The 55,075-nt window shown below is 71.4% G+C and carries 52 protein-coding genes, 1 tRNA gene and 2 pseudogenes; 24 read left to right on the top strand and 31 right to left on the bottom strand.

Annotation, left to right across the window (positions count from 1 at the left end):
* Positions 1-706: 706 nt before the first annotated feature.
* Positions 707-1,855 (top strand): hypothetical protein, encoded by a 1,149-nt coding sequence (locus ACZ4W5_RS02560; RefSeq protein ID WP_465652302.1) that lies wholly within the window; start codon positions 707-709, stop codon positions 1,853-1,855.
* A 76-nt stretch (positions 1,856-1,931) separates the two neighbouring features.
* Here ACZ4W5_RS02560 and ACZ4W5_RS02555 read toward each other — a convergent pair whose 3' ends face one another.
* The 4 genes and pseudogenes from ACZ4W5_RS02555 to ACZ4W5_RS02540 form a co-directional block, all read right to left on the bottom strand.
* Positions 1,932-3,188, bottom strand: coding sequence for a hypothetical protein (locus tag ACZ4W5_RS02555; RefSeq protein WP_465652300.1), 1,257 nt, complete (start codon positions 3,186-3,188; stop codon positions 1,932-1,934).
* 71 nt (positions 3,189-3,259) lie between these two features.
* Positions 3,260-4,078, bottom strand: coding sequence for a class I SAM-dependent methyltransferase (locus tag ACZ4W5_RS02550; RefSeq protein ID WP_465652298.1), 819 nt, complete (start codon positions 4,076-4,078; stop codon positions 3,260-3,262).
* On the bottom strand, positions 4,075-5,205 hold the full coding sequence (locus ACZ4W5_RS02545) for an XRE family transcriptional regulator (protein WP_465652452.1): 1,131 nt from the start codon (positions 5,203-5,205) through the stop codon (positions 4,075-4,077). The genes ACZ4W5_RS02550 and ACZ4W5_RS02545 overlap by 4 nt, the downstream gene beginning before the upstream one ends.
* 6 nt (positions 5,206-5,211) lie before the next feature.
* Positions 5,212-5,388, bottom strand: a pseudogene (locus ACZ4W5_RS02540) (helix-turn-helix transcriptional regulator); the annotation flags it as partial.
* A gap of 203 nt (positions 5,389-5,591) precedes the next feature.
* Here ACZ4W5_RS02540 and ACZ4W5_RS02535 point away from each other — a divergent pair.
* The 7 genes from ACZ4W5_RS02535 to ACZ4W5_RS02505 all read left to right on the top strand — a co-directional run bounded on the left by ACZ4W5_RS02535 (position 5,592) and on the right by ACZ4W5_RS02505 (position 13,162).
* Complete coding sequence (locus ACZ4W5_RS02535; protein WP_465652296.1) at positions 5,592-6,086, top strand: ATP-binding protein; 495 nt, start codon at positions 5,592-5,594, stop codon at positions 6,084-6,086.
* A gap of 180 nt (positions 6,087-6,266) precedes the next feature.
* Positions 6,267-6,407: a hypothetical protein gene (locus tag ACZ4W5_RS02530; protein WP_280696480.1), complete on the top strand. Its 141-nt coding sequence runs from the start codon at positions 6,267-6,269 to the stop codon at positions 6,405-6,407.
* Positions 6,408-6,420: 13 nt separating this feature from the next.
* Positions 6,421-7,608 carry a cupin domain-containing protein gene (locus ACZ4W5_RS02525; protein WP_465652294.1) on the top strand — a complete coding sequence of 396 codons (1,188 nt, stop codon included), beginning with the start codon at positions 6,421-6,423 and terminating at the stop codon, positions 7,606-7,608.
* Positions 7,605-8,501, top strand: coding sequence for an aldo/keto reductase (locus ACZ4W5_RS02520; RefSeq protein ID WP_465652292.1), 897 nt, complete (start codon positions 7,605-7,607; stop codon positions 8,499-8,501). Before ACZ4W5_RS02525 ends, ACZ4W5_RS02520 begins: the two co-directional genes overlap by 4 nt.
* A gap of 28 nt (positions 8,502-8,529) precedes the next feature.
* On the top strand, positions 8,530-9,318 hold the full coding sequence (locus ACZ4W5_RS02515; RefSeq protein ID WP_465652290.1) for a hypothetical protein: 789 nt from the start codon (positions 8,530-8,532) through the stop codon (positions 9,316-9,318).
* A 230-nt stretch (positions 9,319-9,548) separates the two neighbouring features.
* On the top strand, positions 9,549-10,103 hold the full coding sequence (locus ACZ4W5_RS02510) for a hypothetical protein (protein WP_465652288.1): 555 nt from the start codon (positions 9,549-9,551) through the stop codon (positions 10,101-10,103).
* Between the two features lie 443 nt (positions 10,104-10,546).
* Positions 10,547-13,162 carry a tetratricopeptide repeat protein gene (locus ACZ4W5_RS02505; protein ID WP_465652286.1) on the top strand — a complete coding sequence of 872 codons (2,616 nt, stop codon included), beginning with the start codon at positions 10,547-10,549 and terminating at the stop codon, positions 13,160-13,162.
* 397 nt (positions 13,163-13,559) lie between these two features.
* Here the strand turns inward: ACZ4W5_RS02505 and ACZ4W5_RS02500 are convergent, their stop codons facing one another.
* Together ACZ4W5_RS02500 and ACZ4W5_RS02495 are read right to left on the bottom strand one after the other, a co-directional pair.
* On the bottom strand, positions 13,560-14,915 hold the full coding sequence (locus ACZ4W5_RS02500) for a DUF3631 domain-containing protein (RefSeq protein WP_465652284.1): 1,356 nt from the start codon (positions 14,913-14,915) through the stop codon (positions 13,560-13,562).
* A gap of 299 nt (positions 14,916-15,214) precedes the next feature.
* Entirely contained in the window at positions 15,215-15,430 is a 216-nt protein-coding gene (locus tag ACZ4W5_RS02495; protein ID WP_465652447.1) for a hypothetical protein, read from the bottom strand.
* Positions 15,431-15,556: 126 nt separating this feature from the next.
* On the opposite strand from ACZ4W5_RS02495, the gene ACZ4W5_RS02490 reads away from it, so the two are divergent.
* Both ACZ4W5_RS02490 and ACZ4W5_RS02485 read left to right on the top strand, forming a co-directional pair.
* Positions 15,557-16,180 carry a helix-turn-helix domain-containing protein gene (locus tag ACZ4W5_RS02490; protein WP_465652282.1) on the top strand — a complete coding sequence of 208 codons (624 nt, stop codon included), beginning with the start codon at positions 15,557-15,559 and terminating at the stop codon, positions 16,178-16,180.
* Positions 16,177-17,664, top strand: a pseudogene (locus tag ACZ4W5_RS02485) (site-specific integrase); the annotation flags it as partial. The gene ACZ4W5_RS02490 and the pseudogene ACZ4W5_RS02485, both read left to right, overlap by 4 nt.
* A gap of 162 nt (positions 17,665-17,826) precedes the next feature.
* Here ACZ4W5_RS02485 and ACZ4W5_RS02480 read toward each other — a convergent pair.
* Positions 17,827-17,900: transfer RNA gene (locus tag ACZ4W5_RS02480), tRNA-Thr, on the bottom strand.
* 280 nt (positions 17,901-18,180) lie between these two features.
* Between ACZ4W5_RS02480 and ACZ4W5_RS02475 the strand changes: the two genes are divergently transcribed.
* From ACZ4W5_RS02475 to ACZ4W5_RS02465, 3 genes are all read left to right on the top strand, one after another.
* Positions 18,181-19,272, top strand: coding sequence for an ABC transporter ATP-binding protein (locus ACZ4W5_RS02475; RefSeq protein WP_360225707.1), 1,092 nt, complete (start codon positions 18,181-18,183; stop codon positions 19,270-19,272).
* Between the two features lie 180 nt (positions 19,273-19,452).
* On the top strand, positions 19,453-19,896 hold the full coding sequence (locus ACZ4W5_RS02470; RefSeq protein WP_360225704.1) for a hypothetical protein: 444 nt from the start codon (positions 19,453-19,455) through the stop codon (positions 19,894-19,896).
* A 137-nt stretch (positions 19,897-20,033) separates the two neighbouring features.
* Positions 20,034-20,822 carry a nucleotidyltransferase family protein gene (locus tag ACZ4W5_RS02465; RefSeq protein ID WP_465652280.1) on the top strand — a complete coding sequence of 263 codons (789 nt, stop codon included), beginning with the start codon at positions 20,034-20,036 and terminating at the stop codon, positions 20,820-20,822.
* A gap of 136 nt (positions 20,823-20,958) precedes the next feature.
* Here ACZ4W5_RS02465 and ACZ4W5_RS02460 read toward each other — a convergent pair whose 3' ends face one another.
* The 7 genes from ACZ4W5_RS02460 to ACZ4W5_RS02430 form a co-directional block, all read right to left on the bottom strand.
* A complete protein-coding gene (locus tag ACZ4W5_RS02460; RefSeq protein ID WP_465652278.1) occupies positions 20,959-22,674 on the bottom strand; it encodes a DoxX family membrane protein in 1,716 nt (571 codons plus the stop codon).
* Positions 22,675-22,857: 183 nt separating this feature from the next.
* Complete coding sequence (rlmB, locus tag ACZ4W5_RS02455) at positions 22,858-23,850, bottom strand: 23S rRNA (guanosine(2251)-2'-O)-methyltransferase RlmB (protein WP_360225695.1); 993 nt, start codon at positions 23,848-23,850, stop codon at positions 22,858-22,860.
* Between the two features lie 136 nt (positions 23,851-23,986).
* Positions 23,987-25,381, bottom strand: coding sequence for a cysteine--tRNA ligase (cysS, locus tag ACZ4W5_RS02450; RefSeq protein WP_360225692.1), 1,395 nt, complete (start codon positions 25,379-25,381; stop codon positions 23,987-23,989).
* Between the two features lie 114 nt (positions 25,382-25,495).
* Positions 25,496-25,891 carry a PPOX class F420-dependent oxidoreductase gene (locus ACZ4W5_RS02445; protein WP_360225689.1) on the bottom strand — a complete coding sequence of 132 codons (396 nt, stop codon included), beginning with the start codon at positions 25,889-25,891 and terminating at the stop codon, positions 25,496-25,498.
* 158 nt (positions 25,892-26,049) lie between these two features.
* The gene (gene ispF / locus ACZ4W5_RS02440) at positions 26,050-26,541 is read right to left on the bottom strand and encodes a 2-C-methyl-D-erythritol 2,4-cyclodiphosphate synthase (RefSeq protein ID WP_360225686.1); all 492 of its coding nucleotides are present in this window, start codon (positions 26,539-26,541) and stop codon (positions 26,050-26,052) included.
* Positions 26,531-27,286: a 2-C-methyl-D-erythritol 4-phosphate cytidylyltransferase gene (gene ispD, locus ACZ4W5_RS02435; RefSeq protein WP_465652445.1), complete on the bottom strand. Its 756-nt coding sequence runs from the start codon at positions 27,284-27,286 to the stop codon at positions 26,531-26,533. Before ispD ends, ispF begins: the two co-directional genes overlap by 11 nt.
* Before the next feature lie 260 nt (positions 27,287-27,546).
* Positions 27,547-28,029 carry a CarD family transcriptional regulator gene (locus ACZ4W5_RS02430; RefSeq protein WP_030244332.1) on the bottom strand — a complete coding sequence of 161 codons (483 nt, stop codon included), beginning with the start codon at positions 28,027-28,029 and terminating at the stop codon, positions 27,547-27,549.
* A 426-nt stretch (positions 28,030-28,455) separates the two neighbouring features.
* Here ACZ4W5_RS02430 and ACZ4W5_RS02425 point away from each other — a divergent pair, with 426 nt between their 5' ends.
* Entirely contained in the window at positions 28,456-29,157 is a 702-nt protein-coding gene (locus ACZ4W5_RS02425; RefSeq protein WP_465652275.1) for a DUF461 domain-containing protein, read from the top strand.
* A 178-nt stretch (positions 29,158-29,335) separates the two neighbouring features.
* On the opposite strand, the gene phoP is transcribed toward ACZ4W5_RS02425, so the two are convergent.
* Positions 29,336-30,031, bottom strand: coding sequence for a two-component system response regulator PhoP (gene phoP, locus ACZ4W5_RS02420; RefSeq protein WP_031069385.1), 696 nt, complete (start codon positions 30,029-30,031; stop codon positions 29,336-29,338).
* Between the two features lie 2 nt (positions 30,032-30,033).
* Positions 30,034-31,512 carry a sensor histidine kinase gene (locus ACZ4W5_RS02415; protein WP_465652273.1) on the bottom strand — a complete coding sequence of 493 codons (1,479 nt, stop codon included), beginning with the start codon at positions 31,510-31,512 and terminating at the stop codon, positions 30,034-30,036.
* 306 nt (positions 31,513-31,818) lie between these two features.
* On the opposite strand from ACZ4W5_RS02415, the gene phoU reads away from it, so the two are divergent.
* Both phoU and ACZ4W5_RS02405 read left to right on the top strand, forming a co-directional pair.
* Positions 31,819-32,508, top strand: coding sequence for a phosphate signaling complex protein PhoU (phoU, locus tag ACZ4W5_RS02410; protein WP_360225677.1), 690 nt, complete (start codon positions 31,819-31,821; stop codon positions 32,506-32,508).
* A gap of 166 nt (positions 32,509-32,674) precedes the next feature.
* Positions 32,675-32,860 carry a hypothetical protein gene (locus tag ACZ4W5_RS02405; RefSeq protein WP_465652271.1) on the top strand — a complete coding sequence of 62 codons (186 nt, stop codon included), beginning with the start codon at positions 32,675-32,677 and terminating at the stop codon, positions 32,858-32,860.
* A gap of 99 nt (positions 32,861-32,959) precedes the next feature.
* On the opposite strand, the gene ACZ4W5_RS02400 is transcribed toward ACZ4W5_RS02405, so the two are convergent.
* Positions 32,960-33,556 (bottom strand): lytic polysaccharide monooxygenase, encoded by a 597-nt coding sequence (locus tag ACZ4W5_RS02400; RefSeq protein WP_360225671.1) that lies wholly within the window; start codon positions 33,554-33,556, stop codon positions 32,960-32,962.
* A 257-nt stretch (positions 33,557-33,813) separates the two neighbouring features.
* Positions 33,814-34,572, bottom strand: a complete 759-nt coding sequence (locus ACZ4W5_RS02395; RefSeq protein ID WP_360225668.1) for a phosphoglyceromutase — start codon at positions 34,570-34,572, stop codon at positions 33,814-33,816.
* Between the two features lie 149 nt (positions 34,573-34,721).
* On the opposite strand from ACZ4W5_RS02395, the gene ACZ4W5_RS02390 reads away from it, so the two are divergent.
* Positions 34,722-36,026, top strand: a complete 1,305-nt coding sequence (locus ACZ4W5_RS02390; RefSeq protein WP_360225665.1) for an MDR family MFS transporter — start codon at positions 34,722-34,724, stop codon at positions 36,024-36,026.
* Positions 36,027-36,056: 30 nt separating this feature from the next.
* On the opposite strand, the gene ACZ4W5_RS02385 is transcribed toward ACZ4W5_RS02390, so the two are convergent.
* A complete protein-coding gene (locus tag ACZ4W5_RS02385) occupies positions 36,057-36,569 on the bottom strand; it encodes a type III secretion system chaperone family protein (protein ID WP_360225662.1) in 513 nt (170 codons plus the stop codon).
* Positions 36,570-36,608: 39 nt separating this feature from the next.
* Positions 36,609-37,982, bottom strand: a complete 1,374-nt coding sequence (gene mshA / locus ACZ4W5_RS02380) for a D-inositol-3-phosphate glycosyltransferase (protein ID WP_465652268.1) — start codon at positions 37,980-37,982, stop codon at positions 36,609-36,611.
* 226 nt (positions 37,983-38,208) lie between these two features.
* On the opposite strand from mshA, the gene ACZ4W5_RS02375 reads away from it, so the two are divergent.
* Positions 38,209-39,042, top strand: a complete 834-nt coding sequence (locus tag ACZ4W5_RS02375; protein ID WP_465652266.1) for a methyltransferase domain-containing protein — start codon at positions 38,209-38,211, stop codon at positions 39,040-39,042.
* A 193-nt stretch (positions 39,043-39,235) separates the two neighbouring features.
* On the opposite strand, the gene ACZ4W5_RS02370 is transcribed toward ACZ4W5_RS02375, so the two are convergent.
* Positions 39,236-39,796: an O-acetyl-ADP-ribose deacetylase gene (locus tag ACZ4W5_RS02370; RefSeq protein WP_465652265.1), complete on the bottom strand. Its 561-nt coding sequence runs from the start codon at positions 39,794-39,796 to the stop codon at positions 39,236-39,238.
* A 239-nt stretch (positions 39,797-40,035) separates the two neighbouring features.
* On the opposite strand from ACZ4W5_RS02370, the gene ACZ4W5_RS02365 reads away from it, so the two are divergent.
* The gene (locus ACZ4W5_RS02365) at positions 40,036-41,553 is read left to right on the top strand and encodes a PP2C family protein-serine/threonine phosphatase (RefSeq protein ID WP_465652263.1); all 1,518 of its coding nucleotides are present in this window, start codon (positions 40,036-40,038) and stop codon (positions 41,551-41,553) included.
* Between the two features lie 100 nt (positions 41,554-41,653).
* Here the strand turns inward: ACZ4W5_RS02365 and ACZ4W5_RS02360 are convergent, their stop codons facing one another.
* The 8 genes from ACZ4W5_RS02360 to ACZ4W5_RS02325 form a co-directional block, all read right to left on the bottom strand.
* Positions 41,654-41,995, bottom strand: a complete 342-nt coding sequence (locus ACZ4W5_RS02360) for a DUF2516 family protein (RefSeq protein ID WP_360225644.1) — start codon at positions 41,993-41,995, stop codon at positions 41,654-41,656.
* 121 nt (positions 41,996-42,116) lie between these two features.
* The gene (locus ACZ4W5_RS02355) at positions 42,117-42,656 is read right to left on the bottom strand and encodes a hypothetical protein (RefSeq protein ID WP_465652261.1); all 540 of its coding nucleotides are present in this window, start codon (positions 42,654-42,656) and stop codon (positions 42,117-42,119) included.
* Positions 42,657-42,658: 2 nt separating this feature from the next.
* The gene (locus tag ACZ4W5_RS02350) at positions 42,659-43,066 is read right to left on the bottom strand and encodes a helix-turn-helix domain-containing protein (protein ID WP_360225638.1); all 408 of its coding nucleotides are present in this window, start codon (positions 43,064-43,066) and stop codon (positions 42,659-42,661) included.
* 383 nt (positions 43,067-43,449) lie between these two features.
* On the bottom strand, positions 43,450-44,232 hold the full coding sequence (locus ACZ4W5_RS02345) for an alpha/beta fold hydrolase (RefSeq protein ID WP_360226346.1): 783 nt from the start codon (positions 44,230-44,232) through the stop codon (positions 43,450-43,452).
* A 34-nt stretch (positions 44,233-44,266) separates the two neighbouring features.
* Positions 44,267-45,334: a DNA polymerase III subunit beta family protein gene (locus ACZ4W5_RS02340; RefSeq protein ID WP_465652258.1), complete on the bottom strand. Its 1,068-nt coding sequence runs from the start codon at positions 45,332-45,334 to the stop codon at positions 44,267-44,269.
* Positions 45,335-45,368: 34 nt separating this feature from the next.
* A complete protein-coding gene (locus ACZ4W5_RS02335) occupies positions 45,369-46,250 on the bottom strand; it encodes an RNA polymerase sigma-70 factor (RefSeq protein WP_465652256.1) in 882 nt (293 codons plus the stop codon).
* Between the two features lie 14 nt (positions 46,251-46,264).
* The gene (locus ACZ4W5_RS02330) at positions 46,265-46,465 is read right to left on the bottom strand and encodes a hypothetical protein (protein ID WP_360226355.1); all 201 of its coding nucleotides are present in this window, start codon (positions 46,463-46,465) and stop codon (positions 46,265-46,267) included.
* Positions 46,462-49,614 carry a DEAD/DEAH box helicase gene (locus tag ACZ4W5_RS02325; protein ID WP_465652253.1) on the bottom strand — a complete coding sequence of 1,051 codons (3,153 nt, stop codon included), beginning with the start codon at positions 49,612-49,614 and terminating at the stop codon, positions 46,462-46,464. Before ACZ4W5_RS02325 ends, ACZ4W5_RS02330 begins: the two co-directional genes overlap by 4 nt.
* A gap of 228 nt (positions 49,615-49,842) precedes the next feature.
* Here ACZ4W5_RS02325 and ACZ4W5_RS02320 point away from each other — a divergent pair, with 228 nt between their 5' ends.
* Positions 49,843-50,448, top strand: a complete 606-nt coding sequence (locus ACZ4W5_RS02320) for a YceI family protein (protein ID WP_465652251.1) — start codon at positions 49,843-49,845, stop codon at positions 50,446-50,448.
* Between the two features lie 101 nt (positions 50,449-50,549).
* Here ACZ4W5_RS02320 and ACZ4W5_RS02315 read toward each other — a convergent pair whose 3' ends face one another.
* A complete protein-coding gene (locus ACZ4W5_RS02315) occupies positions 50,550-51,536 on the bottom strand; it encodes a LysR family transcriptional regulator (RefSeq protein WP_465652249.1) in 987 nt (328 codons plus the stop codon).
* Between the two features lie 129 nt (positions 51,537-51,665).
* Between ACZ4W5_RS02315 and ACZ4W5_RS02310 the strand changes: the two genes are divergently transcribed.
* Positions 51,666-52,919, top strand: a complete 1,254-nt coding sequence (locus ACZ4W5_RS02310) for an MFS transporter (protein ID WP_465652247.1) — start codon at positions 51,666-51,668, stop codon at positions 52,917-52,919.
* Positions 52,920-52,928: 9 nt separating this feature from the next.
* Entirely contained in the window at positions 52,929-53,408 is a 480-nt protein-coding gene (locus ACZ4W5_RS02305; protein WP_402488248.1) for a macro domain-containing protein, read from the top strand.
* Here the strand turns inward: ACZ4W5_RS02305 and ACZ4W5_RS02300 are convergent.
* On the bottom strand, positions 53,393-53,968 hold the full coding sequence (locus ACZ4W5_RS02300; RefSeq protein WP_465652244.1) for a GNAT family N-acetyltransferase: 576 nt from the start codon (positions 53,966-53,968) through the stop codon (positions 53,393-53,395). The genes ACZ4W5_RS02305 and ACZ4W5_RS02300 overlap by 16 nt on opposite strands.
* Before the next feature lie 32 nt (positions 53,969-54,000).
* Here ACZ4W5_RS02300 and ACZ4W5_RS02295 point away from each other — a divergent pair, with 32 nt between their 5' ends.
* Entirely contained in the window at positions 54,001-54,150 is a 150-nt protein-coding gene (locus ACZ4W5_RS02295) for a hypothetical protein (RefSeq protein ID WP_402488243.1), read from the top strand.
* Positions 54,151-54,160: 10 nt separating this feature from the next.
* Positions 54,161-54,961, top strand: a complete 801-nt coding sequence (locus ACZ4W5_RS02290; protein WP_465652241.1) for a TetR/AcrR family transcriptional regulator — start codon at positions 54,161-54,163, stop codon at positions 54,959-54,961.
* The last annotated feature ends 114 nt before the right edge of the window (positions 54,962-55,075 follow it).

Genomic DNA, 55,075 nt, shown 5'->3' with positions numbered 1-55,075 from the left:
CCGCTTTACAAGACGAACCCGGATCATGACGGCGCGTGATGCCTGATGCCGCGGGGGGGGGGGACCTCCGGGTGACGCCCCGCGGCAGGGTTTTTGGTCCGCCCCCCCACGGCCCCTTCTCCCCCCCCCCCTCCCCCACCCCCCCCCCACAAAACACCCCCACCACCCCACCCCACCCCCCCCCCCCCCCCCCCCCCCCCCCCCCCCCCCCCCCCCCCCCCCCCCCCCCCCCCCCCCCCCAGGTTTCGTGATCCGCCTCCGGACGGCTCCTGCTACCCCGTCCGCTCACGCATCGCTCACGCAGGACACGCTGGAGAAGTCGCAGATCCGCTGCCGAGGATCCCAAGATCATCCGGCTGTCGCGTTGCGCTCAACCTACGACAGCATCAGTCGCGAAGCCTGGGGCGAGTTCCCTGACACCTTCTGCCCCGTTCAACGAGGGCCACCAACACCGGCACCAGCGCCTTGAGCGCTAGAAGGCGATGGCTTCGGGCTACCAATAGGACCAGGATGACGACGGTGCCGCAGATGAGTGCCACTGGCACGACAACCACTGCGCCGAGAAGCCACTGCTCTCCGGCCGCCATGTGCACGCAGACCAGATCTGCTGCCATCCCGCCGCTCGCGCCCACTGCAGTCTCCTTACTACCCACCCGCTCTTCGGCCAACAGGCCTAGGATGGTTTGTCATCTTGAGGGGAGCCGAGATGACAAACCTTCGCACTGATGTCGAGAAGGCACTGGGCTGGCGGATGTCCGACGCCATGTGGGAGGACCTCGATGGCGACGTGATGAGCCTTCGTACGGACCGTGCGGCGGTCCGGCAGGAACTTGTCACAGCCATCAGGCAGAGAATGGCTGTATATGGGCGAACTCCAGCCGCGCGGACGGATGGTGCCACTCCACCGATACGGCCGACTTCGGCTTCTGCCTCGGCGAGAATCGATGCGCTATCTGCCATCTACGCAACCTGGGCGAACAGCGACCCGAAGGTGGGGTGGTTTCGCCGCTCCCATCTGGTCCCCCAGGACACGGCCGAGTACGAGGCCTGGCTGGCCGGACGAGGCAAATACCCTGACTTTCAACTCCTCGCACCTGAGGATGTGAATCAGTGGATAATGGATCACTTCAATGCCGATTCCTCTGACGGCAACGGCAACCGGCACATTGAGGGCCTCCTTACTGCACGTCGGCCGGGCGAAAATCCCGTCATCGACCTCTGGTACGTTGCGGACCACCACGAACTGGCTCTGACGGTGGACTCCCGTTGGACTCTGGGAGATCTTGCGAAAGCTGCTAATGACCTTGCGGATACTTACCAGTGGCGCCAATCAGAGGCGGCCACCTTCGTACTCACAGGACGACAGCCCGAGGTGTTCGTTTACTCGGGATCTGCATCTGTTCGCCATGGCGCCACAGCCGCCTGCAGCCGCGTCACGATGACCCTTGATCCATTTCTCACGCCCGATCAAGTGGCAGGCATCTATGGTCGCCTCAAAGCCAGACTCCATTCAGGCCCCATAAAGTCACTGTCAGAGAAGCACTATCGACTCGCTCAACATATCGGGCCGCACGTTTCCTCCCGAGTCGATGACCCAAGGCTCACCAGCAGGATGGGCCGCCCACCGCAGACGGGCCCAACTGGACTGGCTCATATTATCGAGCCAGTCGACGGAGCCACTTGGCAGTCACTGCGCCGAGACTGGAACGACTGGTGCGGACATCGCACGGATAGAAGCGACGCAGCTTGGCGCTACGATAACGACAACCATCCCAATTTCGTCCGCGACGCGAAGAAGGCATATGAACGACTGCTCTTTCCGCCCTGGAGGAGGCCGGACGAGCCAGAGCAGTGACGTGAGGGACCCCTTCCGCTATTGGCGGACAAAAAACTCAGCACTGATCCTAATGTTGGCGGGGAATGATAAGGCATCAATCCTCCCAATCAAGATGAAGCTCAAACCCAGCAGCCTCGAGCTCATCCGGGTCCGTGAGTTCCAAGGAACATACCGGGCAGCAGAACGCCCCGATCCGCGCTATGGCCTGCCTGCAGTTCCGGTGGTTGCAGTAGCGACCCTCGTCGCAGCAGCATCCATCTACCTCGATATCTCCTCTCAGCTCGCCACGGATCTCGCCCGGGCATGCCGGACATGCAACTCGCATCAGTGTCCTACCAGGCGCCTTACTGACGCCGATGAACCAGTGCCACGGTGGCGCAAAATCAGGCAACTGCTGGCGCATGGCTTCCATAAAGGTTTGCACGACAGCGCGAGCGACGAGGGTTCTTACCCCGAGTACCTGAGCAGCCTGCCTCTTGCGGGAACCCAATGAGTCGCGCCAACGGCGATATTGTTCTTCATACGAGAGTTCGGCGAGGCTGTAGAAATGGCGAATTTCGATTGAAGGCAAAGGCAACAAGCCGTTCGCTACCAGGAGCGCTTCGGCGGCGCGCTGGCCACGCCTTGTAACGGCGGCGAGGGCAGAGCAAATGGTCGCCCGGGTAACCATTTCTCGTATTTCAGCCTGTTGAGCAGCTGCACGCAAGGCCGAACCAGGAACCGCAGCATCGGCGATAATTGCCGCGACATGACCGACAGCCCCAACTACTTCGGAAGCCTCGATCCTGGCAAGAGCTTCGGCTGACCCTTCAATGCCGACTTGCGAGGAGGCAGGTGCGACCATAGCCTTAACCTTGGCAAGGTCACCAAAAAGGCCGTCGTAAATCCCCCAGAAGTCTCCGCTCGTTACGGCAAGCTCTTTGCGAGCTGCTTCCGCAACCTTGATGGCGATGACCAGCGACTGCTCTGTTCGGGTGGCGTCATGATAGGCGAAATGCGCGACTCCATTTCGATCATCCATGAGGGGGACGAAATCGTTCCACGAAACCGGCATCCTACCCTCCATGACAATCTCGGCGTCTTTAAAGGTGTCCGCCAGTCCGAGAGTTCGCGCCTGAGCAAGCGGGGGAACCCCCTTCTGGTTACCGAGCCCAAGAGAGTGGAAGCGGTTTGCTCGGTCACTTCGCTCAGAAATCAGAAGCGGATTGGCTTGGTATAGCAGCGCTTTAAGGGCATGCTCGCACCCCATACCAGCATGCAGGACGGCAAATCGTTCATTACCGCACCGCCAGGAATTCAGCGCAGCCTGCAGCAACTCAGACGCCCAACTAGCAAAACGCTGCTCGCTCATATCCCTGATACCGACCTCATACGAATGCGAGAGACTCAACCGTCTTTGCTCTACAGCCTGCGAGCTGCTGTCTACAATCGGCACGCCAGGAATCCGCCGAGGCATGTAATCTTGAACACCCCTTCGGTCGCGATCATGGCGGCAGCGATCTCGGCGGCCCGGCTGATGGTCTGATGGAACGGGACGCCGCATTGGTGCGCCCACGCTTCGTAGGAGGCCAGGTGGGCGACGATCGGCGCGGGGTCGGTGAGCTCGATGGTGCCGGGCAGTTCCCGGACCCGGATGTGCTTGAACGTCGTTCCGAGGTAGCTGGGTGCCTTCTCCAGGGAGAAGCGGGCGCTTAGGGAGACCCGTGCCGGCCCCTCGGGAATCCCGAGGACGTCGCCTGCGGCCCGGGCCCAGAGCCGGTCCAACTCTTGCTTGTCGGTGTCGCTGTTGGTCGAGGCGATGAGCACGCCGCCAGGCCGGAGGACGCGGGCCATTTCCTTGATCGTGGGCTCGATGTCACTGACGTGGTACAGCATGTGCAGGGCCAGGACGGCGTCGGCACTGTTGTCGGTGAAGGGCAGGGCTTGGGCGTCGGCCACCAGGACCGGCTTCTCGACGTCGGCGAGGATGCCTGCCGAGATGTCCATCCCGACGACCTTGAGATCTGGGCGGTCCTTGTGCAGGCGGCTGACGAACTTGCCGTTGCCGCAGCCGACATCGAGGACGATCCCGCTGGTGCCGGCCAGCTCTTCGAGGACGATCCCGGGCAGATCGTACTGCGGCTGCTGCCACCGGTAGATGGACTGGCGGGCGGCCAGGTGGCGTCCGTCGGCGTAGGCGCTGTTCGCGAGGATGGACTTGTCGGCGACTGCGGCGTCCTGCTGTGCGGTGTTGCTCGTCATTGGGGCAGCTCCGGAGGGTTCGTGAGTGCGGGTCGAGAGCAGGCTTCTCTGACATTCTCACGGAGACTCAGGACGATCGGGGAGCCTGCATAGGCGGGTTCGGCGAGACGAGTGCTCAGCGCCCGAAGACGGCTGGAGATGCTCGCTGTTCGCCGGTCCGGTGCGGCGTCCAGCACCACCGAGAGCTTCTCCTGCACGCCGTCGAGGTCGCCGTGGGCGAGGTGGGCGTTGGCGAGGTCGAGGCGGGCGGCCAGCAGGTCGCCGGAGGACTGTTCCTGCTGCGGTGCGGACTCGTACATGGCGATGGCCCTGGAGGACGCCTCGATGGCTCGGTTCACATGCGACCGGGCGCCCAGGGCAAGGAGGGCGGTGCCAGCGTAGGTCCACTGCTTGGCCTCGGGAAACGTGAATACGCCGGGAAGATCCACGGCGGCTACGGCGCTCCGCGCTGCCTCGGCCATTGCCACGGCTCGTAGCGCGCTCGCGCTGTCGCCGAGCGCGGCGGTGGCCCGTGCTTCGAGGCTGAACAGGCGGGCTGCAATTGTCCCGGTGTCCGCGTACGGCAGTCCGGCTCTGGCCAGTTCGGCGGCCTGGCGGTGGTCTTGCTGCCAGTAGGCGATCAGGGACTGGACGGATCGGATCCAGGCCCGGAGGCCGTTGTGGTCGGCTGACTCCGCGCAGCGCCAGGCCGTTCGCGAATGCGTGGCCGCAGCTGTGTACTGGCCGAGGTCGAGGGCGACATGGGTGGCCAGGCCACAGATGCGTCCGGCCTGCAGGTAGAGATGGCTTGTCTGGTAGGGGTGTTGACGGCCTCGGAGTAAGTCGAACACTTCTCGCCGGAGGGTTCCGATGTCGTGGAAGAGCTCGGACACCGGCTTGCTCACGTAGTCCCCTGCCAGCCTCGCAATGTCCGCGTCGATCTGTTCAAGCAGCGTGTCGTCCACGTTGGACGCGCTGGCGAAGCGAAGGAAGAACGCGGACTCTGCCGAGTCGGCTGCCACAGCCACTACGAGATCGTTGTCGTGGTCCGCGCGCCGAGCAGGCACGGGAGCCGAGGCGTCGACGACGCTGCTGGACTGTGGCGCTGCTTCGACGGCTACAGGAGGTACTGCCAGCAGGTCGGTCAACTGATCGACTGAGACTCCCAGGGCGCGGGCGAGCTTCGGCCGCATCCAGGGCTGTGGGGCACCCCTACCGCTCTCCCATCGCCCCACAGTCGTACGGTCCACATCGAGGGCTTCCGCCAGGGATTCCTGAGTGTGGCCGACCGCCTCCCTGCGCTGGATCAGCCGGGACCTCCTGGATGCCATCCCGCGTCCTCCAGAGGTACGTCAGTTCGTCTGTAGCCGTAACAGGCCAGGTCATGCCCAGGTTTGCAGCACGGATGCCTCGTAGCCGCATCAATTCTGCTCTGGTTCACCGGCATTGGAGGCGGTTCTGTAGATACCTGCCGGGTGAATCCCGGCGCGAATCGGCCCGCTGCCGACCTCGTCCCGGTGAAAGGTCCGCGCTCATGTCCGTCACCACCTGCCAAGCCACTGCCCTCGCCCCGTTCGGCTTTCGCGTGCTGCCCAGTGCCGAGGTCGTGCCGGACGCCCGGCGGCGGGTGATACGGGCCGTGCGCGGTTGGGGCTTGCCGCTGGCGGAGGACGCGCTCCGCGATGTCGAGTTGCTGTCCAGCGAGCTGATCACCAACGCCGTGTCCCACACGGCCGCCCCGTGCGTCGTGCGCGTGTCCTGGGACGGTGAGCGGTTGCGCGTCGAGGTGACGGATGTCGGCCACGAACTGCCGGCTGCAGGTGGGATCGATCTCGACGCCACCGACGGACGGGGGCTGTTCCTGGTGGCGGCGCTCGCGACGAACTGGGGCGCCGAGCCGGACCCCGCTGGCAAACGGATCTGGTTCGAGGTCGGCACCACCGCCGCCGTTTCGGGCGACGAGCGACTCACCGCGCTGGTGAGGGCCGCTGCCCCGAAGGCACGGGATGTCCTGCCGACCAGTGCCTGACAAGACTTCCTCCTGCCCCGACGCGGGCTTGGGGGGATGCGGGTGGCCGCGCTGGTCAACAGCCGTGCGGCGTAAGCACCTGAGGTTCCTTGCCGGCGGCTTGCCCCGGCAACGGATCCATCGCTGCACCCACGAAGGGGCCGGGCATTCGGCCCGCCCCATGACTCCGAAGGAGGCTTCATGCCCGAAAACCTGACGACCAGCACCGAGTTGGAGGGCGACGGTCTGCTGGTCGCCCGTGCGAAGGTCGCCGCGGCCCGCTCGCGTGGCGAGCAGCCGTCGGACGGCGGCTCCACCGGTCGAACCGACACCAACGACTGACGGCTGCGTCACGATGACCGCCGAGCGCTTCTCGGTGGTTGAGCGTCTGGGCGGGGATGACTTCCTCGCCCAGACGCTCGGCCGCAGCTTCAAGGTCGCACGCGGTGAAGCCGCGTCACTCACCGGACTCATGAGCTGGGATGACCTCAACACCATCCTGACCCACCACCGGTTCGAACCGCCTCGCTTCCGCCTCGCCGTCAACGGGGAGCAGGTGCCCGCGTACACGTACTCCCGACCGATCACCACCCGGCGCAGCACCGTCTGGCACCAGCTCCAGCCCTCCGAGCTGCACAAGCGTCTCGCCGAGGGTGCCACGCTGGTCCTGGACGCCGTTGACGAGCTCCACCCCGGTATCGGTGCTCTGGCCGGCCAGCTGGAGCGCTGGCTGCGGACCGGCGTGCAGGTCAACCTGTATGCCTCCTGGACCGGCACCGAGGGCTTCGGCGTCCACTGGGACGATCACGACGTGGTCGTCGTCCAGCTCGACGGCGCGAAGCGCTGGCGCATCTACGGCCCCACCCGCACGGTGCCGATGCACCGCGACGTAGAGACGCCGGAACCGCCGCCCGAGGAGCCCGTCGCCGATCTGGTCCTCACCGCCGGCGATGTGCTCTATCTGCCTCGGGGCTGGTGGCACGCTGTCGCCGCCTCCGAGGGCGAACACTCGCTGCACGTCACGTGCGGGCTGCAGAGCACGACGGGCGCCGATCTGATCACCTGGCTGTCGGAGATGCTGCGCGCCCACGAGGCCGTCCGGGCGGACATCCCGCGCTTCGGGGCCGCTGAGGAGCAACGCGTCTTCCTCGACACCATCGGCAAGCTCCTCGCGGCCGAGTTGGAAAGCGACGGCCTGATCGCCCGCTTCTCCGCCGCTCGCGACGCCACCGAGCGAGCCCGCCTCGCGCCGTCGCTGCCCCACATCACGGCGATCCCACCGGACGCCGACCTTCGGGTGCGCCTGGTCACCACGCGGCCCGTGCTCGCGGCCGTGCCCGACGGCACCGTCCGGCTGACCGCCGGCGGCGAGGAGTGGACGTTTGCCGCCAAGGCCCAGCCGATGCTCGCGCTCCTCGCAGACGGGGAACCTCACCGGCTGGCCGATCTCGCACAGGCCGCAGGCATCACTCTCGGGCAGGCGGCCGGTGTCGTGACGGAGCTGGTCGACGGCCAGGCCGCCGCGATCGGTGGTGCGCAATGACCGCCCGGCTGGGCCTCGGCACCTACCGTTGCCTCGATGTGGCCGAGGCCGCGCTGATGGCCGCCTCCCGAGGTGCCGACTGGGTGGACACCGCGCCCAACTACGCGGGCGGCCGGGCGGAGACGTGGCTCGCCGTAGTTCTGGCTGCCTACCCGGATCTGCGCGTCTCCACCAAGGTGGGCTTCGTCCCGGCCAGCGCCAGTCACATCGGTGTGCGAGCCGGTGCCCTGTCCGCAGCCGACGCCGAACGCGGGCACTGCCTCGCCCCGGACTACATCGCCTGGCAACTCGCGCGCAGCAGGCGCATGCTCGGCCGGGTGCCCGATCTGGTGTTCGTGCACAACCCCGAACACGGTTGCCCGGACGGCGAGATCACCGACCGGCTCTACAAGGCCTTCCTGGCCCTGGAGGAGGCGTGCAGCCAGCAGGTCATCAGCGCCTACGGAGTGGCGACCTGGCGCGGTTTCAGCAGCGGCCTCTTCGACGTACCCACGCTGATCGAACTCGCGGCCAAAGCCGGCGGGCTGAGTCATCACCTACGTGCCATCCAGCTCCCGGTCTCCCTCGTCCACCTTGCGCCCGTCGCCCAGGCTCTCGACGGACACGGCCCGTTGGCCGATGCCCTGGCTGCGGGCTTGGAAGCGTTCGCCTCCGCCCCGCTCCACGGTGGCGAGATCCCCGGCATGGTGCCACCGGAACTGTCCGAGCTGATCAGCCCTGGCAAGACCCCTGCCGAGGCCGCCCTCGCCGTCGTTGCTTCAGCCCCAGGCGTGAAGCGCGTGCTCCTGTCGACGGGGAACCCGGAACACTGGGGGCAGGCCGCCGAAGCCGTCGGCCGACCGTCGCTGTCTCCGGACGCACTCCGAAGGGTCGTTGATGTACTCGGAACCTGAGCCGGACACCGCCAGGCGGATGCGCGGGATGCACGCCACAGCAGCAACGGCGTTCGACGCGACGCCGATCGGCTCCCGAGAAGCGTGGGGCTGGCGCGGACGTACCCTCAGCCGTCCAGTCGCCACGGCATCCGGCGAGGGCTGGCTCCGCCTGGTGTCCGCCCCGGCCGACAAGGCCTGCGGAAAGCTCTGGGAGGGACCGCAGGAGGCAGAACAGCTCATGCCTCCTGCGGTACCCAGGCCGCGCCTGCGGGAGCGGCGCACCTGGACCGACGGCGAGTACGGTTACCTGGCAGAGCTATACGACAAGATCACCGCCTCCACCATCACCACCCACGAGCCGATCCTCCGGGAAGCGCCCAACCTGGACAACGCCTGGTGGGACGCACTCAGCACCGCCCTCGACGCCATTGCCACCGTTCCCAGCGACCGGGTGGCGATCCGGCAGGAATACCTGGACCGCGCCATGCCCCAGTACCTGGGCATCCCGATCGACACCAAGGTGCCCGCCTGGACGACCGCCCACGGTGACCTGCACTGGGCCAACCTCACAAGTCCGTCTCTCTCAGTCCTCGACTGGGAAGGCTGGGGCGTCGCGCCTGCCGGGTACGACGCGGCGCTGCTGCACTCCTACAGCCTCCTCGTACCTGACACGGCCGCAGAAATCCGGCGGCAGCTCGGGCACATCCTCGATACCCCTGCCGGGAGGTTCGCAGAACTCGTCGTCATCACCGAACTGCTGCAAACAACCACCCGAGGCGACAACCTCAACCTCGAGGAGCCCCTGCGCAGACGGCTCTCCGAGATCACCAGATGACCGGCTCCCGACCCCTGGTAGAGCGCAGAGCGTTGAGTAGCCCTTGGGATATCCAACGCGACAACTTGCTCCGCCAGGGGCATCGGGCGGCGCGCTTTTCTCGGCCCTCAGGGCCCGGCCGACTGTCCGCCTCGACGTGTCCAACCGGTCCAGGCAGCCCGAAAACACCTGGCCGCTTTTCCATTCATCCCGGAGAATGCCGTCGCATGGGAGCCGATATACATGGCTTCGTGGAGTGCCGGCCCACCTACGGAACGCTCGACGAAGACGACGCGGGTTGGCATGCGGCGATAGACCTGGACTTTTTGTACGGCGGTCGAAGCTACGACGCCTTCGGCTGCCTGTTTGGCGTGCGGAACCACGCCGGCTTCCGCCCACTGGCCGGAGACCGAGGCCTGCCCGCCGACGTGTCGTCCCAGACCCGGCAGGCGTACGAGGCTGCATGGGGCGCCGATGGTCACAGCCCGTCCTGGATCAGCTGGGCGGAACTGGCCGCGGTGGACTGGGACGAACCCGCCGAGGCCGTCGACGAGCGTGTGCAGTGGTACACGCGCACGCCGGACCGGAGCTGGGTCCTGACGGGCAAATCGTTCCGTGGTCGCCACAACAAGCCGGAAGGCGCTGAGTGGGTGGAGGACGAGGTGCTCTTCCGCGTCGTACGAATGGTGCGTCGGGATGCCGTGCCGGAAGACGGCGAGTGGGCACCGGTGTGGAAGGCCATGAGCGTCCTCGCCGATGTCCACGGCGGAGAGAACGTCCGACTCGTCGTGTGGTTCGACAGCTAACCGCATCGCTTGGATCTTTGGGGGGCAGCACTACCGTCATCCGCCTGTAGCTCTCACCGAGGGAAATCCGACCGGGAGCCACCCACTCCGTCAGCGCGCAGGCCCAGGGGGCTCCCGGCGGAGAGCCCGGCTGGTGGCTGTGCGCCCTCGCGCAGCCACCAGCCGGGCCGGGCAGGTCGCGCCAAGGCCGTAGGACCGTCGTACGCGTCAACTTGCTCCGCCCCAGAGAGCGGGCCGGGGTAAGGACTCCTTACCCCACAACTTGCTCCGCGAGGCACGCTGATCAAGTCAGTCCGGGTGACTCACCGGGCAGCCACGGAACCCAACGGCCGTACAGCGACATACACGTTGGATGACCTTCGCCATGCCCCGCCGCTGGGCTGAGCGGTAGTCTCTCGTTCCATCAGCCGCGCCGACTGGCGCGGTGGGGGGTGGGGAGAACCATGCCGGCAAGCGTCACTCGGAACAGAAGGATCGAACGAGCGGGCGTCAACGCACTCCGGGCGCTCCTGGAAGAACATGATCAGATCGTCCAGGAGATCGACGGCGGTAATGACTTCGGCGAGGACATGTTCGTCATGCTCACTCGTGAGGGCGAGCGGACCGGTGCGTCGATCGCCATTCAAGTGAAGAGCGGCGATAAGTACAAGCGGGCGAACGGCTATGCAATCCCTGTTGACGCACATGCGAGTGACTGGAGGAACGCACTTCTGCCCGTCTTCGGCGTGGCCTTCGACATCGGGTCGCGACAGTTGTTCTGGGTCAACCTGACAGAGGCTCTGGAATCATCCGCGGATGCACCGACCTGGATCCCTGTTCCCTGCGAGCAAGAACTCCACGCAGGCAACCTCGACTCGTTCCTAGAAATCGCCCACACATTCGTCGAGAAGCGCTCGAGGCGGCACGCAGGCGAGACCGCACTCCAGGTCACACGGGTCTCGGAAACCTCCAAGCTGGCCCCGTCATGGTTCGTCGGCCGTAGCCAGGAGCGGCGAGCCATCAAGGACAAGCTGACCGAGAGTGGCGCGCGCAGGGTCCTCGTCTCCGGAATGGCCGGCGTCGGCAAGACATCCCTCGTTGATTGGGTCATCGGGGAGCCGGATACACATGCGACGTTCTCCGGTGGCGTGATCGTCGCGGACATGCACGGCTTCTCGGTTAACCGCGAACAACTGGCTCGTGCCGGTAGCGCCTACGCGCCCCTCCTGTGTGCGCTCGGGGTCCGCACGGTCGAGATTCCACGAGACATCGAGAGTCAGGCTGCCCTCTACCACCAAACGCTCGACGGCCTCGGTGCATCTGGCAGTCCGGTACTTCTGGTGTTCGACAACGTAGCCGAGCTCTCGCAAGTCGCCGAGTTGCTTCCCGGAGGAGCCAACCATGGCGTGGTCGTCACTTCACGCAGCCGACTTGGCATCATCGAAGGCGCCGAGACGATCAAGCTTGAATGCCTCGATCCCATGGATTCGGAATCCCTCTTCGGCAAGGCCCTCAGTCCCCGCGACGACCGCCTCCGCGATCCACATCCAATCCGGGAGATCACCGACCTGTGTGGTCACCTTCCGCTGGCGCTAAGCATCGCAGCGGCGATCATGAAAGACGATCCCGACCTTGCCCCTGCCGAGTTGCTGACGGACCTGGCGACTGAGAAGTACCGACTGGACGTCCTGCAGTTCGGAGACACGGCCGTCAGGGCCGCGCTGCACGTCTCGCTCATCCGACTCGATGAGTCCCTGCAGGCCCCGTTTTGCAGGCTATCCATTCATCCGGGCAGCCAGATGTCAGAACAAATCGCCGCCGCCGTTCTGGGTGAGGACTACCCTCAGGCGCGCTCGGTCCTCCGCAGGCTCGGCCAGGCCAGCCTGGTTTCACGCGTCCCTGGCACCTCTCGATGGAGGATGCACGACCTGGTCCATCTGTTCTCTGCTGAACAATGCCGCGCAACCATCTCCGAGGCAGAACGGCAGGTAGCGTTCGGCCGCGTGGCTGAGCTCTACGACCAAATCTCGGACGATGCCAACCTCACGCTGAGAGGAACGCCCAGAGGGAATCCGCCGCGGTTCGACACGGCAGGGGGTGCACTGAGCTGGTTTGACGCCGAATGCGCGAACCTTCAAGCAACGGCCCGGCAGGCCCACGAGTTCGGCATGACGGAGACCACGTACATGCTGTCGATGAACCTCCTGTTGTTCCTTGATCTGAGGGGTCGGGCAGCGGAGGCCCTGCAATCCGCTCAGACAGCGTACGAAGCCGCGCGCCGGGAGCGCGACGCCGAGCGGCAAGTCCGGGCTCTAAACAACGTGGGTACCAGTCTGACCAGCCTGCGCAGGTTCGAAGAGGCCATCCCTACCTTGACGAAGGCCCTCGCCATTGCGGAGAGAATCGGATTCCTCGATGGCCAGTGCGACGCCACCGTTAGCTTGGGCACGGCGGTCCGCCAGCACCGCAGTCCCGCCGAGGCCATTCCGATTCTCACCGAAGCGGTTCAACTCGCCCGGAGAAACCGGGACATCAACGACCTGGGCACGTCGCTCACGAATCTCGGCATTGCCTATCGAGAGGCAGGCCTGCCTGGCCGCGCTGCCACGGCGTACGCCGAATCCATCCAGTACCACCGCGCTTCAGGGGATCGCCGGAAGGAGGCCTCGGCACACGCTGGCCTCGGCACCGCCCTGTTCCAACTGGGCCAACTGGAAGGAGCAGTGAAATCGTTCCAGACAGCCTTCCCGGCATACCGGGAGGTCCAGGATGAATCAGGCATTCACCTCAACTACCTGAATCTTGGCCATGCCCAGCTCGCGATGGGCAAACTGCAAGAGGCCCGGCACTCGCTCCAACTGGCCCACGACTACTTCCGAGACATCTCAAACGAGCACTACGAGGCTGGCGCGCTGACGCTCCTCGGCGCCCTCGAGTGGATGTCCGACAACCCGAGTCGGGCTCAAGTGCATTACACGGCAGCTCTTCGCCTGTATCGCAAACTCGGTGACCAGCAAGGCCTCGCAGCCACAGAAGGTTCTCTCCGAGAAATGCTGGGAGTGTCCACGATCCCCGAGTAACACCTGAAACTCCTCTGGCAGCCGCCCATCCTCACACGGCCACCGCTCGGGTCGGCTACGCCCTCCTGGGTGTGCCACGTGCGTACGACGGCGGTATGGCCGTGGTAGGCGATAGCTTGCCGCCAGGCGGGGCTCCGGGGTAAGCAGTGCTTGCCCCACAACTTGCTCTGCCTGCGACCTCGACCTCCTCCACTGCTGTTCGACTCCCAGGAATTCAGCGCCATTGAGGCCGTGACCACGTCCATCGCCGCCAGATTGGCGTTGCAGTCGTCCCAATCGTTGCATGCCTGGTCACGGTGTTACGGGTGGCGGTTCAGGGACGGCAGAACTCGTTGCGGGGAAGTGACCCGTCCCCGCTCTGAGCTGGGCGGGGACGGATGGTACGACTGGCAGCGGGTCAGCTGCTGGCAGCGGCTTGGGACTCAACGGGCTCGGGGCAGTAGCGGCTCCAGGCGTCGAGGAAACCGTTGCGGGTGAAGCCCTTGAGCTGCACACCGTCTGGGAAGCGGATGTTCGCCGAGCTGATGCCGTAGTCCTTCAGCAGGAGTTGCAAGCCACGGGCGCTCAACCCCGTGGGTCCGTGTTCGGCCCACGGCGCCTCGTGGTCAGCCTTCAAGGCGGTCAGGAGGTGCTCGGTGGACAGGGCGTCCGGGTTGCCACCGGCGGCGAAGACTCGGCGGATGTCGACCAGGATCCTCGTCTTCAATCCACCGTCCTCGTCCTGCCCGGACTCGAACGCGGTCATGGCGCGGCAGGCCGCGCGGGCACGTACCGGCCACTCACCTCCGGCAAGGTCCGCGACCGTCACCAAAGGCTCCCAGGTGTCGGCAGCACGGTCGTCAACCGGCATGGGCGGCTCCATGTCGGTCGCCGCGTCGGTCAGCGGCACCAGCCAGGCGTGAAGGCCGTCGCGCAGCTCGCGCAGGCCCGGGTTGTCCCGGTCGGAGCGGTACGAGGAGACGCGCTCGCCCGGTGCGCGGCGGCGCATGCGGATGACCACTGACCGGTCCATGATCGTGTCCGGGAGGTCGCCGATGCCGGCCAGGGCTGCCATGGCGAAGGTGGGGAACTTGACCACCTTGTGGTCCGGGCCGGTCACCCGCAGGGTGGGGCGATTGCGCTGGTGACCGGCGTTCAGCAGGCCCCGAAGGTCTTCGTTCTTCTCGGCCGCCTTGACGGTGCCGAACATGGTGTCGGCCTCGTCCACGAGCAGGGTCGGCGGCTGGTCGGTGATCGAGCGGAAGATGGCCGCCGAGGACGCGTTGACCGTGATGAGCGGGTCGTGCACGGTCTCGGTGACGATGTCGAGCAGCCGAGACTTCCCACAGCGCTTGGCCGGGCCGATCACGGCAAGACGCGGGGCATGCTGCCAAGCGGGCTGTAGATGGGTGGCGGCAACCCACAGTGTCACGGCGTCCAGAGCTTGCTCGGACGGGAGAATCACGAAGCGAGCTATGGCAGATCGGAGTTCGCAGAGCAGCTCGGCTCCCGGCGATGACGGAGTGATCGGCAGGTCGCCGCTTCCGGTCATCCCGCCGAAGACGTCCGGGTCACCGACCTGTCCCGCCGGGGCACTGACCGGGTCAGCGGTGACCCGACCGGTCAAGGCACCGGGCTCCCGGTCAGTCCGGTCGGTCAGTACGTCGTTCTGACCGACCGCCGGTCGGTAGTGACCGGGTTGACCGGGGACGGCAACGGCGGGCCAGCCCTTCGCCGGGTCTCCCGACGCAGGCTGGCGGGAAGTAGAGTTCACGGTGAAGCTCCTCGCTGGTGCGCACGACCTCGACTGTCGCGCTGCCACCGGTTGAACTGATTCGCTGATCTGGGGACTTCGCCCGGCCCTCGGTGTTCGTAGCACCGAGGGCCATCGCGTTCTCGGCCTGCCGAGCCGACGAGCCGACTTGGCTCAACTCGCAGGCGGATGGAGTGCGTTGCGCCGGTTCGCAACCGGCGGGCGACGCGACGATACGACCGCCCTGACGGAAGATCCACTGCTCCGGTGGCAGTCCTCTCACGGCAGACAAGCTCGTGACCCGACCTGCGGCCTTTTCGTCACGCAGCCGCACCATCCGGCGCGACGTCGATGCCCAGCAGCCGCAGGAGGTCTGCGGTGATCACCCGGTACTTCTTGCCCAACCGCAGCACGCGGCACGGGTAGACGTCCCGCCGCGCCAGTTCGTAGCCCTTGCTGCGGCCAAGGCCGATCGCGCGGTTGGCGGTGTCCAGGTCGATGGCGGCTGGCAACGCAAGCAGCTCCGCCCGGCTCATGCCCGTGAGCCCCTGGTTGCCCGTCTCAGTTCGCACAGCTGTCTCCATTCACGGGGGCAAGCCCCGGTCGGCGGCCCCGGCAAGTCCGGGATCGAGGAGCAGCTTGCATCGCAATAAAGTGTCGATATGACACACAACGAAGTGGAATCTTGGTCGACGCAGGTCACGAGAACCGTGATCGCCGAGGTTCGTAGGTGCCGGAAGGAGCTGGGCATGACCGCGCAGGACCTGGCCGACGCCTGTGACGAGCTGGGCCACCCCATCCCGCGCAACGTCATCGCGAACTGGGAGTCCGGGCGCCGGCTGACCCTCACAGTCCCGGAGCTGCTCGTGCTCGCCAAGGCAGTCGACGCGCCGCCGGCCGCCCTGGTCTTCCCGCTCGGCGGGAGCGCCAACGTGGACTGCCTCCCGCACGAGAGCCGAGACCCGTGGACGGCATTCAGCTGGTTCACCGGCGAGGACCTGGACTTCGGCGACGCGGCCGTGTTTCGCGAGTACGCGAGCGTCGAGCACCGCATCCGGACCGGGCACCACAACGCGTGGCAGCTCCAGTTCTCCGGTGCGAGGAAGGACTGGCCGCACGGCGCCGAAGCCAAGTTCGGCCGCCTCATGAAGGCCGTTCGCTCGGAGATCGTGCCGATCCGGCACCGCATGCGCGAGCTGGGGCTGACTCCCCCACCGCTCCCCAGCCACCTCGCATTCCTCGACACCGATCACAAGGACGACCAGATGAAGGAGGGAACCCCGTGAAAGGCTCCACCTACCACCGCTGCTACTGCCGGGACGCCGACACCAGCAAGCCGCTCGGCAAGGCCTGCCCGAAGCTCAGCAGCCGCAAGCACGGCTCCTACGCGATACGCCAGGAGCTGCCCAACCGCGAGGACGGCGCGCGCCGGTCCTTCAGCCGCTCCGGCTATGAGTCCCGGAAGACCGCCCAGGCCGATCTCGACCAGGTCCGCGAGCTGTTGCACATCCCGGACGCGGACGATCCCGAGGGCCTCGCGCAGATAGCCGACTTGCTGGAGAAGGTCGCCCACGAGAAGGCCCCGCTGCCCGACGTCGACGAGACCCGGCGTCGGCTCGCCTCCGGGCAGGACCTGCAGAACCGGCTGACGGTCGGTGAGTGGCTCGACCAGTGGCTGGCGGGTAAGCGCGGCCGACAGACCGCAATCAGCCGGGACGAGAGCAGTATCCGGCTCTACCTCAAGCCGCGGATCGGCCACATCCGGCTCGACCGCCTTCGGGTCCGGCATCTGGAGGAGATGTTCGCGGCCATTGAGGAGGAGAACGTCGAGATTGCCGAGGCGAACGCCCAGCGGCGGGCCGCCATCGACGAACTGGCGCAGATCCCTTGGAAGGGACGGGAGTTCCGCGCACAGCGCAAGGCTCTCAAGGCTGCCATCGCCGAGATGCAGCCCTTCCGGCGGACCGTCAGCGCATCTACCTGCCAGCGGATCCGCTCCACGCTCCGGGTGGGCCTCAACGCTGCGATCCGGCGCCAGATCATCACCTTCAACCCGGCCTCCCACGTCGAGCTGGAGTCCGCGAAGCGACCCAAGCCGCTCGTGTGGACCGAGGAGCGGATCGAGCACTGGGAGCTGACCGGCGAGCGGCCGTCCCCGGTGATGGTCTGGACGCCGGAGCAGACGGGCCTGTTCCTCGACCAGGCCGCCGGGGACCGCCTGTACGCGTTGTTCCACCTGATCACCTTCCGAGGGCTCCGGCGCGGCGAGGCGTGCGGTCAGCGCTGGGCTGACACCAACCTGAAGGCCGGGCTCCTCACCGTGGCCAAGCAGCTCGTCGTGGACGGCTGGCAGGTCTACGAGGACGACCCCAAGACCGACGCGGGCGCTCGCACCATCGCGCTCGACTCCGAAACAGTGGCCGTCCTGAAGGCCCATCGCGAGCGGCAGCGGGCCGACCGCGAACAGTGGGGCGACGCCTGGGTCGAGACCGGCCGGGTCTTCACCAAGGAGAACGGCGAGTGGCTGCACCCCACCGCCGTGACCGACCGGTTCCGCGAGCTGATCGAGTATGCCGGCCTCCCGCCGATCCGGCTGCACGACCTCAGGCACGGCGCGGCCACGCTCGCTCACGCGGCGGGCGCGGACCTGCACTCGATCAAGGAAATGCTCGGCCACTCCTCGATCGGCATCACCTCGGATACGTACACGACCCTGCTCCCGCAGGTCGACCGGGCGATCGCCGAGGCGGCGGCCCGGCTCGTTCCCCGGGCAAACAGGCCGCGCAAGGATGCCCAGTCCAGCCCGGTATCAGCGACCACCAGGCCATCCGCTCACGCATCGCTCACGCAAACGGCCTCGGACGCGAAGTCCGAGGCCGGTGATCAAGCTCCCAGAAGGCCAAAGCTGCAGCTCATCCGGGGTGGAAACGAGAGCCCCCTGTCGGGTTCGAACCGACGACCCCCGCTTTACAAGAGCGGTGCTCTGGCCAGCTGAGCTAAGGAGGCACGGTGGCCGTCCGCGATGGATCACGGCGGCACCGGGGGCAGTCTACCGGGCCGGGGTGGTGGGGTGGGGGGATATCCCGGGGTTGGCGGGGTGGGTGGGCGTGATGGAACCGATGCGGAAAAGCGGGCTGCGGGGGCTGACAAGCGGTGGAAGCGCAGGTAGCGTCGCCGGGAGTCGGCGCGATGGTGGTTCAGACCACTGACGGGCCGACGGAGACGAACCAACCCCCCTTTACTCGGATCGTCCGGCACGTTCCTGCCGGTGAAGGAGAGAACGACCATGGCTTCTGTCACGTACGACCAGGCGACCCGCGTCTACCCCGGGGCGACCAAGCCGTCGGTGGACGCGCTGGACCTGGAGATCGCGGACGGCGAATTCCTCGTGCTGGTCGGCCCCTCGGGCTGCGGCAAGTCGACCAGCCTGCGCATGCTGGCCGGTCTGGAGGACGTCAACAGCGGCGCGATCCGGATCGGCGACCGGGACGTCACCCACCTGCCGCCGAAGGACCGGGACATCGCGATGGTGTTCCAGAACTACGCGCTCTACCCGCACATGACCGTCGCCGAGAACATGGGCTTCGCGCTCAAGATCGCCGGCGTGAACAAGGCGGACATCCGCACCAAGGTCGAGGAGGCGGCGAAGATCCTCGACCTGACCGACTACCTGGACCGCAAGCCGAAGGCGCTGTCCGGCGGTCAGCGCCAGCGCGTCGCGATGGGCCGGGCGATCGTCCGCCAGCCGCAGGTCTTCCTGATGGACGAGCCGCTGTCGAACCTGGACGCCAAGCTCCGCGTCTCGACCCGCACCCAGATCGCCGGCCTGCAGCGCCGCCTGGGCATCACCACGGTGTACGTCACCCACGACCAGACCGAGGCGCTCACCATGGGCGACCGGGTCGCGGTGCTCAAGGACGGTCTGCTCCAGCAGGTCGACACCCCGCGCAACATGTACGACAAGCCCGCGAACCTGTTCGTGGCCGGCTTCATCGGCTCGCCCGCCATGAACCTGGTCGAGGTGCCGCTGGTGGACGGCGGCGTGAAGTTCGGCGGCTCGGTGGTCAACATCTCCCGCGAGGACCTGGCCGGCGCCGCGACCGACAAGACGGTGACCGTCGGCATCCGCCCCGAGCACTTCCAGATCGTCCCGGCGGGCGGCATCGAGGGTGTCGCCGTGACCGTGAACGTGGTCGAGGAGCTCGGCTCGGACGGCTTCGTCTACGGCACCACCCAGATCGGCGGCGTGGACAAGGACCTGGTCGTCCGTGTGCCCGGCCGCCAGATCCCGGCCCGCGGCGAGACCGTCCACGTCGTGCCGACCGCCGAGGAGACCCACGTCTTCTCCACCAGCACCGGGGCCCGCCTGGGCCGCTGACGCCCTGAGCGCCAGCCCCCGCACGGGGCAGCTGCGGAGCCCGTCGGACCGATCGCGGTCCGGCGGGCTCCGTCCGTACACCCCCACGTCAACACGGTGCAGGGACGAACCCGGACACCCTGTCACTCGATGGCGTGACGGAGGGCGATCCGAGGCCTACCCACCGCTACTCTCCTGAGGGTGAAGCAGCTTGTGCGCCGTATCGGCCAGACCGTCGCCCTGACCCTGCCGGTCGTCCTGGTGACCACCGGCACCCTCGCCGTGACCCGCGTGCCGTGGGCCCCGCCGACCGCGCTCGACCAGCAGGTCGTGGCGGCCTCCAGCGGCGACGGCGCAGGCATCGGGCGGTCGTCCACGGCCGCCACCAAGACCGACGGGCTCGCCCCGCAGGAGTCGCTGCGGGTGGCGCTGCTGGACGAGCTGCGCGCCAAGAACCCGTCCGCCGCGCTGGACCTGCTGGAGCGCTCGATGCGCGAGCAGCCGTCGCTGACGCCGTACTGCACCTCGCTGGCCACCGAGTTGGGCAAGGCGGCGGTCCGCAAGTACCAGGGCGACGTGCAGCGGGCCCGGTCCTTCGCCCGCCCGGTCTGCGACGGCTCCTTCGCGGCCGGCGTCGTCGGCTGACGGTTCCCGGAGCGCTGACGGCTTCCCGGACGGCTGACGGCTCCCAGGTCGGCCGACAGCGTCGTCGGCCGAGGGCGTCGTCGGGCGAGCGGTCCGCCCGAGGCGCCAACCCCCTTCGGGCGCCCTATTGTTCAGCCATGACCGCTGACTCCGGCACCGCCGCCGACCTCACGTCCCCGCAGCCCCAGCAGCCCAGGCCGACCACGACGCCCGTCACCCAGGCCGTGATCCTGGCCGGCGGCCAGGGTTCCCGGCTGCGCCCCTACACGGACGACCGCCCCAAGCCGCTGGTCGAGATCCCGGGGACGGGCACGCCGATCCTCGGCCACCAGCTGGCCTGGCTGGCCGCCGAGGGCGTCACCGACGTCGTGGTGTCCTGCGGGCACCTGGCCGACGTGCTGGAGGAGTGGCTCGACAAGGCCGACCTGCCGCTGCGGGTGCGCACGGTGGTCGAGGCCGAGCCGCTGGGGCGCGGCGGCGGGCTCAAGTACGCGGCGAAGGCGCTGCCGCGCCCGGACGAGCCCTGGTACGCCACCAACGGCGACATCTGGACCCGGTTCAGCCTGCGCGACATGGCCGCCTTCCACCACGAGCGGGACGCCGTCGCGACCCTCGCGCTGGCCCGGCCGCGGATCCCGTGGGGCGCCGTGGAGACCGACCAGTTCGGCAACGTGCTGGACTTCATCGAGGCCCCGCCCTCGCCCTTCCTGATCAACGCCGGCCTGTACGTGTTCAGCCCGGAGTTCGCCGAGCTGCTGCCGGACGTGGGCGACCACGAGCGCACCACCTTCCCCCAACTCGCCCGCAGCAAGCGGCTCGCCGGGTACCAGCTGCCGCAGGGCGTGTACTGGCGGGCGATCGACACCGCGAAGGACCTCACCGAGGCGGCCAAGGAGCTCGCCGCCTACCGCGACAGCTCCCGCTGACGACCGACCGGGCCGTCCCCCGTCCTGAGCCCCGAGGCCCGAAGCCCGAGCCCCGAGGCCCGAGGAACCGCCGAGCAGCAGCACAACGGCCGGGTGCTCCCCCACGGAGCACCCGGCCGTAGCGCGTCCGGCGGCCTCAGGTGGCGGTCGGCGTCCCCGGACGGGAGGACTGCCCACCAGCCTGCCCACCGGCCTGTCCACCACCCTCGCCGCCGGAGAGGCCGGCCAGCGGCCCGCTGCCCAGCACCGGACCGCTGCCCAGCACCCCGCCGAGCAGCCCGGAGCCGTTGCTCGGGCTGGGCTTGGGCGCGTTGCCCGAGCCGCCGGGGGCCGGGGTCCGCTGGGCGGGCGCGGAGCCGGACCCGGCGGACGGGGCGGCGGGCGCCGGGGAGGAGCCGCCGGTCTCGGGCTTGCCGGAGTGCTTGCCGCTGGGCGTCGCCCCGGCCGACTTGGCGGGGGTGGGGGCGGTGGACGGCGTGCCGGCGCTCGGCGTGGGGGTGGCCGGGCGAGGGGCGGCGGGCTGGGTGGACGTGCCCTGGCCGCCGGGCGCGCCGGACGGGCTGCCGGACGGCCAGACCGGGGTGCCGTAGTCGCCGGACGGGCGGCCGGGCTCCTGGTGCGGGCGCCCGCCGGTGCGGACGGCCGCGCCGAGCATCGAGCCGAGCAGCAGGGTGAGGCCGACCACGACGGTGGTGACGACCGCGCCGCGGCGCAGCACCCGGCGGCGCAGCGCACCGGGGGCGCCGGTGCCGATCCGGCGCCAGGCCTCCAGGTTGAGCCGTCCGTCGAGCGAGGCGAACGGCGCCCCGGCGATCAGCAGCGGGCTCCAGGCCGCGAGGAAGATCAGGTCGGGGGTGTCGTAGACCGGGACGGCCCGCCAGCTGACGGTGAACAGCAGCGCGGCGGAGAGCAGCATGGCCGCCCCGGCGGCGAGCCGCTGCCACAGGCCGAGGACGGTCAGCACGCCGACCACGATCTCGGTGAACGACACCACCAGGCCGGCGCCGACGGGGTGCGCCATCGCGAAGGCGAGCAGCGGCTCGGCGACCTTCCACGGGTGCAGCGAGGAGAGCCAGCGCATCATGGAGCCGCGCTCGCCGCCGTCGAAGTACACCGGGTCGCAGAGCTTGCTGAACCCGGCGTAGACGGAGAGCGAGCCGAGCACCGCGCGCAGCGGCAGCAGCACCAGGCCGAGGTCGACCCGGCGGCCGGGGTACCAGGGCTGCTTGCCGTCGGCCGCCGCGGCGGCGGAGACCTCCGGCAGTTCGCCGCTGGGGGTCCAGCCGTGCGGCTCGCCGACCGGGCCGACGCCCGCGTCGGTGGCGGTGCCGCTGCCCTCGCGCGGCTGGCGGGGGACGGTCCGGGCGCCCGCGTAGGCGGGCAGCACCTGGGTGTCCGCGTCGTCGGGGCCGGCGCCGCCGGGCGTGCCGTTGGTCCGCACCGCTTCCAGCAGCCGGGTGGCCGCGAGGTCGCCGGGGGCCGCCTGGCCGGTCCAGGTGACGGCGGTGACCCGGCCCTTGCGGCGCTGCGCGCTGCCGGCGCCCCCGCCCCCGGCACCGGCCAGCGCCGGGACGGCGGAGGCCGGTACCACGACCTGCGGGGTGACCAGCGGACGGCGGATCAGGCCCTGGTTGGCGTACGGGTCGCCGAACGCGGCGCCGGTGGACAGCAGTCCCGCCGGAGCGTCGATCAGCGGCGCCACCGGGGTGCCGAGCCGGAGTCGGAAGCTCGCCTGGGTGCTGCTGAGGCGCGCGGGGTCCGACGGCACCTTGACGGTGTCGATCCCGGGGCCCGCCTCTATCCCGGTGCTGCCCCCGCCGAACAGGGGGCGCCGCGGTGTTCTGGTGTCCACGTCCACGCCCGTCTAACCGGGTGACGGCCGCTTAGGACACTCTCCCGAGTGGATGTCCGGCGCATACTTGAAGTGATCATGAGAAAAGCGATCGGACCCGGTCGGGCCCGATCGCTTTTCACTCGGATCGCGGAGAATTCAGAAGATCTCCTGCGGACGGGGGTCCGTCCGTGCTTGCCGGAATCAGCGCTTGGCGCGCAGGCGGGCGGCCTCGTACAGCACGATGCCCGCCGCGACACCGGCGTTCAGCGACTCGGTCAGGCCGCTCATCGGGATCCGGACCCGCATGTCGCAGGTCTCGGAGACCAGGCGGGACAGGCCCTTGCCCTCGCTGCCCGCGACGATCACCACGGGGCCGGTCAGCAGCTCCAGGTCGCCCAGCTCGGCCTCGCCGTCGGCGGCCAGGCCGACGACCATCAGGCCGGCCTTCTGGTAGGCCTCCAGGGTCCGGGTCATGTTGGTGGCACGGGCGACGGGCAGCCGGGCGGCGGCACCGGAGGAGGTCTTCCAGGCACCGGCGGTCATCCCGGCCGCACGGCGCTCGGGGATGACCACACCGTGCGCGCCGAAGGCGGCGGCGGAGCGGACCACGGCGCCGAGGTTGCGCGAGTCGGTGACCCCGTCCAGCGCGATGATCAGCGCGTCCTGGCCGGCGTCGGCGGCCTCGCCGAGCAGGTCCTCGGGGTGGGCGTACTCGTACGGCGGGACCTGCAGCACCAGGCCCTGGTGGTTCATCCCGCCGGTCATCTGGTCCAGCTGGGCGCGCGGGGCCTCCATCAGCGGGATGCCGCGCTCGTTGGCGGCCTGGAAGGCGTCGCGCACCCGGTCGTCGGTGTCGATGAACTGCTGGACGTACAGCGCGTTGGCCGGCACGTCGCCCTGGAGCGCCTCGACCACCGAGTTGCGGCCGAAGACCAGCTCGGCGCTGCCCGCGCCGCCGCGGCCGCCCCGGCCGCCGGCACCGGCCCGGCGCATGCCGGCCCGGGCCTTGGCGTCCCGCTCGCGCTTGATCGCGGCGTTGGCGGCCCGCTGCTTGGGGTGGCCCTTGCGCGCCTCAGCGGGCGGGGTCGGGCCCTTGCCCTCCAGTGCCCTCCGGCTGTGCCCGCCGGTACCGACAGACGCACCCTTCTTCGATCCGGGGTTGCGGCGGTTCCTGCGCTGGCTGTTGCCGGCCATGGCTGTACTTCCTGTCTGTCCGGCATGCCCGGCCGCTCCGCTCGGTGCGGCGGCGGTCGACGGCATGCGCTACGTCATGCGGGAGGGCCGCACCGGTCCGGTACGGCCCACCCATCACCCCGATCGTCAGATGGGGTTACTGGTTGTTGATCGTCCAGCGCGGGCCGGACGGGGTGTCCTCGATCACCAGCCCGGCCAGGCCGAGCTGGTCGCGGATGGCGTCCGCGGTGGCGAAGTCCTTGCGCTGGCGCGCCGCCTGCCGCTGGTCCAGGACCAGCCGGACCAGCGAGTCGACCACGCCGTGGAGGTCCTCGCCGCGCTCCGCCCCGGCCCACTGCGGGTCGAGCGGATCGAGACCCAGTACACCGAGCATCGCACGGACCTCGGCCAGTCGCGCCACCACGCTCTCCTTGTCGTCCGCGTTCAGGGCGCTGTTGCCCTGGCGGACGGCGGTGTGCACGACGGCCAGCGCCTGCGGGACGCCGAAGTCGTCGTCCATCGCCTCGGCGAAGGCCGAGGGCACCTCGGGCGCCGCGTCGACCTTGCCGCAGCGCTCGACGGCCCGCTGGATGAAGCCCTCGATCCGGCCGAAGCCGGCCTCGGCCTCGCGCAGCGCGTCCTCGCTGTACTCGATCATCGAGCGGTAGTGCGCGGCGCCCAGGTAGTAGCGGAGCACGATCGGCCGCCACGCCCGGACCATCTCGGAGACCAGCACCGAGTTGCCGAGCGACTTGCTCATCTTCTCGCCGGCCATGGTGACCCAGGCGTTGTGCACCCAGAAGGCCGCGAAGTCGTCGCCGTAGGCCTTGGACTGGGCGATCTCGTTCTCGTGGTGCGGGAAGATCAGGTCCAGCCCGCCGCCGTGGATGTCGAAGGCCGGGCCCAGGTACTTGTGCGCCATCGCCGAGCACTCCAGGTGCCAGCCGGGACGGCCACGGCCCCACGGGGTCTCCCAGCTCGGCTCGCCCGGCTTGGCGGCCTTCCACATCGCGAAGTCGCGCTGGTCGCGCTTGCCGGTCTCGCCCTCGCCCTCGGGCTGGCGCAGGTCGGCGAGCTTCTGGTTGGAGAGCGCGAGGTAGTCGGGGTACGACTTCACGTCGAAGTAGACGTTGCCGTCGACCGCGTAGGCGTGGCCCTTCTCGATGAGCCCCTGCATCATCTCGATCATCTCGGGCACGTGCCCGGTGGCCCGCGGCTCGACGGTCGGCGGCAGGCAGCCGAGCGCGCTGTAACCGTCGTTGAAGGCGCGCTCGTTCTCGTAGCCGATCTGCCACCACGGCGTGCCGAGCTCGCGCTCCTTGGCGATGATCTTGTCGTCGATGTCGGTGACGTTGCGGACGAAGGTCACCTGGTAGCCGCGGTAGGCGAACCACCGCTGCATGATGTCGAAGTTGAGGCCGGACCGGATGTGCCCGATGTGTGGCGCCGACTGGACGGTAGCGCCGCACAGGTAGATCGAGACACAACCCGGTACAAGCGGGACGAAGTCGCGTACCTGGCGGGTGCTGGTGTCGTACAGACGAATGCTCACAGCGTCAAGCGTAGTGGGCGGCGGGGGGTGCCCCGCGACATTAACCGGGAACGGACCGGGCATTCCCCGGGGAACGGCGGGGCCGCCCCGGGGAATCGCGGCCCGTCCGGCCGGTCAGATGTTGCCGACCACCTTGCGCGGGGTGAGCCGGACGACCACCCGGACGTCGTCCGGACCGTCGAACCCGTACTCCTGCTCACCGCGGTACTTGAAGCCCAGCTCGTTGATCAGCTCCCGGCCGCCCTCGGTGGTCAGCGTCACCGAACCGCGGGCCTCCAGGTACTCGTACGGGCTCTCCGGCGGGTTGATCAGGATCGAGGCCCGCGGGTCCTTCACCAGGTTGAGGTGCTTGCGGCGGCCCTCCACCGTGGAGAACAGGATGTCGTCGCCGTCCCGCTTGACCCAGACCACCGAGGACTGGGGGCTGCCGTCCGGCTGGATCGTGGAGACCACGGCGAAGCTCTTGCCGTCGATCAACGCCTTGGCACGGTCGGAGAGTTGGGAAGTCATCGGGAACCTCTTCTCGTCGGCGACGGTACGGCCCGAGGGCGAGCTCCGCACGGGCCCGGACCGAACCCTACCGATCCGGGCCCCTGCGACATCCGGTGAACACCCGTCAACAGCCGGCTGTTTCCGACCGGGCGACCGGCCGGCAACCGGCGAACGGCTCAACGCCGTTCGTACACCAGGGCGGTGGCGATCGCGGCCAGCCCCTCGGCCCGGCCGGTCAGGCCCAGGCCGTCGGTGGTGGTGCCGGAGACCGAGACCGGCGCACCGGCCGCCTCGGACAGCGCGGCCTGCGCCTCGGCCCGCCGCTTGCCGATCTTCGGCCGGACCCCGATCACCTGGACCGCGATGTTGCCGATCTCGAAGCCGGCCTCGCGCACCAGCCGGGCCGCCTCGCCGAGCAGCTTCACCCCGGAGGCGCCGGACCACTCCGGGCGGTCGGTGCCGAAGTGGGCGCCCAGGTCGCCGATCCCGGCGGCCGAGAACAGCGCGTCGCAGGAGGCGTGCGCGGCCACGTCGGCGTCCGAGTGCCCCGCCAGCCCGTCCCCGGCGTCCGGCCACTCCAGTCCGGCGACCCACAGCGGGCGGCCGGCCTCGAAGGCGTGCACGTCGGTGCCGATCCCCACCCGGGGGATCAGGGGCTCAGTAGTCATCGGCGGCCCTCCGGCGGGCGAGTACGGCCTCGGCGAGCACGAGGTCCAACGGACGGGTGACCTTGAACGCCTCTTCGTGGCCGGGCACCACGACGACCGTGCCGCCGTAGCGCTCCACCAGTCCGGCGTCGTCGGTGACGGGCACGGCGTCGGCGCCGCCGGCGGCCTCCTCGGCCAGCGCCTTGGCGTGCACCTCGACCAGGGCGGCCCGGTCGAAGCCCTGCGGGGTCTGCACCGCGCGCAGGGTGGCCCGCTCGGGCGTGTCGAGCACCGGCTCGGGGCGGCCCGGGTTCGGCTCCACCCGCTTCACGGTGTCGGCCAGCGGCACCGCGGGCACCACCGCCGGAGCCCCGGCCCGGACGGCGGCCGCGACGGCGTCCACCACCTCGACCGGGACGAGCGGACGGGCCGCGTCGTGCACCAGCACGATCTTGACGTCCTCGGGGATCGCCGCCAGGCCGAGCCGGACCGACTCCTGGCGGGTCGCGCCGCCGGCCACCACCCGGAAGTCCTTGCCGGCCAGCCCGTGGCCGTCCAGCAGGGCGACCACCTCGGCCACCCCGTCGGCGGGCGCGGCGACCACGACCAGGCCGACCGCCCGGCTGCGGGCGAGGGCCCGTACGGCGTGCACCAGGAGCGGCACTCCGCCCAGCTCCCGCAGGGCCTTCGGGGCCCCTGGCCCCAGCCGTTCACCGCGTCCGGCGGCGGGCACCACTGCTGCTGCGACTGCTGCTGACGCGTTCAGGTTTCACTCCTTCGGCGAAGTGGGTATGGCCTTGGCGTGCCCGGCGGGCGCGGGGGCCCCTTCCGAAGAACGACTGGTCCACTGCCCGCCGCACAACTGCGCAGAAACGGTCTTGCAGGCCTGGACCGGCTCGGGTGGGGGGGCGTCGTCCGGACACGCCTCAGCGCCCGGACTGCCACTGCACCACCCCCGGACGGTTCGTCCTGGGAGCGGCACGCCGGCACCGGGCGCTGTGGGCGATGGGCGGAAGCCCGACCGCACTACGAGGCGAGGACCTCGTCGAGCAGCGTCTCCGCCTTGTCCTCGTTGGTGTTCTCCGCCAGCGCGAGCTCGCTGACGAGGATCTGGCGCGCCTTCGCGAGCATCCGCTTCTCGCCGGCCGAGAGGCCGCGCTCGCGCTCGCGACGCCAGAGGTCGCGCACGACCTCGGCGACCTTGATAACGTCGCCCGAGGCGAGCTTCTCCAGGTTCGCCTTGTAGCGACGGGACCAGTTGGTCGGCTCTTCGGTGTACGGTGCGCGGAGCACCTCGAAGACCCGGTCCAGACCCTCCTGGCCGACCACATCGCGCACGCCGACGAACTCCGCGTTCTCGGCGGGCACGCGGAGCGTCAGGTCTCCCTGCTGCACCTTGAGCACCAGGTAGGTCTTGTCCACACCTTTGATCTGGCGAATTTCGATGGCCTCGATCAGCGCGGCCCCGTGATGGGGGTAGACCACCGTGTCGCCAACCTTGAACGTCATGTGACAGGACCCCTTCCGTGGCTTTCCAGAATAACACGCCTTGCGGCCCACCCGAAGGGCGTTTTCGCAGGTCAGGGCCGGTACCGGGGCTTGACAAGGACCCCCGTGACGTGCTGCGACCGATGTTCGAGAGGGGCTTCCCGCAGGTCGGAGGCGGTTCCGAGGTCCGGCGAAACCCTTGCGCAACACCCCCGCAAGCATGATTGGATCTTGAGCTTTCGCCCTGTTGCGGGCCGTGACCCGATCGTTATTCGATCTTGGTCGAAGCTTGTCCTGCTGGTGACCGGTCCATGCCACGAGTACGGCCGGACGGCCCCCGTGGGGCCCCGGGAGTGCGACACGGGGACCACCCCGTGAGGAGCGCATAAGTGAGGTCGATAATCTGAGACCTGACCTGTCGACACGTGACCTAGGAGTAGCCGCCGCATGAGCCGCAGCCTTCGACGCGGCAGCATCGCCGCCATCGCCGCCCTCGCCATCGCCTCGCTGTCCTCCTGCGCAGCCAGCAACACGCCGGACACCCTGCAGATCAAGCCGGACAACGCGGCGGCGACCCTTGGGACGAACCTTCGACTGAACAACATCGTGATCGTCACCGGGGTCGGCACCTCGGGTGACTACACCGGCCCCGCCAACGTGGTCGTGAACATCTCCAACACGGCGACCACCCCGGCCGAGCTGCAGTCGATCACCGTCGGCAACGCTTCCGCCACCTTCGCGGACGCCGCGGGTGCCCCGCAGTCCAGCATCGTCATCCCGGCCGGCAGCTCGGTGGCGATCGGCGGCCAGGGCAACCCGTCCGCCTCGCTGAGCGCGGCGGCCGTCCACATCGGCGGCTTCGCCAACACCACCTTCGCCTTCAAGGACGGCCAGAAGGTCGACGCCCAGGCCGGCGTCAGCCCGGACTCGGACAAGGGCCTCTACAAGGGCTTCGGTCCGACCCCGGCGGCCGTGCCCGCCAAGACCGGCTCCCCCGCCGCGACCGCCCCGGCCGCGACCACCCCGGCCACCCCCGCCGCGGGTGCCAGCACGCCGGCCACCGGCGCCAGCGCCCCGGCCGCCCCGGCCACCGGCGCCACCACGCCGGCCACCCCGGTCGCCGGCAGCACCGCGCCGGCCGCCCACTGACGCGACGCGCTCCTGACCGGGCGCACCCCTGACGCAGTGCGCGAGAGCCTCCCGCCGGCCCTACCGGGGCCCGCGGGAGGCTTTCGTACGTCCCGGTGGCAGCGCGGGAACGCGGAAGGCCCTCACCGGCGACCGCCGGTGAGGGCCTTCCGCTTCAGCGTCCTCGCGGGCCCGCGGTTTACGGCTCGAACTTGTAGCCCAGGCCGCGGACCGTGACCAGGTAGCGCGGCGCGCCCGGGTCGGGCTCGATCTTCGCCCGCAGGCGCTTCACGTGGACGTCCAGGGTCTTGGTGTCGCCGACGTAGTCCGCGCCCCACACCCGGTCGATCAGCTGCATGCGGGTGAGCACCCGGCCCGCGTTGCGCAGCAGCATCTCCAGCAGGTCGAACTCCTTGAGCGGCAGGTCGACCTTGGCGCCGTCCACCGTCACCACGTGCCGGTCGACGTCCATCCGGACCGGGCCCGCCTCCAGGGCGCCCGGGCCGCCGCCGTTGTCGCCCGCGCCGCCGTCCTCGCCGCGGCGGCGCAGCACCGCGCGGATCCGGGCGACCAGCTCCCGGGTGGAGTACGGCTTGGTCACGTAGTCGTCAGCGCCTATCTCCAGCCCGACGACCTTGTCGATCTCGCTGTCCTTGGCGGTCACCATGATCACCGGCACGTTGGAGCGCACCCGGAGCTGGCGGCAGACCTCGGTGCCCGGCAGGCCCGGGAGCATCAGGTCGAGCAGGACGAGGTCGGCACCGTTGCGTTCGAACTGCTCCAGGGCGTCGGGGCCGGTCGCGGCGACGGCCACCTCGAAGCCCTCCTTGCGGAGCATGTACGAGAGGGCGTCGCTGAACGACTCCTCGTCCTCGACCACCAGTACTCGGGTCACGATCAGGCCTCCGGGGCAAGCTGGGTTGTCTTTGACAGGGGTTGTTCCCGCTCCCCGGCGGGGAGCGAACGGGCCGCACGGTGGGTGCGGTCCGCGGTGCGGGTCCGGGGTGCCGTGGCGGGCCCGGCGGTGTCGGCACCGGGCTCGTCGCGGCGGGCGCTGCGGGGTTCGTCATGGTCCGGCCCGGCGTCGGCGGCGTCGAGGTCGTCGCCGAGGTCGTCGCCGAAGTCCTCGTCCAGGTCCTCGTCCAGGTCCTCGTCGGAGGCGTCCTCGGGGGCCTGGCCGGCGGGCAGGCGGATGGTGAAGGTCGAACCCTGGCCCTCGACGCTCCACACCGAGACGGTGCCGCCGTGCGAGGCGGCGACGTGCTTGACGATGGACAGGCCGAGGCCGGTGCCGCCGGTCTGCCGGGAGCGGGCCGGGTCGACCCGGTAGAAGCGTTCGAAGACCCGCTCGCGGTCCTTCTCGGAGATGCCGATGCCCTGGTCGGTGACCGAGATCTCGATCAGCTCGCCGTCCGCCTCGCCGAGCGCGGCGGCGCTGGAGATCCGGCGGGTGGCGATGGCCACCCGGGTGCGGGGCGGGCTGTAGTTGACGGCGTTCTCGACCAGGTTGCCGAGCGCCGCGGCGAGCTGGCCGCGGTTGCCGTGCAGGTAGAGCCCGGCGATCCCGCCGGCCGCGATCAGGATCTGCTTGGCGGCGGCCTGCTGGCGGCAGCGGTCGATCGCCTCGGCGATCAGCTCGTCCACCGCGACCGGCTCCGGATCGACCATCAGCCGGTCGTCCTGGACCCGGGAGAGGTCGATGATCTCCTGCACCAGGCTGGCCAGCCGGGTCGCCTCGACCTGCATCCGGCCGGCGAAGCGCTGCACCGCCTCCGGGTCGTCGGACGCGTCGGCGACCGCCTCGGAGAGCAGCGACAGCGCGCCGACCGGGGTCTTGAGCTCATGGCTGACGTTGGCCACGAAGTCCCGGCGGACGGCCTCCACCCGGCGGCGCTCGGTCTGGTCCTCGACCAGCACCAGCACCAGCCGGGAGCCCAGCGGGGCGACCCGGACGGAGACCGCGAGCGGCTCGGCCGCGCGGGCCGCGCCGGGGCGGGGCACCTCCAGCTCCACCTGCCGGATCTCGCCGTCCCGGCGGGTGGCGCGGGCCAGCGCGAGCATCTGGTCCACGGCGACCGCGCCGCCGCGCACCAGACCCATCGCGTACGCGGCCGAGCTGGCCTTGACCACCTCGTCGCCCTCGCCCAGCACGATCGCGCAGGAGCGGAGCACCGAGAGCACGGTGTCGACCCCCGGCGGCAGGGGGGGTTCCGGGGTGCCGGTGCCCAGCGCCTGGTACCGGCCGTACTGCTTGCCGCTGGTGTATTTACCCTTGGCCTGCTCGCGCTCGCTCCAGCGGAAGGCGATGGAGGCGGTGAGGCCGACACCGAGCCCGGCTATGGCGCAGGCAGCGGCAGCGGCCACGTTCACGTCCATGTGGCCAGCGTAAGCGCACGACCTGGCCACTCCCCAAGGGCTGGATCAAGGCATCGACCACGCGTTGCCGAGAATTCACCTCCACGTAGCTGCCGATTCACCGCACCGGCCGTGCGCCGTCGCCCGAACGGCACAGAGTTGGCCACGCAGCCCGTGTGGGAGAGATCGGTGTGCCGAACATCGGCCACGGTCTCGGGTGTGCGCGTACCATTCGCGCCACCAGCAGCGGTCACCCGGACACCGGAACGATGGTCGGACGGGCTGACCGGTCGGCACCGCCACCGACACAGCTACTGAGGAGAGAACATGCGCGACGCGTACCACGAGGAACTCGATGCGATCGGCGACAGCCTGGTCGAGATGGCCCGGCTGGTCGGGTCGGCCCTGGGCCGGGCCACCACCGCTCTCCTGGACGCGGACCTGGCGCTGGCGGAGAACGTGATCGCCGCCGACGAGAAGATCAACGAGCTCCACCACGAGCTCGAGAACCGCGCCATCGACCTGCTCGCCCGGCAGCAGCCGGTCGCCACCGACCTGCGGATCGTGGTCACCTCGCTGCGGATGAGCGCCGACCTGGAGCGCTGCGGGGACCTCGCCCGGCACGTCGCCAAGGTCGCGCGGATGCGCTACCCGGACTCGGCGGTGCCCGCCGACCTGCACTCCACCGTCCTGGAGATGGGCCAGCTCGCCCAGCGCCTGGTCGCCAAGGCGGGCCTGGTGATCGCCACCAAGGACGTCGACAAGGCCCTGGAGATGGAGCAGGACGACGACCGGATCGACGCCCTGCACCGCGAGCTGCTGTCGCACCTGATCGACGAGCGCTGGCACCACGGCATCGAGACCGCCGTCGACATCACCCTGGTCGGCCGCTACTACGAGCGCTTCGCGGACCACGCGGTGTCCGTCGCCAAGCGCGTCGTGTACCTGGTGACCGGCGAGCACGTGGCCGAGTTCGTGGCCGCCACCGAGGCGGCCGGGGCTGCCGGGGCGGAGTGACAGCCGCTCAGCTCCAGGGGTGAGTAAACCTGCCGCGAGGGTGGTGCGGGCGCACGGATTTCCGGACGCCCCACCACTGCGCGCCTGTTGACGCTCCCTCCGAACGGCCGCTTCACTCGACGGTGGGGGCACCGGAGTGTTCCCGTCACTAGGAGGGACGAGCTCGATGAAGGCCAACCCGACCCGACCGGCACCCGCCCACCACACCGTCGAGCCGCCCGCCCCGAAGCTGCTGCCCGTCCTCGCGGCCGGTTGCGGCTGCGGCCCCGGCTGCGGCTGCGGCTGCCAGTCCGGCGCGCCCTGCCAGTGCGGCGGCGCCGACGGCGGCTGCTGCGGCGGCGGCGGCCACTGAGGCACGACTGCTGAGGCACGACTGCTGAAACGGCTGCCGAGGCGTCCCGGGGTGCGCGGTCGTGCACCCCGGGACGCCTGGAAGCGTCGGAGCCGGACGTCAGAACTGGACGTCGGTGCAGGAGTAGAAGGCGTTCCCGGTGTCCGCGATCGTCCAGACCGCGACGACCACCTGGTGCCCGGTGCGCCCGCTCGGAACGGTCGCGGTGTGGCTGAGCGTGCCCGGCACCTGCCGCCCGCCGTAGGGGACGGTCAGGAAGGGCGTCAGCTCGAGGTCGGCCCGGGTGACCGGCCGGCTCGCGTCGTAGCCCGGTTTGGTCAGGTAGTACCGGAAGTCGGTGGTGGCGTGCCGGGCGGTGAACTTCCAGGTGAAGGTGAGCTGCTGGCCCGCGGACACCGGCGTGGTCGGCCAGGCGCCGCCGTGCGGGTCGTCCAGCTCGGCGAAGCGGGAGTTGCCGCCGGCGCAGATGGTGCCGTCGGAGGGTCCGCCGGCCGGGAAGCCCTTCGGCCCCTCGACGCTCTGCGGCTCCCACTGGATGTCGCCGCAGTCCCACGGGACGGCGTTCGCGCTCTCGTCGCAGAGCGCGGCGCGGCTGGGCGGCGTGGTGATGAAGCCGTGCGACTGGGCCGGGAGGGCCAGCGTGAGCGGGATCGCGAGCGCGGCGACGGCCGCCCCGACCAGATGACGTGTGCGCATGGTGCTCCTCCGTGGGGGTGGATGGAGAGTGCGCCGGGGCGCAGACGCGCGCGTTGGGAGTGCGGCGGCCGGGACCTGGGGGAATCCCTGGCATGCCTGCGCCAGCCCGGTGCCCTCACGGTAGGAGTCGGCGCCACCGCCCGTCAATGGTCTGAACCATTTTCGAACCTGCCCCAACTCCCGCCCCACACCGGCCGGTTGAACGAAACGGGCCCCGCTCCCGGCGAACCGGGAGCGGGGCCTCGTCGACAGGCGGGTTACTTCTTGCCCTGGTTCTTGACCGCCTCGATGGCGGCCGCGGCGGCGTCGGCGTCGAGGTAGCGGCCGCCCTTGGCGACCGGCTTGAAGTCGGCGTCCAGCTCGTAGACCAGCGGGATGCCGGTCGGGATGTTGAGGCCGGCGATGTCGGCGTCGGAGATGCCGTCGAGGTGCTTGACCAGCGCGCGCAGGCTGTTGCCGTGGGCGGTGACCAGGACGGTCTTGCCGGCGGCCAGGTCCGGGACGATGGCGTCGTACCAGTACGGGAGCATCCGCTCGACGACGTCCTTGAGGCACTCGGTGCGCGGGCGCAGCTCGCTGGGGATGTCGGCGTAACGGGCGTCGCCGGCCTGCGAGTACTCGGCGTCGTCGGCGAGCACCGGCGGCGGGGTGTCGTAGGAGCGGCGCCACAGCTGGAACTGCTCCTCGCCGAACTCGGCCAGGGTCTGGGCCTTGTCCTTGCCCTGGAGCGCACCGTAGTGGCGCTCGTTCAGGCGCCAGCTGCGGTTGACCGGGATCCAGTGGCGGTCGGCCTTGTCCAGGGCGATCTGCGAGGTGCGGATGGCGCGGCGCAGCAGCGAGGTGTGCACCACGTCGGGGAACAGGCCCTCGGCGGCCAGGAGCTCGCCACCGCGAGCGGCCTCCTTCTCGCCCTTCTCGTTGAGGTCGACGTCGACCCAACCGGTGAAGAGGTTCTTCTGGTTCCACTGGCTCTCGCCGTGACGGAGCAGGATGAGTCGGTACGTCGTGTCAGCCATGGCCCCCAGCTTAGTGGAGCCCGAAAAACCCCTGGTGGGGACCTTGGGCGCGTGGGTAATGTGTGCCGCTGCTATCTGCCGCTTACCTGCGTCGGCCGGCCGGGCCTGCCCGCGCCGCTCAGCGGACGCCCGCCCTCGGGAGCCCCCACATGCTCGTCGCCCTGGCCGCCAATCCCCGGATCCGAAGACTGGTTCGCGAGACGGTGGGCGGGTTGCCGCGGCAGTTCTGGTGGCTCTGGGTGAGCACGCTGGTGAACCGGCTCGGTGCGTTCGTGGTGACGTTCCTCGCTCTCTACCTGACCGCCGAACGGGGGTACTCGGCCTCCTACGCGGGCCTGGTGGCCTCCTTGTTCGGCGCCGGTTCGGCGATCTCGGCGATCGGCGCGGGCGTGCTCACCGACCGGATCGGGCGCCGCCCCACCCTGGTCGCCGCCCAGCTCGGCACCGCGGCCTCCACCGCCGTGCTCGGCTTCATGGACGGCCAGGTGGCGATCGCCGTGGTGGCCTTCGTGGTCGGCCTGTGCAACAACGCCACCCGGCCGCCCACCTCGGCGATCATCGCCGACCTCGTCCCGGCCGAGGACCGGGTCCGGGCGTACTCGCTGAACTACTGGGCGATCAACATCGGCTTCGGCCTGTCCTCCGCCGCGGCCGGCCTGATCGCCACCCACGGCTACCTCACGCTCTTCCTGCTGGACGCCCTGACCACGCTGGTCTGCGCCGTGGTGATCTTCATACGGATCCCGGAGACCAGGCCGCAGGCCGTACCCGGCAAGGCCGGGGACCCCGCCGAGCCGGGGGTCAGCCTGCTCACCGTGCTCCGGGACGCCCCCTTCATGGCGCTGGTCGGGCTGACCCTGCTGGTCGCCCTGGTCTTCCAGCAGGGCAGCACCACGCTGGCCGTGGACATGGGCGCCTCCGGCATCTCGTCCACCCAGTACGGGCTGGTCGTCGGCCTGAACGGGCTGCTGATCGTGGTCCTGCAGATCCCGCTGACCCGGTGGATGGAGGGCCGCTCACGGACCGGGATGCTGATCGCCAGCTGCCTGCTCACCGGCTGGGGCTTCGGGGTGGCCGCGCTGGCCGGCTCCTCGGCCTGGCTGTTCGCGCTCTCGGTGGTGGTCTGGACGGTCGGCGAGATCCTGCACACCCCGGTGATGATGGGCCTGGTCGCCGAGCTGGCGCCGACCCACGGGCGCGGCCGCTACCAGGGCGTCTACGGGCTGTCCTGGTCGCTCGCCTCGCTCCTCGGCCCGGCGGGCGGCGGGCTGCTGCTGCAGTACGCCGGGCCGGCGGTGCTGTGGACGGTCTGCGGGGCGATCGGGACGGTCGCCGCGCTCGGGTACGTGGCGCTGGCCCGCCGGACCGGTGCGGCGGGGCGCCGACGCACCGAGGCCGCGATCGAGGTGGCGGCGCCCGCCGCGGAGCCAGCGAAGGCCCCGGCCGGCGCCTGAGCGCCCGCCGGGCCGGTCGGGTGAATCGGTTCAGTCGGCGGCCGGCGCGGCCAGGTGGGCGAAGGCGGCCAGGTTGCGGGTGGACTCCCCGCGCTTGGTGCGCCACTCCCACTCGCGCCGGATCGCCGAGGCGAAGCCCAGCTCCAGCAGGGTGTTGAAGGGCTCGTCCGCGTTCTCCAGCACCGTCCCGAGCAGCCGGTCGACGGTGTCCGGGGTGAGCGCCTCCAGCGGCAGCCGGCCGGCCAGGTAGACGTCGCCGAGCGCGTCCACCGCGTACGCGACGCCGTAGAGCCGGGTGTTGCGCTCCAGCAGCCAGCGGTAGACGGCCTCGTGGTTCTCGTCCGGGCGGCGGATCACGAAGGCGTTCACCGACAGGGTGTGGTCGCCGACCCGCAGCGCGCAGGCGGTGTTCAGCTTGCGGGTGCCCGGGAGGGTCGCCACCAGGGTGTACGGGTCGGCGGCGGCCGGCTCCCAGGCCACCCCGGCGTCGTCCAGGGCGGTGCGCAGGAGGGTGAGGGCCTCGTCCTTGGTGCGGATTGCCATGGGGGTGACGTTACTCGGCGGTACCGGTGGGGCGCAGCCCTACCCGAGCCGGCGCCGGGCCACCGCCAGCCGGCCGGCCGGGCGGGCCAGACTGCCGGCGTAGACCTCGGCGGTGGTGGCCGCGGCGGTGTCCCAGCCGAACGCGGCCGCGTGCCGGGCGGCCGCCGCCCCGCGCCGGGCGACCAGCGCCGGGTCGGTGACGTACGGCTCCAGCGCGCGTGCCCAGGCCAGCGGGTCGTGGCCCTGCACCAGGCTGCCGGACTCGCCGTCCCGCACCGCGACCGGCAGGCCGCCGACCGCGGCCGCCACCACGGGGGTGCCGCAGGCCTGGGCCTCCAGCGCGACCAGGCCGAAGGACTCGCTGTACGAGGGCATCACCAGGGCCGTCGCCGCGCGGTACCAGTCCGCCAGCCGGTCCTGGCCGACCGGCGGGTGGAACCGCACCACGTCGCCGATGCCGAGCTGGGCGGCGAGCTTGTGCAGGCTCTCCGGCCGGGCCAGCCCGGTGCCGGACGGCCCGCCGACCACCGGCACCACCAGGCGCTCGCGCAGCCCCGGACGGGCCTCCAGCAGCGCGGCGACCGCCCGCAGCAGCACGTCCGGCGCCTTCAACGGCTGGATCCGCCCGGCGAACAGCAGCACCGCCGCGTCCTGCGGCAGGCCCAGCCTCGCCCGGGCCTCGGCCCCGGCGCGCGGGCCGCCGGGGCGGAAGACGTCCAGGTTGACCCCGGGGTGGACGACGGCCAGCTGGTCCGGCCGGGCGGCGTAGTGCAGCGCCAGCTCGGCGGCCTCCTCGGTGGTGTTGGCGATCAGCCGGTCGGCCGCCTCGACCACCTGGGTCTCGCCGATCACCCGGGCCGGGGGCTCGGGCGTGTCGCCCTCGGCCAGCGCGGCGTTCTTGACCTTCGCCATGGTGTGCATGGTGTGCACCAGCGGCACCCCCCAGCGCTGGGCGGCGAGCCAGCCGACCTGCCCGGAGAGCCAGTAGTGCGAGTGCACCAGGTCGTAGTGGCCGGGGCGGTGGCCCGCCTCGGTGCGCAGCACGCCGTGGGTGAAGGCGCACAGCTGGGCCGGCAGGTCCTCCTTGATCAGGCCCTCGTACGGGCCGGCGGTGACGTGCCGGACCAGCACACCGGGGGCCAGCTCGACCGTCGGCGCGTCGTCCGAGCAGATCGCCCGGGTGAACACCTCGACCTCGATGTTCAGCTCGGCCAGGCGCTTGGCCAGCTCGACGATGTAGACGTTCATCCCGCCGGCGTCGCCGGTGCCGGGCTGGTGCAGCGGCGAGGTGTGCACGCTGAGCATGGCTATCCGGCGCGGGCGGCGACGGCCCGGGACGAGCGACTGGAGCCGGCCGCGCGCGGGCGTCGCGGACTGGGCACGGCGTACCGAACGGACGGGGTGCTGGATCACCTGGCTACTGCCTCCTCGTGTGCGGCCCGTCTCGGCGGTCCGCGTGAACGGGCCCGCCGCATGTCCGGTGTGCGCTGCCCCGTCCGGGCACACATCACCACCAGTGTGCCAACCACTCGGCGGCCGCCCGGCATTCCCGGTCCCGGCGACCGGTCCGCCGGAGCGGCATCCGCCCAGCTCAGGCCGGGGACGCCCGGCCCCGCGACCGCCGACTACCCTTCTGGGCATGGCTGCCTCCTTCGATCCCGCGACCGCCGCGCCCGCCCGCGGCCGGACCGGACGGCCGGTCGGGACGGTCACCCGGGGCACCACCAACACCAACCGGCTGCGCCGGATGGACCGCTGGATCGCCCACACCCTGGGCCGGGCGCTGCGCGCCGCCGAGCGGCCCCCGGTGGCGGTGGACCTTGGCTACGGCGCGGCGCCGTGGACGGCCGTGGAGCTGGCCGGACGGCTGCGCACGGTGCGGCCGGACGTCCGGGTGGTCGGGATCGAGATCGAGCCGGAACGGGTCGCGGCCGCGCTGCCGTACGCCGAGCCGCCGCTGCTCACCTTCCGGCGCGGCGGCTTCGAGGTGCCGCTGGACGGCGGCCGGCCGGCCCAGCTGATCCGGGCGGCCAACGTGCTGCGGCAGTACGACGAGTCGGCGGTGGCCGGGGTGTGGGAGCGGCTGTGCGCCCGGCTGGCCCCGGACGGGCTGCTGGTCGAGGGCACCTGCGACGAGATCGGGCGGCGGCACGTCTGGGTCGCGCTGGGGCCGGAGGGGCCCCGGACGGTGACCTTCGCGGCCCGGCTGGGCGGCCTGGGCCGGCCCTCCGACCTGGCCGAGCGGCTGCCGAAGGCGCTGATCCACCACAACGTGCCGGGGCGGCCGGTGCACGCCTTCCTGACCGACTTCGACCGGGCCTGGTCGGCGGCCGCGCCGTACGGGGCGTTCGGGGCTCGGCAGCGCTGGGTGGCGGCCTGCACGGCGCTCGCGGGCAGCTGGCCGCTGGTGGACGCGCGCGGGCGGTGGCGGCAGGGCGAGGTCACGCTGCCCTGGACGGCGCTCGCCCCGTAGCGGGCGACCGGGCCCGGGCCGGAGCGACCGGGCGCCGTCCGGTCGGACGGGCGGCGCGCGCCTCCGCTGCGGCTTTCACTCGAACGAGTTATCGAATATCTCTGGCGTGTTGACGCCTCGTCACGCCACGATGGAGACCGCCGGGCGGCGACACCACACGCCGCCCGGCGTGCACCGGCGTGCACCGCGCCCGTCAGCCACCCGGCCCGAGCAGCTCCTCCCGGGCTCGTTCGAACACCTCGTACATCTCCGCCCCGAACAGCACGAACCGCACCTCCGCCAGCTCCGCGCCCGCGAGCACGTCACCGCCGCCCAGCACCTCGGCGACGGTGCCGAGCGCGATCCGGGCCGCGTCCGCCGGCGGCCAGCCGAAGATCCCCGCCGACACGGCCGGGAAGGCCACCGTGCGCGCGCCCAACCCGGCCGCCGTGCGCAGCGACTCGCGATAGCAGGAGGCCAGCAGCCCAGCCCGCTCCTCGTACTCCTCCGCCAGGTACACCGGCCCGACGGTGTGCACCACCCAGCGGGCCGGCAGCCGCCCGGCCGTGGTCGCCACCGCCTGCCCGGTGGGCAGCCCCTTGCCCCAGTGCGAGGCCCTCAGCCGGCGGCACTCCTCCAGGATCTGCGGCCCGCCCCTGCGGTGGATCGCGCCGTCCACCCCGCCGCCGCCCAGCAGCGAGGAGTTGGCGGCGTTCACCACCGCGTCCACCTCCTGTGCCGTGATGTCACCCTCGACCAGGGTGATCCGCGTCACCACCACCTACCCCCTTCCCCGGACCGGTCCGGCAGCCGTCGGGCCGGGATCCGAGCCGTCGTCCGAATCCGATCACCACACCGCCACCGGCGTGGCAATAACCACAACGGCGCCGGTCGGCCAGAGAAATCCCCGGAGATCACGTTATGGTCGCGAGAAGTTCCCCGACGCACGGTGCCAGGCGGGCACTGCGGACGGACGCCGGCCGTTACGCAGTCGGGGAAAGGGAGGAACCACCGATGCCCGCAACGGGAGACGGGCGGGCACCTGGTGCCGCGGACCTGCCGGGCGCCCACGACGGCGCCCCCGTCGGCCATGCCCGTACCCGCCCGGCCACCACCGGTCCGACCACGGCCGCTCCCCCGATACCCCACCCCCGCTCGCAGCCGGCCCGGACCGCGCACGGCACCCGCCGCCCCGCCCACCCCACCGGGGCCGGCCACGCCCCCGCGCCCGGGGACGGACCCGCCGACGGCGCCGCCGCGCCCCTGCGGCTCCTGGTCATCGAGGACGACGCCTCGGACGCCCAGCTGATCAAGGCGGCGGTCGCCGACAGCGGCACCTCCATCGAGATCCACTGGGCCCGCGGCCTCGAACAGGCCACCCAGCTGCTCGCCCAGTCCTCCCCCGCGAGCCGGCGCGGACGCTCCCGCGGCGGCGGCTTCGGCTGCGTCCTGCTCGACCTGGCCTCCCCCGCCGACCTGTCGCACCCGTCCGACCCCTCGGACGGCCTCGAAGTCCTGCACGAACTGCTGCGCCGCGCCCCGCACATCCCCGTCGTGGTGCTCACCGACGCCGCCGGGGCCGAACTCGGCGCCGCCGCCGTCGCCGCGGGCGCCCAGGACTTCCTGATCAAGCACGAGACCGACGGCCCGCTGCTGGCCCGCGCACTGCGCTACGCGGTCGAACGCAAGCGCGCCGACGAGTCCCAGCGCCGCCTGGTCGAGGCCGAGTTGCGCGGCCAGGAGAACGCCCGGCTGCAGCGCCACCTGCTGCCCACCCCGCTGCTCGACGGCGCCGGGCTCTCCTTCACCCGGCGCTACCGCCCCGGCCGCCGCCGCGCCCTGCTCGGCGGCGACTTCTACGACGCCGTGCGCACCGACGACGGCACCGTCCACGTCGTGATCGGCGACGTCTGCGGCCACGGCCCCGACGAGGCCGCGCTCGGCGTCGCCCTCCGGATAGCGTGGCGCACCCTGGTCTTCGCCGGCCTCACCGGCGAGACCCTGCTCACCACGCTCCAGCACGTACTGGAGCACGAACGGCGCAGCGACGAGATCTTCGCGACGCTCTGCATGCTCGTGATCGAGCCCGGCAGCACCACCGACCTCGACTCGCTCGGCACCGCAGAACGCGCCCGGCTCTACCTCGCCGGGCACCCGGCGCCGCTGCTGCTCGGCCGCGACCACGCCCCGATCACCCTGCCCTCCGACCACGCCGGACCCGCCCTCGGCCTGCTGCCGTGCCACGACGGCGGGGCCGCCTGGCCCGCCCACGAGGTCGAACTCCAGCCCGGCTGGCGGCTGTTGCTCTACACCGACGGGCTGATCGAGGGCCGGGTCGGGGCCGGGTCGCGGCGCCTCGGCCAGGACGGACTGGCCGACCTGATCGCCGACCACCAGTCCGCCGGGCTCACCCGGGGGCGGCTCGTCGACAGTGCGATCGCCGAGGTCGAGGAGCTGAACGGCGGGGCGCTGACGGATGACGTCGCGGTGCTGCTGCTGGAGCGGAATCCGGTGCAGCTGATCCTCGGCTGAGGTCGCTGAGGTTGCTGAGGTTGATGGCTGGTTGCGGACGCGCTGCGGCCCGGGAAGGTGAACTGCCTTCCCGGGCCGTGGCGTTGTGCGGGGGGTCGGCCTACCAGGGGCCGTACGGGCCGGTGTTGCTCCGGCCGGTGCCGCCGGTCAGCGCCCGGATCGCGGGGCGGACGTCCACCACGTAGACGATCGAGGCGACCAGGCCGGCCAGGGTGCCGATGCTGCCGAGGAAGTTCGCCCCGAACAGCAGGTCCCACCCGAAGCTGATCCCGAGGACTGCCAGCCAGAAGCCCTTGGTCTTCTTGTCGGCCGCCCGGTAGGCGTCCTCGCGGCGGGTGGCCGCGTCGATCAGCGCGAAGAACTTGTAGCCCAGGATCGCGACGGCCATCCACCAGAACGGGTTCAGGTAGGAAAAGGCCAGGATCTGGAACACTCCGGTCATCGCGGTCTCCTACGTCTCTCGGCTTGCTGCGCCCCGGCCGCCGCCCATCCTGGCACGGCGGCTGCCCGCAGGGTGTGAACGTCCCGCCGTCCGCGGAGGTGCCCCGGGCGGCGGGCGGCGGTCACTCCGTGGCGGTGGGGGTGTTCTTCCGGGGCTTGGCGGGCTTCTTGGGGGCGGGGGCGGCGGGGTCCGCGAGGTCCGCGTCCGCGGAGGCGGTCTCGGCGGTGGGGTCGGTCTCGGCGGTGGGGGCGAGGACGGGGTCGGGGTCGGGGTGGGGGCGGGCCTTGTCCACGACGACCTTGCCGCGCTCGGCCAGCTCGTCGTAGGTCTCCTTGGCCCGGACCGCCAGTTCGAGCGCGCGGGCCACTTGCTGCAGGGCGAAGCCCTGGGCCCGCTCCTGGAGGACCTTGAGGTCGGCGGGGAAGGCCGTGACGGCCGTGACGGCCTCGGTGACCTTGGCCGGGGCGGCGGCCAGCAGCTCCTGCGCCTCGTGGAGCCTGGCGGTCGCCTTCTCCTGGGCACCCTGACGGTCCGCCGCCAGGGCCTCGACCCGGCCCGGCACCTCGCGCAGCTTCTCGTACGCGAGGTCCCCGGCGCCAGCGAGGGCGTACAGCGGGGTCGGGTCGGTGAGGGTCTTCTTGATCTCGTCGGTGATCGGCATGCTTACCGGTCCTCCCGGGGGGTGTGCTGGGTGGCCGCGCCGTCGGTCGCCGGGACGGAGGCCGAGGCGGCGTTCTCCTTGAGGAAGGCGTCGTAGACCGCGAGCAGCGCCTGCTTCTGCTGCTCGTTGATCAGCGGATCGGCCAGGATCGAGGCCCGCAGTTCCAGGCCCTCGCCCCGCCGCTCCTCCAGGATCCCGGCCTGGACGTACAGCGTCTCCGCCGAGATCCGCAGCGCCTTCGCGATCTGCTGCAGGATCTCCGCGCTCGGCTTGCGCAACCCTCGCTCGATCTGGCTGAGGTACGGGTTGGACACGCCGGCGGCCTCCGCCAGCTGGCGCAGCGAGAACTGCGCGTTGCGGCGCTGCTCGCGGATGTACTCGCCGAGGGAGGCGACGTTGAGTGAGGCCATGGGGACAGGGTGCGGGATTGTGCTTGCAATTGCAAGCAGGGTGCTAACTGAGGGCTAACGCGGTGGGGGCCGCTGCGCGGGGCTGGGGTGTGGGGGTGGGCTCTCGGGAGGGTGGGTTGGTCCGGGGGCGGTTCCGGGGGTGGGCGCTCCGGGGGCTGGATGATTTTCGGACCGCCGACCCTGTGGGCACATGGCTGGGCGCCGTTGGCGGTCTGAAAATCACCCGTCACGCCCCTCTCCGCACCCACCCCCTCCACCGCCCCCTCCCGCAGCGCGTCCCTCTCGCCTGGGTCGGGTGGGGGGAGGGGGGTGGTGGGGGTGGGTGGGGTGGTGCGGGGGGTGGGGTGGGGTTGGTGGGGGTGGGTGGGTCGGTTGGGGGCGGGTCAGGCGAGGTGGGGGAGGAGGAGGGTGGTGAGGGGGGTGGGGGTGCGGAGGGGGAGGTAGTGGTCGGCGGCTGGGAGGAGGTGGTGGTGGGCGTGGGGGATGTCGGTGGCGAGGCGGGCTGCGATGGTGGCGATCTCGGGGTGGTCGTGGGTGCCGTGGATGATCAGGGTGGGGGTGGTGATCCGGGTGAGGTGGGATTCGGCGTCGCGGGGTGGGGCGCCGGTGAGGTGGTGTTCGCTGGTGATTCGGCGGGCCGCGTTCTCGGTGACCATCGTCTCGATGAGGTCTCCGCCGGGGGCGGTGCGGCCCAGGGCGGCCCAGACGGAGAGTTCCAGTGCGGCGAGGGTGGCGGCGTCGCCTCGGCGGCGGGCTTCGGCGTAGGCGGTGGTGTCGGGGGTCGGGGGCCAGTGGTGGCCGCTGACGGAGGCGCCGATCAGGGTGAGGGAGGCCACCCGGTCGGGATGGGCGAGGGTGAAGTCCAGTGCCGTTTCGGCGCCCATGCTGAGGCCCACCAGGGCGGGGCGGGCCAGGTCGAAGTGGTCCAGGACGGTGCGGAGGTCGGCCAGGTCGTCGAAGGGCTGCTGCGGGGGTGCGGAGCGGCCGAGGCCGCGGGCGTCGTAGCGGATCACGTCGTGGTGGCGGGCGAGGGTGGGGGTGACGGCGTCCCAGAGTCGGGAGTCCATGCCCGAGCCGTGCAGGAGGACCACCGGGCTGCCGGTGCCGCTGCGTTCGGCCCAGAGTCGGCCGCCGTCGGGGGTCGGGACTTCGTGTTCGGTCCTCATGCGGAGGATCCTTGCAGGGGCGGGAGTTGGCGGGTCAGGCGGGAAGGCGGATCGGCATCAGGACGGAGAAGGTGCCGGTTCGGCCGGGGGTGCGGATGGCGAGGGGGGTGATCGGGCCGCCGAGTTCGAGGAGGAGTTGTTCGGGGTGGGCGGCGCGGAGGGCGTCGAGGAGGAAGTCGCGGTTGAGGGCGATGTGGGGGGCGTCGGGGGTGGGGTCGGCGGTGACGGTGAGGTGGCCGTCCTCGGTGAGGGTGAGCACGGTGACCTGGCAGTCGGCGCCCTGGGGGCCGGAGGGGAGGGTGCGGGTGACGCCGGTTTCGACGGCGGTGCGCAGGGCGGTGGTGGGGAGGGTGACGCTGTGCTGGGGGGCGAGGCGGGTGAGGGCCCGGTGGTCGGGGTAGTCGGTGGCCGGGACGGTGCCCTCGATGCGGTGGTCGGGGGTCTCGGCGCGGAAGGTGTCGGCGCCCAGGGTGAGCACGACCTCGGTGGGGGCGGCGGGCAGCAGGGCGCGCAGGGCGTCCACCAGGGCGGTGGGGACGGTGGTGCCGGGGGTGGGGTGCTGCGGGGCGCCGGTCGCGGGGAGTTCGGCGAATGCCATCCGGTAGCGGTCGGTGGCGACCAGGCGCAGGACCGGGCCGTCCGGTTCGAACAGCACGCCGGTCAGGGCGGGTTGGTCGGGGTCCTTGCAGACGGCGAAGCGGACGGCGTCCAGGGCGGCGGCCAGGCCGTCGGAGCGGACGGTGAGGCGCGGGGTGGTGGTCATCGGGTGCTCCCTCTGCTCGATCGTCGTGCGGATCAGGGAGAGCTCGCGGCGGGCGTCGGCCAGGCCGTCCTCCAGGCGGCGCAGGTGGGCGTCGAGGACGCGTTCGGCCTGGTGGCCGGAGAGGACGGCGCGGATGTCGGCCAGCGGGAGGCCGACCCGGCGGAGCCGGACCAGCAGGCGGGCGTCGGCGAGTTGGGCGGGCCGGTACCAGCGGTAGCCGGTCTGCGGGTCGACCCAGGCGGGGGTGAGCACCTCGGCGCCGTCGTAGTAGCGCAGGGTGCCGACGCCCAGGCCGCTGGCGCGGGCCAGTTCGCCGATGCTGTGCAGCTCGCTCTCCATGCCGGTGACTCTCGGGGCTCGACCTGGTCGAGGGTCAAGCGAGGTGGGTGAGCTTGTCGGGGTTGCGGATGGCGTGGATCGAGCTGATCAGCGGCTCGCCGTCCGGGCCCTCGGTGAAGTCGAGGACGGAGACGGAGTCGACGGCGCCGTTGACGGTGATCAGCACGCCGGGTTGGCCGTTGACCAGGACGGGGCGGACGGCCGCGGCCTCGCCCAGCTGGCGGAGCACGCCGAGCAGGAAGCGGGCGACGTTGTCGGCGCCGGTGACCGGGCGGAGGGCCGCGCGGATCACTCCGCCGCCGTCGCTCCAGGTGGTGACGTCCGGGGCGAGGAGTTCGAGCATCCGGTTGAGGTCGCCGCCGACGCAGGCCGAGAGGAACTCGTCGGTGGCCCGGCGGCGCAGCTCCGGCGGGGCGTCGTAGCGGGGGCGGCGGGCCCGCACGTGGGCCCTGGCCCGGCTGCCGACCTGGCGGCAGGCCGCCTCGGTGCGGTCCAGGGCCTCGGCGATCTCCGGGTAGGAGAAGCCGAAGGCCTCCTTGAGGACGAACACCGCCCGCTCCAGCGGGGAGAGGCTCTCCAGCACGACCAGCAGGGCGAGCGAGACGCTCTCGGCGCGCTCGATGTCATCGGTGGCGTCGGGCTCGGAGACCAGCGGTTCGGGCAGCCAGGGGCCGACATAGGACTCGCGGCGGACGGCGGCCGAGTCCAGCCGGTTGAGGGCGAGGTTGGTGACCGTACGGGCGAGGTAGCCGGCGGGGCTGGCGACCGGGCCGGTGACCCCGCTCCAGCGCAGCCAGGTGTCCTGGACCAGGTCCTCGGCGTCGGCGACGCTGCCGAGCATCCGGTAGGCGATGCCGAAGACCATCCGCCGGTGCTGTTCGAAGGCGGCGAGCTGCGTGTCGGGGGTGTCGGTCACGTTCGGACGCTACCTCAGGAGCGGAAGGCCTGGTAGGCGGGGGCGAGCAGGGTCGCCAGGTCGCGGCCGTGGACGGTGATGCCGGAGCGGCCGAGGCGGTCCAGCGACGGTTCGTCCGGTTCCTCGTCCGGGGCCTGCGGCAGGGTGAAGTCGCCGCGCCAGTAGGCGGCGACGTTGACCGTCGGGGCCTTCGGGGGCGGTGCCTGGTCGGTCATGCGTCCTCCTCGGCGACGGCGTCCTCGCGGGTGAGGGTGACCAGTTCGCGCAGGGCCTCGGCGGGGAGGTCGGTGAGCCAGTGCTCCCCCGCGCCCACCACGGTGTCGGCCAACGCCCGTTTGGCGGTGAGGATTTCGTCGATCCGCTCCTCGACGGTGCCGACGCAGACCAGGCGGCGGACCTGGACGTCGCGGCGCTGGCCGATCCGGAAGGCCCGGTCGGTGGCCTGCTCCTCGACCGCCGGGTTCCACCAACGGTCCAGGTGGATCACCTGGTTGGCGGCGGTGAGGTTGAGGCCGGTGCCGCCGGCCCGCAGGGAGAGCAGGAAGACCCTGGGCCCGTCCGGGGACTGGAAGCGCTGCACCAGCTCCTCGCGGCGGGCCCGGGGGACGCCGCCGTGCAGGTGGAGGACCTCCTCGCCGAGCCGGCGTTCCAGGTACGGGCGGAGCATGGTGCTGAACTCGGCGTACTGGGTGAAGACCAGCGTGCGGTCCCCCTCGGCCAGCGCCTCCTCCAGCAGTTCGGCAAGCCGGGCAACCTTGCCCGAGCGCTCGCCCAACGGCGAACCGTCGTGCAGCAGTTGGGCCGGGTGGTTGCAGACCTGTTTGAGCTTGCCGATCGCGGCCAGCACCGTGCCGCGCCGCTCCACGCCCCGGATCCCGTCCACCCGCTGGAGCAGGTCGGCGACCACCGCCTGGTAGAGCCCGGCCTGTTCGGCGGTGAGGTTGCACCAGACGGTCATCTCCTGCTTGGCGGGCAGCTCGGCCGCCACCGCCGGGTCCGTCTTGAGCCGGCGCAGCACGAACGGGGCCGTGCGGCGGCGGAGTTCGGCGGTGCGCTCGGGGCTGCGGTGCAGTTCGACCGGGATCGCGTAGCGCTCCTTGAAGCGCTCCGCCGGGCCGAGCAGGCCGGGGTTGGCGAAGTCCAGCACGGCGTGCAGTTCGGCGAGCCGGTTCTCCACCGGCGTGCCGGTCAGGGCGATCCGGTGCCGGGCGACGGGCAGCGCGCGGATCGCCCGGGACTGGGCGGTGCCGGTGTTCTTGATGTGCTGCGCCTCGTCGGCGACCACCCGGCGCCAGCGGATCGCGCGGAGCGCGGCGAGGTCGCGCTGGACCAGCCCGTAGGTGGTGATGACCAGGTCCGCTCCCCTTGCCGCCTCGGCGAGTCGATCACCACCGAGGCGGTCGGCGCCGTGGTGGACGTAGCGGCGCAGGCCGGGGGCGAAGCGCTCGGCCTCGCGCTGCCAGTTGCCGACCAGGGACATCGGGCAGACCAGGAGGGTGGGGGCGTCCGATCCGGACTGTTCGGATGCCAGGAGCGCGAGGGTCTGGACGGTCTTGCCGAGGCCCATGTCGTCGGCCAGGACGGCGCCGAGGCCGAGTTCGGACATGGTCCTCAGCCAGGCGAGTCCGCGCTGCTGGTACGGGCGGAGCTCGGCGCGGAAGTCCGGTGGCAGGGCGGGGACTTCGGGGGTGGCGGGGGCGGTTCCGGCGAGCAGGTCGCCGAGCGGGCCGTCCACCCGGACGCCGGTGACCGGCAGTCCGGCGACCGTCGCCTCCGGGTCGAGGGCGAGCCGCAGCAGGTCGGCGGTGGCGAGCAGGCCGTCGCGCTGCTCGGTGAGGAAGGCCAGGGCGGCGGCGATCTGGGCCGGGTCGGCCTCCAGCCAGGCGCCCCGGACCCGGACCAGCCCCTGTTTGGCGGCGGCGAGTTCGGCGAGCTCCCGCTCGGTCAGCGGGGTGCCGTCCGGGCCGAGGGCGGCCTGCCAGCGGAAGGCGACCACGGCGTCCCGGTCGACCTGGCTGGTGACGGCGAGGGTGCCGGGCGCGGGCGGGGTGGTGGCGCGCAGGGCGAGCCCGAGCCGGGGGCGGCGGCGCCACCAGGAGGGCAGCAGCACGCCGAATCCGGCCCCGGCCAGGGCGGGCGCGGCGGTGCGCAGGAAGTCGAGCGCGCCGGCCCGGTCGAGCGACAGGGCGGACGGGCGGGAGCGGTGACGCAGCCCGTCCAGGACGGGCCAGCGGTGGGCGGCGCGGGCCAGTTCGGCGACCAGCACGTCGACCGGGCCGGCTACGTCGCCCCCGGGGGCGGCCGGCGCGAGCTTGCGGTCGAGAGCGGCGTGGGCCGCGCCGCCCTCGTGCAGCTCGGCGGCGCGGACCAGCAGCGAGGGCTCGTCGACGGCCTGGAGCAGGAACTCCAGCTGCCAGGCGTCGTCGGAGGGGCGGCCCTCCGGGTCGTCGTCGGCGGGGCCGAGCGGTTCGACCAGGCGGAAGCAGAGCCGCAGGGCGGGGTCGGCGGGCTCGGCGGTGGCGTACCAGTCGGCGATCCGGCGGCCCAGCTCGGCGAGCTCCCCGGGCGGGGCGTCGACCTCCCCGGAGGGGGTGGCGAGGGCGTGCAACCAGCGGTCGGCCGGGGCCGGGCCGGGGGCGGGGAAGGGGGTGTCGGCCAGGGCGGCCCGGGCTTCGGCGTCGACCAGGGCGCCCAGGGCGGCCTCCAGCAGCGCCTCGCCGGTGCCGGCGCCGGTCGGCCACTCGCCCAGCAGGACGGGTGGGCAGCCGGCCGCCAGGGCGGCGGCCTCGCGGCGCCCGGCCGGGGTGGGGTCGGGCCGCCAACGGGCCCGGGGGCGGCCGTCGGCGAGGACGGGCAGGGGCAGCACCCGGCCCCGGCCGACCGCCCGCCAGGCGAGGTCGTGCACCCCGGTGAGCCAGCGCAGCGAGGGCCCGTAGACCACTTCGACCCGGCCGGTGCCGGGCAGGTCGGTGTCGGTGACGGCCCAGTGCGGGTCGTGCACCTCGCCGAGCAGCTGGGCGGCGGCACCGGCCTCGAACAGCAGGGCGGGCACCCGCCAGGGGGTGAGCGCGGCGCCGCCGCGCGGCGGGGTGACCGGCAGGTCGGGCGAGGGGGCGGGCAGGGCGCCGACGGTGGGCAGCAGCAGGGTGGCCCAGCGTTCGGGGGCCTGCCCGGCGAGCCAGCCGAGGCCGGGCCCGATGCCGCCGAGCACGGCGGCCAGGCGGTCGGCCGGGCAGGCGTACGGGTGGGCGCGCGGGGCGGGCCGGTCGGGGCGGGGTTCGGTGGCGCCGGGGTAGGAGCGGGCGTCCTCGGCCCAGAGGGCCAGCCAGCCGTCCGCCCGCCAGAGTGCGTGCAGGACGAACATGCGGGGGGCCTCTCGGGGCGGGTGGGAACCGTCCTTCGCAGCCTAGTCGGAGGGTCGGACAGTGCCCGGCGGACCGTCCGGTGGCCCTCGTGGGACCGGGCGGCTGGGCCGTTCGGGTGATTCGGCGGAGTACTTCCGGAGTTGTGGTTGAAACTTGAACGAAAGCGTCGTACGGTGGAGCCAAGAAGTTGAAGCCTAAACAAATGGCTTCGAACCCGAGGAGGAGCCATGGGCCTGTTCAACCGCACCAAGACCGCCACCCCCGCCGCCGTCCAGACCCCGGCCGGCCCGGACCTGTCGCACCTGACCGGCGACTGGGCGATCGACACCACCCACAGCGAGATCGGCTTCGCGGTCCGCCACGCGATGGTCACCAACGTCAAGGGCCGCTTCACCGACTACGAGGGCAAGCTGCACCTGGACGGCGCCGAGCCGCACAACTCCTCCGCCGAGCTGGTGATCAAGGTCGCCAGCGTCGACACCAACCAGGCCCAGCGCGACGAGCACCTGCGCACCGGCGACTTCTTCGCCGTCGAGACCTACCCGGAGATCCGCTTCCGCAGCACCTCCGCCGAGGCGATCGGCGACGACTCCTACCGGATGACCGGCGAGCTCACCATCAAGGACACCACCCGCCCGGTCGTCCTGGAGCTCGACTACACCGGCAGCGCCACCGACGCCTACGGCGCCGAGCGGGTCGGCTTCGAGGGCAGGACGGTCGTGGACCGCACCGAGTTCGGCCTGACCTACAACGCGGCCCTGGAGACCGGCGGCGTGCTGATCGGCGAGAAGGTCAAGCTCAGCTTCGACATCTCCGCCGTCAAGGCGGCCTGAACCGGCCGTCCGCGGCCACGGCGGCCCGGGCCGCCCCCATGACCCACCGTCCCTGCCCGTCCCCCCGGGGCAGGGGCGGTGCGCCGCATCCCCGGGACCGACTACCTCCCCGCGATGAGCGCGGCGTCCTCCGGCGGCAGCCAGCTGTCGGCCGGGCGATCCAACCAGCCCTCGGCAGCGCCGAGTTCGGCCGCCGCGGCGGCCAGCGCGGACAGGCCCGGGTGGCGCTCGCCGGGCCGGTGCACCAGGCTCACCAGACTCAGCGGGACCGGGTCCACCAACGGGACGTTCACCGCCCCCGGGAGGCTCGGCCCGCCGACCGTGGTCAGCATCGGATCGCCGTGCCGGGCCAGGTAGCGGGCCGTCTCGACCGGGCCCACCGGCGGGACGTACGGCTCGGCCGCCCGCAGACCGTGCTCGCGCAGCAGCCGGGCCCCGAGGTCGGCCCACTCGGTGGTGGCCGGGTTGCCCGCGCAGATGTCGACCGGGTGCCCGAGCAGATCGGCCGGGCGCAGCGCCGGGCGGCCGGCCAGCGGGTGGGTGTCCGCCATCATCACCGAGACCCGCTCCAGCCGTACGGGCCGCTGGGCGAGCCGGCCGCGCACCGGAGCGGGCAGTCCGGCGAAGCGGCCGAACGAGGCGTCCAGCCGGTGCGCCAGCAGTTCGTCGGCGGCCGCGGCCAGACCGCCGTGGAAGCGGGCCAGCAGCTCGCCCTCCGGCCAGGCGGTGCGGGCCCGTCGCAGCACCCGGGCGGCGGTCAGGTCCGGGCCGGTGACGTCGCTGTTGAGGTCGAGCAGCAGCGGCCTGGCGGCGGCACCGGCGCCCGCGCCGAACCCGGCGAGCAGTTCGTCGTGCAGGGCGAGCAGCCGGCGCGCCCCGGGCAGCAGCCGGTGCCCGGCCGGGGTGAGGTCGACGCTGCGGGTGGTGCGGGTGAACAGTGCCTCGCCGAGCAGGCCCTCCAGGGTGCGGATGTCCCGGCTGAGCGCCTGCTGGGCCACGTACAGCCGCTCGGCGGCCCGGCCGAAGTGCAGGGTCTCGGCGGTCGCGACGAAGCCGCGGAGCAGGCGGGGGTGCAGGTCGCGGGGCATGGACGGCAGATTAACAACACCGTTTGACAACACCGTGTTGTGGATGCGGCGGAACAGGTGTTGGACGCCGATCGGAGCGCGCCGCGAGGCTGGGCGCATCCCCTCCCGCCCTGCGTCCCAGGAGCCCGATTGCCCCCGCGCGCCCTCCTCGCCTCCTACCGCCGGCTGTTCGCGGCCCCCGGCGCCACCGCCTTCACCCTGGCCGGGCTGCTCGGCCGGCTCGCGCTGTCGATGAACGGCGTCTCGCTGGTGGTGCTGCTCGCCGAACGGCGCGGCTCGTACGCGCTGGCCGGGACGGTCTCGGCGGCCGGGCTGGTCACCGGGGCGATCGGGATGCCGCTGCTCGGCCGCCTGGTGGACCGGTTCGGGCAGTCCCGGGTCGCGGTACCGGCCGCGCTGTACAACGTCGTTCCGCTCACCGCCCTGCTGCTCTGCGTCCGGCTCGACGCACCGGACTGGACCCTGTACGCGTGCTGGGCCGCCGGCGCCGCCCCCAACCTCGGCGGCATGGCCAGGGCCCGCTGGGCGCACCTGCACCGGGACGACCCGGCCGCCCGGCACCTGGCCAACTCCTTCGAACAGGCCCTGGACGAACTCTGCTTCATGGCCGGGCCGGTGCTCGCGATGCTGCTCTGCACCACGGTCGCCCCCGAGGCCGGGCTGCTCACCGCCGGGACCATCGGCACCACCGGCGCCCTGCTGTTCGCGGCCCAGCGGGGCACCGAACCGCCGCTGCCGGTACCGGCCCCGACCGGCGAGCGGCACGGCTCCCCGCTGCGGGCGCCCGGGTTGCGGGTGCTGGCGCTGACCTTTCTGGCCACCGGCATGGTCTTCGGCGCCACCGAGATCACCACCGTCGCCTACGCCGACGCGCTCGGGCACAAGGCCGCGGCCGGCCCGCTGCTGGCCCTGGTCGCGGGCGGATCCTGCCTGGCGGGGCTGCTGTTCGGGCTGCTGACCCCGCGCCGGGCCCCCGGGGCGCGCTTCCTGCTCGGGGTCGCGGCGATGGCCTCGGTCCTGCTGCTGCCGCTCGCCGCCGGGCTCGGCGGGGCCGGGCTGGTGGCCCTCGGCGCGGCGCTCTTCGCGGCCGGCACGGCCACCGCGCCGACCATGGTGACCGGCATGACGCTGATCCAGGAGCTGCTGCCGCAGCGGCAGTTCAACGAGGGGATGGCGGTGGCGGTGTCCGGCATCGTGGTCGGCATCTCGGCCGGGGCGGCGCTCGCCGGGACGCTCGCCGAGCGGGCCGCGCCCGGCACCGGCTACGCCCTGCCCGCCGGAGCCGCCGCGCTCGCCCTGCTGATCGCGCTGGCCGGGCGGCGGCACCTGCGGGCGTCCGGCCCCGCGGAAAATGGGGCGCGGGTTGTCAGTGCCTCCGTCTAACTTCGAGTCATGGCGGAAATCACCTACGTCCGAGGCGATGCCACCGCGCCCCAGGGCAAGGGCGTGAAGGTGATCGCGCACGTCTGCAACGACCTCGGCGGCTGGGGCAAGGGCTTCGTGCTCGCGCTCTCCAGACGCTGGCCCGAACCCGAAGCCGCCTTCAGGCGGTGGCATCGGGAGCGGGCGAAGAACGACTTCGGTCTCGGCGCCCTGCAGTTGGTGCAGGTCGAGCCGTACGTCTGGGTGGCCAACCTGGTCGGCCAGCGCGGCATCCGGACGGGGCGCTCCACCGGGGTGCCCGTACGGTACGAGGCCATCGACACCGGGCTGGCGGCCCTGGGCGGGCGCGCGCTCGAACTCGGCGCCTCCGTCCACATGCCGCGGATCGGCTGCGGACTGGCGGGCGGGCGCTGGGAGAAGGTCGAGCCGCTGGTGGCGGCCCGGCTGTCGGCACGCGGCGTACCGGTGACGGTCTACGACGTCGGCTGACCGCTCCCCTGGCCGCTCCCCGGCCGGGCGCTCGCGGCCGGCCAGGCGTACACGTACTCGGGCAGCACCCAGCCGCCCGGGAACACCCCCTCCTGCTCCGCGATCCGCACGCCGCCCTCGCGCTCGTAGAAGGCGATCGCGCGGGTGTTGGCGCGCAGCACCTCCAGGTACAACTCGGCGGCGGGGAACCGCTCGGCGAGTTCGGCGCGGGCGGCGGCCAGCAGTTCCCGGCCGATGCCACCGCCGGTGAGGCCCGGGCGGACGTGCAGGTTGTCCACCAGCACCCGTCCGTCGGCCTGCGGCACCAGATAGACGAACCCGGCCGGCTCACCGGCCCGTTCGGCGACCAACAGCACGGGCGTGTTCTCCGGCGGCCCGTAGTCCACCGCCAGGCGCAGCTCCCACAGTTCGCGCCGCTGGGCGGCCAGTCCGTCCCCGATCGCCTCGTCGGGGACGATCCCGCGATAGCTGGTGCGCCAGCTATCGGCGTGCAGGTCCGCGACGTCCGCGGCGTCCTGCACCCCGCCGTACCGAATGGTGGTCCGTTCCGGACCGGTCATGTGACGAGCCTCCCACGAAGATGGAGTTGAACATGTTCAACCGTACCGTCTACAGTTCTGGCAAGCTTTTGAACGTGTTCGAAATGACGGGGGACGGGTTCGTGGCACCGGATGCGGAGGGGACATCCGGTGCCACTAACACCGACAGCACCGACACCGGGTGGAACCTCGTCTCCGGTTAGGCTCGTGCCTGTGGACGACCTGGCAGCGACGAACCGAACGGACGGCGAGAAGGGTGCGGCCGACGCCTCGGCCGCACCCGGCGCGGACGCTGGGCCCATGCCCGGCGGCCGGGCCCAGCCCAAGACCGACAAGAGCGAGGCGACCCGGGCGCTGATCCTGGAGACGGCCATGCGGCTGTTCCAGGAACGGGGCTACGAGAAAACCACCATGCGAGCCATCGCCACCGAGGCGGGCGTCTCGGTGGGCAACGCCTACTACTACTTCTCCGCCAAGGAATTCCTGATCCAGGGGTTCTACGACCGGATGACCCACGACCACGCGACCGAGGCCAGGCAACGCATGGCCCACACCCGGGACTTCGCCGAGCGCCTGGAGGTCGCGCTGACCTCCTGGCTGGACACGGCCGCGCCGTACCACGAGTTCGCCGCGCAGTTCTTCCGCACGGCGGCCGACCCGACCAGCTCACTGAGCCCGTTCTCCAACGAGTCCCACCCGGCGCGGGCAACCGCCGTGGAACTGTTCCGTGACGTGCTCCAGGGCTCGGACCTGGCGCCGAAGCTGGACACCGAACTGGTCGAGCTACTGCCCGACGTGCTCTGGCTGCACCTCATGGTCGTGGTCCTCTACTGGGTCTTCGACCGGACCGAGGACACCGAGCGGACCAGGGAGTTCGTCCGCCGCTCCACCCCGATGGCGGCCCGGGTGATCAACCTCTCGCGCTACCGGGTGTTCCGGCCGATCGTCCGTGACGCCAAGGGCCTCATCCATGACTTCATCCTGCCCACCATCGGGAAGACCGTCGTCAAGTAGGCGCGGGGGCACCTGAGTTGCGAAGGGCGGAGGGGGGGGGGGGGGGGGGGGGGGGGGGCTCGTGTGTGTTTCTTTTCCTCGTCCTCCCCTCCCTCTGCCTCTTTTTCCCCACAC

It is taken from the genome of Kitasatospora sp. NPDC029367 (assembly GCF_055569135.1).
Note: the sequence above shows the minus strand (reverse complement) of the source record. Positions and strands in the feature narration are given on the sequence as shown.

What these genes read in the sequence shown, in the direction of transcription:
- ACZ4W5_RS02560 (WP_465652302.1), top strand. Translation starts at nt 707, where the DNA reads ATGACAAACCTTCGCACTGATGTCGAGAAGGCACTGGGCTGGCGGATG.
- ACZ4W5_RS02555 (WP_465652300.1), bottom strand. Translation starts at nt 3,188, where the DNA reads ATGAGCGAGCAGCGTTTTGCTAGTTGGGCGTCTGAGTTGCTGCAGGCT.
- ACZ4W5_RS02550 (WP_465652298.1), bottom strand. Translation starts at nt 4,078, where the DNA reads ATGACGAGCAACACCGCACAGCAGGACGCCGCAGTCGCCGACAAGTCC.
- ACZ4W5_RS02535 (WP_465652296.1), top strand. Translation starts at nt 5,592, where the DNA reads ATGTCCGTCACCACCTGCCAAGCCACTGCCCTCGCCCCGTTCGGCTTT.
- ACZ4W5_RS02530 (WP_280696480.1), top strand. Translation starts at nt 6,267, where the DNA reads ATGCCCGAAAACCTGACGACCAGCACCGAGTTGGAGGGCGACGGTCTG.
- ACZ4W5_RS02525 (WP_465652294.1), top strand. Translation starts at nt 6,421, where the DNA reads ATGACCGCCGAGCGCTTCTCGGTGGTTGAGCGTCTGGGCGGGGATGAC.
- ACZ4W5_RS02520 (WP_465652292.1), top strand. Translation starts at nt 7,605, where the DNA reads ATGACCGCCCGGCTGGGCCTCGGCACCTACCGTTGCCTCGATGTGGCC.
- ACZ4W5_RS02515 (WP_465652290.1), top strand. Translation starts at nt 8,530, where the DNA reads ATGCACGCCACAGCAGCAACGGCGTTCGACGCGACGCCGATCGGCTCC.
- ACZ4W5_RS02505 (WP_465652286.1), top strand. Translation starts at nt 10,547, where the DNA reads ATGCCGGCAAGCGTCACTCGGAACAGAAGGATCGAACGAGCGGGCGTC.
- ACZ4W5_RS02495 (WP_465652447.1), bottom strand. Translation starts at nt 15,430, where the DNA reads ATGAGCCGGGCGGAGCTGCTTGCGTTGCCAGCCGCCATCGACCTGGAC.
- ACZ4W5_RS02490 (WP_465652282.1), top strand. Translation starts at nt 15,557, where the DNA reads ATGACACACAACGAAGTGGAATCTTGGTCGACGCAGGTCACGAGAACC.
- ACZ4W5_RS02475 (WP_360225707.1), top strand. Translation starts at nt 18,181, where the DNA reads ATGGCTTCTGTCACGTACGACCAGGCGACCCGCGTCTACCCCGGGGCG.
- ACZ4W5_RS02465 (WP_465652280.1), top strand. Translation starts at nt 20,034, where the DNA reads ATGACCGCTGACTCCGGCACCGCCGCCGACCTCACGTCCCCGCAGCCC.
- rlmB (WP_360225695.1), bottom strand. Translation starts at nt 23,850, where the DNA reads ATGGCCGGCAACAGCCAGCGCAGGAACCGCCGCAACCCCGGATCGAAG.
- ACZ4W5_RS02445 (WP_360225689.1), bottom strand. Translation starts at nt 25,891, where the DNA reads ATGACTTCCCAACTCTCCGACCGTGCCAAGGCGTTGATCGACGGCAAG.
- ispF (WP_360225686.1), bottom strand. Translation starts at nt 26,541, where the DNA reads ATGACTACTGAGCCCCTGATCCCCCGGGTGGGGATCGGCACCGACGTG.
- ACZ4W5_RS02430 (WP_030244332.1), bottom strand. Translation starts at nt 28,029, where the DNA reads ATGACGTTCAAGGTTGGCGACACGGTGGTCTACCCCCATCACGGGGCC.
- ACZ4W5_RS02425 (WP_465652275.1), top strand. Translation starts at nt 28,456, where the DNA reads ATGAGCCGCAGCCTTCGACGCGGCAGCATCGCCGCCATCGCCGCCCTC.
- ACZ4W5_RS02415 (WP_465652273.1), bottom strand. Translation starts at nt 31,512, where the DNA reads ATGGACGTGAACGTGGCCGCTGCCGCTGCCTGCGCCATAGCCGGGCTC.
- phoU (WP_360225677.1), top strand. Translation starts at nt 31,819, where the DNA reads ATGCGCGACGCGTACCACGAGGAACTCGATGCGATCGGCGACAGCCTG.
- ACZ4W5_RS02405 (WP_465652271.1), top strand. Translation starts at nt 32,675, where the DNA reads ATGAAGGCCAACCCGACCCGACCGGCACCCGCCCACCACACCGTCGAG.
- ACZ4W5_RS02400 (WP_360225671.1), bottom strand. Translation starts at nt 33,556, where the DNA reads ATGCGCACACGTCATCTGGTCGGGGCGGCCGTCGCCGCGCTCGCGATC.
- ACZ4W5_RS02395 (WP_360225668.1), bottom strand. Translation starts at nt 34,572, where the DNA reads ATGGCTGACACGACGTACCGACTCATCCTGCTCCGTCACGGCGAGAGC.
- ACZ4W5_RS02390 (WP_360225665.1), top strand. Translation starts at nt 34,722, where the DNA reads ATGCTCGTCGCCCTGGCCGCCAATCCCCGGATCCGAAGACTGGTTCGC.
- ACZ4W5_RS02385 (WP_360225662.1), bottom strand. Translation starts at nt 36,569, where the DNA reads ATGGCAATCCGCACCAAGGACGAGGCCCTCACCCTCCTGCGCACCGCC.
- ACZ4W5_RS02375 (WP_465652266.1), top strand. Translation starts at nt 38,209, where the DNA reads ATGGCTGCCTCCTTCGATCCCGCGACCGCCGCGCCCGCCCGCGGCCGG.
- ACZ4W5_RS02365 (WP_465652263.1), top strand. Translation starts at nt 40,036, where the DNA reads ATGCCCGCAACGGGAGACGGGCGGGCACCTGGTGCCGCGGACCTGCCG.
- ACZ4W5_RS02360 (WP_360225644.1), bottom strand. Translation starts at nt 41,995, where the DNA reads ATGACCGGAGTGTTCCAGATCCTGGCCTTTTCCTACCTGAACCCGTTC.
- ACZ4W5_RS02355 (WP_465652261.1), bottom strand. Translation starts at nt 42,656, where the DNA reads ATGCCGATCACCGACGAGATCAAGAAGACCCTCACCGACCCGACCCCG.
- ACZ4W5_RS02350 (WP_360225638.1), bottom strand. Translation starts at nt 43,066, where the DNA reads ATGGCCTCACTCAACGTCGCCTCCCTCGGCGAGTACATCCGCGAGCAG.
- ACZ4W5_RS02345 (WP_360226346.1), bottom strand. Translation starts at nt 44,232, where the DNA reads ATGAGGACCGAACACGAAGTCCCGACCCCCGACGGCGGCCGACTCTGG.
- ACZ4W5_RS02340 (WP_465652258.1), bottom strand. Translation starts at nt 45,334, where the DNA reads ATGGAGAGCGAGCTGCACAGCATCGGCGAACTGGCCCGCGCCAGCGGC.
- ACZ4W5_RS02330 (WP_360226355.1), bottom strand. Translation starts at nt 46,465, where the DNA reads ATGACCGACCAGGCACCGCCCCCGAAGGCCCCGACGGTCAACGTCGCC.
- ACZ4W5_RS02325 (WP_465652253.1), bottom strand. Translation starts at nt 49,614, where the DNA reads ATGTTCGTCCTGCACGCACTCTGGCGGGCGGACGGCTGGCTGGCCCTC.
- ACZ4W5_RS02320 (WP_465652251.1), top strand. Translation starts at nt 49,843, where the DNA reads ATGGGCCTGTTCAACCGCACCAAGACCGCCACCCCCGCCGCCGTCCAG.
- ACZ4W5_RS02315 (WP_465652249.1), bottom strand. Translation starts at nt 51,536, where the DNA reads ATGCCCCGCGACCTGCACCCCCGCCTGCTCCGCGGCTTCGTCGCGACC.
- ACZ4W5_RS02305 (WP_402488248.1), top strand. Translation starts at nt 52,929, where the DNA reads ATGGCGGAAATCACCTACGTCCGAGGCGATGCCACCGCGCCCCAGGGC.
- ACZ4W5_RS02300 (WP_465652244.1), bottom strand. Translation starts at nt 53,968, where the DNA reads ATGACCGGTCCGGAACGGACCACCATTCGGTACGGCGGGGTGCAGGAC.
- ACZ4W5_RS02295 (WP_402488243.1), top strand. Translation starts at nt 54,001, where the DNA reads ATGTTCAACCGTACCGTCTACAGTTCTGGCAAGCTTTTGAACGTGTTC.